The sequence below is a fragment of the Desulfovibrio desulfuricans genome (genome assembly GCF_024460775.1).
In the GTDB taxonomy this organism is placed as follows: Bacteria; Desulfobacterota; Desulfovibrionia; order Desulfovibrionales; family Desulfovibrionaceae; genus Desulfovibrio; species Desulfovibrio desulfuricans_E.
Genome location: NZ_JANFYZ010000020.1, coordinates 1 through 40705 on the forward strand (window position 1 = coordinate 1; position 40705 = coordinate 40705).

The 40705-nt window shown below is 54.1% G+C and carries 36 protein-coding genes, 1 tRNA gene and 1 pseudogene; 9 read left to right on the plus strand and 29 right to left on the minus strand.

The annotated features are described in order from the left end of the window. From NE637_RS14395 to brxF, 12 genes and pseudogenes are all read right to left on the minus strand, one after another. Positions 1-595, minus strand: a pseudogene (locus NE637_RS14395) (hypothetical protein); the annotation flags it as partial. 68 nt (positions 596-663) lie between these two features. Further along, positions 664-1365 carry an ERF family protein gene (locus NE637_RS14400; protein WP_215646944.1) on the minus strand — a complete coding sequence of 234 codons (702 nt, stop codon included), beginning with the start codon at positions 1363-1365 and terminating at the stop codon, positions 664-666. A 161-nt stretch (positions 1366-1526) separates the two neighbouring features. After that, positions 1527-1811, minus strand: coding sequence for a hypothetical protein (locus NE637_RS14405; protein WP_252209384.1), 285 nt, complete (start codon positions 1809-1811; stop codon positions 1527-1529). A gap of 18 nt (positions 1812-1829) precedes the next feature. After that, the gene (locus tag NE637_RS14410; protein ID WP_215646943.1) at positions 1830-2585 is read right to left on the minus strand and encodes a hypothetical protein; all 756 of its coding nucleotides are present in this window, start codon (positions 2583-2585) and stop codon (positions 1830-1832) included. Continuing rightward, positions 2585-4579 carry a BREX-3 system phosphatase PglZ gene (gene pglZ / locus NE637_RS14415; protein WP_215646942.1) on the minus strand — a complete coding sequence of 665 codons (1995 nt, stop codon included), beginning with the start codon at positions 4577-4579 and terminating at the stop codon, positions 2585-2587. Before pglZ ends, NE637_RS14410 begins: the two co-directional genes overlap by 1 nt. Continuing rightward, positions 4576-7500 (minus strand): DEAD/DEAH box helicase, encoded by a 2925-nt coding sequence (locus NE637_RS14420; RefSeq protein ID WP_215646941.1) that lies wholly within the window; start codon positions 7498-7500, stop codon positions 4576-4578. The genes pglZ and NE637_RS14420 overlap by 4 nt, the downstream gene beginning before the upstream one ends. After that, entirely contained in the window at positions 7497-8186 is a 690-nt protein-coding gene (locus NE637_RS14425; RefSeq protein WP_215646940.1) for an RNA ligase family protein, read from the minus strand. Before NE637_RS14425 ends, NE637_RS14420 begins: the two co-directional genes overlap by 4 nt. Beyond that, positions 8183-8713, minus strand: coding sequence for a hypothetical protein (locus NE637_RS14430; RefSeq protein ID WP_215646939.1), 531 nt, complete (start codon positions 8711-8713; stop codon positions 8183-8185). The genes NE637_RS14425 and NE637_RS14430 overlap by 4 nt, the downstream gene beginning before the upstream one ends. Next, complete coding sequence (locus NE637_RS14435; protein ID WP_215646938.1) at positions 8710-10113, minus strand: AAA family ATPase; 1404 nt, start codon at positions 10111-10113, stop codon at positions 8710-8712. The genes NE637_RS14430 and NE637_RS14435 overlap by 4 nt, the downstream gene beginning before the upstream one ends. 1 nt (position 10114) lies before the next feature. Beyond that, positions 10115-12898, minus strand: a complete 2784-nt coding sequence (locus NE637_RS14440) for a DNA methyltransferase (protein ID WP_215646937.1) — start codon at positions 12896-12898, stop codon at positions 10115-10117. A gap of 91 nt (positions 12899-12989) precedes the next feature. Then, positions 12990-16721: a DUF6079 family protein gene (locus NE637_RS14445; RefSeq protein ID WP_256267769.1), complete on the minus strand. Its 3732-nt coding sequence runs from the start codon at positions 16719-16721 to the stop codon at positions 12990-12992. Beyond that, positions 16718-17233: a BREX-3 system P-loop-containing protein BrxF gene (gene brxF / locus NE637_RS14450; RefSeq protein ID WP_256267770.1), complete on the minus strand. Its 516-nt coding sequence runs from the start codon at positions 17231-17233 to the stop codon at positions 16718-16720. The genes NE637_RS14445 and brxF overlap by 4 nt, the downstream gene beginning before the upstream one ends. 141 nt (positions 17234-17374) lie before the next feature. Between brxF and NE637_RS14455 the strand changes: the two genes are divergently transcribed. Next, complete coding sequence (locus NE637_RS14455; protein ID WP_256267771.1) at positions 17375-17506, plus strand: hypothetical protein; 132 nt, start codon at positions 17375-17377, stop codon at positions 17504-17506. 280 nt (positions 17507-17786) lie between these two features. Here NE637_RS14455 and NE637_RS14460 read toward each other — a convergent pair whose 3' ends face one another. The 7 genes from NE637_RS14460 to NE637_RS14490 all read right to left on the minus strand — a co-directional run bounded on the left by NE637_RS14460 (position 17787) and on the right by NE637_RS14490 (position 23489). Further along, the gene (locus NE637_RS14460) at positions 17787-17972 is read right to left on the minus strand and encodes a hypothetical protein (RefSeq protein ID WP_215646934.1); all 186 of its coding nucleotides are present in this window, start codon (positions 17970-17972) and stop codon (positions 17787-17789) included. 16 nt (positions 17973-17988) lie between these two features. Then, positions 17989-18270, minus strand: coding sequence for a hypothetical protein (locus NE637_RS14465; protein WP_256267772.1), 282 nt, complete (start codon positions 18268-18270; stop codon positions 17989-17991). 82 nt (positions 18271-18352) lie between these two features. Next, positions 18353-19006, minus strand: coding sequence for a YagK/YfjJ domain-containing protein (locus NE637_RS14470; RefSeq protein WP_256267773.1), 654 nt, complete (start codon positions 19004-19006; stop codon positions 18353-18355). A gap of 697 nt (positions 19007-19703) precedes the next feature. Next, positions 19704-20159, minus strand: coding sequence for an IS200/IS605 family transposase (gene tnpA, locus NE637_RS14475; RefSeq protein WP_256267774.1), 456 nt, complete (start codon positions 20157-20159; stop codon positions 19704-19706). Positions 20160-20405: 246 nt separating this feature from the next. Then, complete coding sequence (locus NE637_RS14480) at positions 20406-22856, minus strand: AAA family ATPase (RefSeq protein ID WP_256267775.1); 2451 nt, start codon at positions 22854-22856, stop codon at positions 20406-20408. A 58-nt stretch (positions 22857-22914) separates the two neighbouring features. Continuing rightward, a complete protein-coding gene (locus tag NE637_RS14485; protein ID WP_256267776.1) occupies positions 22915-23145 on the minus strand; it encodes a hypothetical protein in 231 nt (76 codons plus the stop codon). 122 nt (positions 23146-23267) lie between these two features. Next, positions 23268-23489 carry a helix-turn-helix domain-containing protein gene (locus NE637_RS14490; RefSeq protein WP_256267777.1) on the minus strand — a complete coding sequence of 74 codons (222 nt, stop codon included), beginning with the start codon at positions 23487-23489 and terminating at the stop codon, positions 23268-23270. A gap of 335 nt (positions 23490-23824) precedes the next feature. Here NE637_RS14490 and NE637_RS14495 point away from each other — a divergent pair, with 335 nt between their 5' ends. Continuing rightward, positions 23825-25195: a relaxase/mobilization nuclease domain-containing protein gene (locus NE637_RS14495; RefSeq protein WP_256267778.1), complete on the plus strand. Its 1371-nt coding sequence runs from the start codon at positions 23825-23827 to the stop codon at positions 25193-25195. Positions 25196-25274: 79 nt separating this feature from the next. Here NE637_RS14495 and msrA read toward each other — a convergent pair whose 3' ends face one another. The 6 genes from msrA to NE637_RS14525 all read right to left on the minus strand — a co-directional run bounded on the left by msrA (position 25275) and on the right by NE637_RS14525 (position 30766). Beyond that, positions 25275-26315: a peptide-methionine (S)-S-oxide reductase MsrA gene (msrA, locus tag NE637_RS14500; protein ID WP_009368901.1), complete on the minus strand. Its 1041-nt coding sequence runs from the start codon at positions 26313-26315 to the stop codon at positions 25275-25277. Between the two features lie 4 nt (positions 26316-26319). Continuing rightward, complete coding sequence (locus NE637_RS14505; protein WP_009368902.1) at positions 26320-27456, minus strand: cytochrome c biogenesis protein/redoxin; 1137 nt, start codon at positions 27454-27456, stop codon at positions 26320-26322. A gap of 35 nt (positions 27457-27491) precedes the next feature. Then, a complete protein-coding gene (locus NE637_RS14510; RefSeq protein ID WP_009368903.1) occupies positions 27492-28820 on the minus strand; it encodes a HAMP domain-containing sensor histidine kinase in 1329 nt (442 codons plus the stop codon). Further along, a complete protein-coding gene (locus NE637_RS14515; protein WP_009368904.1) occupies positions 28813-29487 on the minus strand; it encodes a response regulator transcription factor in 675 nt (224 codons plus the stop codon). The genes NE637_RS14510 and NE637_RS14515 overlap by 8 nt, the downstream gene beginning before the upstream one ends. 164 nt (positions 29488-29651) lie before the next feature. Beyond that, on the minus strand, positions 29652-29915 hold the full coding sequence (locus NE637_RS14520) for a hypothetical protein (protein WP_009368905.1): 264 nt from the start codon (positions 29913-29915) through the stop codon (positions 29652-29654). Positions 29916-30112: 197 nt separating this feature from the next. Next, complete coding sequence (locus NE637_RS14525; protein ID WP_081847458.1) at positions 30113-30766, minus strand: IS1595 family transposase; 654 nt, start codon at positions 30764-30766, stop codon at positions 30113-30115. Positions 30767-30916: 150 nt separating this feature from the next. Here NE637_RS14525 and NE637_RS14530 point away from each other — a divergent pair, with 150 nt between their 5' ends. Further along, a complete protein-coding gene (locus tag NE637_RS14530) occupies positions 30917-31834 on the plus strand; it encodes an IS481 family transposase (RefSeq protein WP_009368907.1) in 918 nt (305 codons plus the stop codon). Between the two features lie 569 nt (positions 31835-32403). On the opposite strand, the gene NE637_RS14535 is transcribed toward NE637_RS14530, so the two are convergent. The 3 genes from NE637_RS14535 to NE637_RS14545 form a co-directional block, all read right to left on the minus strand. Further along, positions 32404-32479 (minus strand) — tRNA-Ala (locus tag NE637_RS14535). A 99-nt stretch (positions 32480-32578) separates the two neighbouring features. Next, positions 32579-34231, minus strand: coding sequence for a glycosyltransferase family protein (locus NE637_RS14540; protein ID WP_227118915.1), 1653 nt, complete (start codon positions 34229-34231; stop codon positions 32579-32581). 256 nt (positions 34232-34487) lie between these two features. Beyond that, positions 34488-35024, minus strand: a complete 537-nt coding sequence (locus NE637_RS14545) for a superoxide dismutase family protein (RefSeq protein WP_192113694.1) — start codon at positions 35022-35024, stop codon at positions 34488-34490. Positions 35025-35205: 181 nt separating this feature from the next. Between NE637_RS14545 and NE637_RS14550 the strand changes: the two genes are divergently transcribed. The 6 genes from NE637_RS14550 (at position 35206) to NE637_RS14575 (ending at position 39924) form a co-directional block, all read left to right on the plus strand. Continuing rightward, positions 35206-35886, plus strand: coding sequence for an RlmE family RNA methyltransferase (locus NE637_RS14550; protein WP_227118917.1), 681 nt, complete (start codon positions 35206-35208; stop codon positions 35884-35886). Positions 35887-35916: 30 nt separating this feature from the next. Next, the gene (locus tag NE637_RS14555; protein ID WP_192113692.1) at positions 35917-36654 is read left to right on the plus strand and encodes a YebC/PmpR family DNA-binding transcriptional regulator; all 738 of its coding nucleotides are present in this window, start codon (positions 35917-35919) and stop codon (positions 36652-36654) included. A gap of 373 nt (positions 36655-37027) precedes the next feature. Further along, positions 37028-37843, plus strand: coding sequence for an ABC transporter ATP-binding protein (locus tag NE637_RS14560; protein WP_192113691.1), 816 nt, complete (start codon positions 37028-37030; stop codon positions 37841-37843). Between the two features lie 146 nt (positions 37844-37989). Continuing rightward, a complete protein-coding gene (gene mlaD / locus NE637_RS14565; RefSeq protein WP_192113690.1) occupies positions 37990-38442 on the plus strand; it encodes an outer membrane lipid asymmetry maintenance protein MlaD in 453 nt (150 codons plus the stop codon). Between the two features lie 2 nt (positions 38443-38444). Further along, on the plus strand, positions 38445-39089 hold the full coding sequence (locus NE637_RS14570; protein ID WP_192113689.1) for a Tgt2/MlaC family protein: 645 nt from the start codon (positions 38445-38447) through the stop codon (positions 39087-39089). After that, positions 39079-39924 (plus strand): MlaA family lipoprotein, encoded by an 846-nt coding sequence (locus NE637_RS14575; RefSeq protein WP_192113688.1) that lies wholly within the window; start codon positions 39079-39081, stop codon positions 39922-39924. The genes NE637_RS14570 and NE637_RS14575 overlap by 11 nt, the downstream gene beginning before the upstream one ends. 596 nt (positions 39925-40520) lie before the next feature. On the opposite strand, the gene NE637_RS14580 is transcribed toward NE637_RS14575, so the two are convergent. Beyond that, on the minus strand, positions 40521-40705 hold a 185-nt coding region (locus tag NE637_RS14580), incomplete at its 5' end, for a hypothetical protein (RefSeq protein ID WP_256267779.1).

Below are 40705 nucleotides of genomic sequence, written 5' to 3' on the forward strand. Positions count from 1 at the left end.
TACTCAGTTTCTCAGCTTGCTTGGGCAACTGAAGGCCAAGTTGGGCACGGCAAAGCTGAGGGAAGGTCATCTTTTCATGCAAAAGCGTGCCATCCTCAGCACGCAGGCTGAAAACGGGTTTGTCCCAGGCTTGGGCCAGCAGACCGATTTGCCCGTGTAGTTGCAGCAGGTGAGAATCGTGAGGCGAAGCTGGCAGCTTGTCCGTACTCTTCACTTCCAGAATCCGTATGGCATTGACGGGCGCACCCCAGACCAGCACAAAATCAAGATGGGCTTTGATGGGCACGCCCTGATGCTGCCAGTTGATCTCAAGCTGAGGCAGTACATACAGGCCCAGAGACGCAAGCGCCTTGCCAACGCCGGATTCAAACCAATGTCCGCGCTGCAGGGTCAGCAGACGCTCCAGGCTATTCGGTGTTGGCATCACCTTACGGGCGAGAACGGCACGAGGACATTCCCAGTGCTGGCCAATGTCGCTCATGCCAACATAGGTGGACCTATCGCCTAGTTGTGCGGTGGTACTTTTCTGGGAGACGGCTTGCAGCCCCTGACGAATTAATGCCCGCAAGCCTTCCGTGCGGTCTGTCATTTCCATGATCCTGTCTCCATAAAAGCGAAAGGGCCGCCATCAGGCAGCCCTTTCACTCGGTATTTTGATTTTTGCTATGCGACATCAACATACTTCCACCACAATTTTCTCTGCGGGTTCCACCGGAAGCCCGAACCGGTCAGCAGTTCCTTTTTGGCCTGCGTGTTGCCGGTGGCAATGATGTAGGGACGTCCGTCTTGGGCTGTAACTTGCTGGTAGGTGACGCCTTCTAGCGGCGGAAGATTTTCAAGGCTTGCTGGCGGACGATTTGAGGGGGCCGAAATGTTGTTTGCGGTGGATGAGTTGCGTTGTTCCCCTTTTTGCGATTCAGGGGCAACTACGGGCAATTTAGGGCGTAATGTCGACTTGCGTCCAATTTTTGCCCTCTCACCGTCGTCATCTTCCGTGACCATGCCCAGCATGGCGGTCAAAGCGTACCTCCTTGCGTAGGTCATGGCCGAACCCATGCCTTGAGGGTCGGCTTTGGGCAAAGGCACCACTGCCAGCGAGCTTTGCCATTGCCCAGATTCCGCATGCGTCAGCTTGGTAACCAGTCCCAAAGAGTTGGGCTGCTCCACCGGCACCGGATACTGGCACAGCCAGATGCCGTTTTCAATAAGCGCATCGCGGCAGGCGTCCATGACGCTGTTAAGGCTGGCGTACCAGCTTTTGGTGAAAGGATTTTCAGCATCTTTTGTAACTGGTTGCACGGTTCGCTGCACGTTGAGCAGAACTTTGGCCAAATCGGTGATGTTTTCTGATTGGTATTGGTTCATATAAAAATCCTCCTATGATACCAGAATGACAAAGCCCCGCCCAGCTTAGTGCTGGACAGGGCTATTAGGGTGATTTGAAGCATTACTCTGGCGTTCTTGTAAGAGTAATATATTCTTAAGATTTGACGAATAACATTGTCCCATATTCCATCCTTATGCTCCTATGCCACACTAAATTTTTCAATGGAATACTTTTCGGGGGGAGGGTCAGAACAGCAAGGGAATTTAAGTGTATTAAGATAGTCTTTACGCGCTTGCTTGCCCCGTAGAAAATCGATTTCAGCGTCCAGGCAGTAATGATTCCGGAAGTGTTTCGCCCCGGCCGAAAGCACTGCTACGTCGTTCTCATGACGGAACTCCCAGACCTCGACATCCTTGCCGTCGACGGTCTTCAGCTGTTGGTCGGTGTCGACCAGCCATTTAGTGTGTTCCGAAGTCCAAGGCATTCACGTCCCATCCCTGATTTAGTTGCCCTTCAATTTCAACAGCTCATCGTCCAGTCCATAGCGAACCACGTCGATCCGGTCGCTACGCTGGGATACAAAATCACCGGTCATCACGGGGAGCTGGAATGGGAAGAATGCCGGGTTGTTCAGGAGCAGCCCCAATGCGCCCTTGGCCTCCGGGATGGCCAGGAGTGAAGATTCGAACATCAGGATGGCTAGGTTTGGTTCAACAATGCTCACCGGAGCGACTTTCTCATAGCAGCCCTTGGCCTCGGAATCCTTCAGGGCTCCCCAGGCGACAAAGGAGCGGATGACAAATCTCGCATAGCGGCTCACGGTTTGCCGGTCGCCGTACTGTTCCTTCAGGCGGTTGATAATCTGCGTCTGGGTCACCTGATCCTGCAAGGCCAACAGGCGGCCGGTCTGGCGGGCCACGTTGAACCAGAAGGGATAGACCGCCGAGATCATCCCCCAGTGGACCGCCAGGGCCATGGACGGGTTTTCCCGCAGAAAAGCCAGCGAGGCATCCCGGAACGGGATCAACTCGGGGTCAGGGGAGACCCAGATCTTCATCAGATTGTTGACGACAAAGGTCCGGGTCTGGTCGCTTCGTTCGCCCTCTGAGCCATTGCCTTTTCTGTCCACGAGGAACTCATGCAGCTCCTGGCGGATGGTTTTGGCGTCGAGTCCTGCCAGCAGCAGATTGGCTGCTTTCTGCATCCACTCGAAACGATTCGCCTGCTTGATGCCAATGGCTTCGTGTCTTTTGCCCATCACCGTGTCCTCCTTTCAAACTTCACAAGGGGCACGATGACTTCTTCGATGGCTACACCGCCGTGACCTACGATGACATCTCCCGGGTTCACGAATGCGTCGCGGCCACCGGCCACCAGGGGGAAATAATCTGCGGGCAACCCGACCGGCTGCCACTCGTGGGCAAACGGGAAGACCCCAGCCACCTGAGAGCGGAGTTCCGGCGTGGGATAGACACGAACCCGCTCGCCGCGAGTTTCGGCAATCACACCTTCAGACGGGCGGCCTTTACCTTCGCATTGGATGTTGCCGTGATCGGCCGTCAGCCAGACCTCATAGCCGTATTCCAGCAGTTGGCCGACCAGTGCAGCCAGAAAACCACCCTGGCACCACTGCTTGATCTGGTTGTGCATCCCGGCCGAGCCGAGTTGCATGCCGTGCATGATCTTGTCGACCTTGTCCACGACCAGCCCCACCACCTTGGTCTTCCCGGGGTGGATTGCGGAGTCGAGGACGCCCGCAGCATCGCCGTCGCCAAGGCCGCGCTGGTAAGCGACATCCAGCCGGGACAGACCATGGCCTTCCCAGAACTGCTTCCAGAGTTTCTCTTCGCTGTTGGTCGAGTTGATGGATGACGGGAAATAGAGCGGCGGCTTGCCCGAGAAGATCGATTGCCGCGATACCGAGGTCAGCGTCGGAATCCAGGCGAAGGTCGCGGATTCGCGCATGACCAGATTGGCGTCCTGCTTTTGCAGAAGCTGGCGAATGGTTACCCACTGATCCAAGGCCAGGCCGTCAACCACAATCAACGCCGCACGGCTACTACCCGAATCCTCGATATCCCGAGCCAGGCGGCGCGGCACGTGGTGCAGCATGGCCGGATTGGTCGGCGGCAAGTTGATCAGACTGGAGTAGTGGTCGGCCAGCCAAGCGGCAAAGGTCGTGTTCAGTGCATCGCCGATTTCCCTGAGCCGGGTCTGATACTCGGTGCTGTTGCCACAATGAACCAGCGAAGAAAGTTCGGCCCATTTCAATGCAAAGGCGGTCCAGTCCGAGTAACGCGCTTCAGCAGTGGGCAGTTCCTTCTCGACAAGGCCAAACAAGCGAGAGATCCGTAGCTCGTCATCGTCCACGCCGGACGTGGCGATGCCGCTTCGAACCCAGGACCCGGCATCCACTTCAATGCCTTTGGCCTCGACAGGGGTGAGTTTCCCCTCCAGGAACAGGTTGTCGATGTAGACCTTGATGTCCTGATGGTCGAACGGCAGGCGATCAGGGCCGGGATACTTGAGGCCGTATTCCGGCGAATCCTCCCGTACCTGATGAGCGCTGCCGAGCCTGGAAAGAAATAGCGGCCAGCGTTCCTGCAAAAAGGCGAAGAACGCCTCATCGTCCGGAACGATTTCAGAGAGCGGCCAAGCCTTGAATCCATCATGCCCTTTGAGAACCTGGATAAGCCGCTCAGCCAGCATCAGCGGGATCTGTAGCTTCCCATAGTGCAGGCGCAGCAATGCGCGAAGCAGCTCCACCTCGCCCCCAATTAGTTCCGCCGCAATGCCGAACACATGACGGAGAATGAAATCCTTGGTGGCGTTGTCGCCCATGCGATCCGGCGGTGACTTGCGCTGGGCCTCAAAAAGCGAATCCAGCAAGCTCCTGTCGAGCTTTTCAATGACCGGATAGCTCAGGTTGGGAAAGAGATCCCCCAAGTTGAATGAAAGCTTGCGGCCCGCCTGGAGTAGGTCGTAAGGCAAGGATTCCAGCTCCGCATTCTGTAAGCGAAGGACCACCACCAGGTCTGTGTGCTCACCCCGGTCCCAGATCGAGCGGTACTTGGACTCATAGGCGTATCTGAATTCGACCGGGTCACTGAACTCGATCAGGTCGAAGCCCCGCCCGCGTAATTCGAGCGCCAGCTTCTCCTCGGTCAACAAGCAATCCGGATCGGCGACTAGGGTCAGCTTGCTGACGTTCGGTACAAAGTCGTTCAGGATGGCGTCTCGCCAACTACTCATTGAGCGCCTCCCTTGATGATCCGCAGCATCAGCAGCGGCCGGATTTCCGGCACGATCTGCCTTGCTGATTGAAGTTCATGCCGCCACTCGGATTCGTCCGCATCGCAACGGGAGAGCCTGAATTGCCGCACCTCCGGCAATCCAACCCGCTCAATGGCCTTGCGGCGCGAGGCAAAGGAGACGATGCCGCGTTCCTCCTCGCGAGCCACAGAGGCGAGATGCGCCTGCTGCAGGGCGTCGAACAGCTCCTGTCCGGCTTGCTCTGCCGCTTCCTGCAACCGCTCATGGGCGATGATGGATTCGTCCTGGCCGAGGGTGGCCTGCACCTGGGTTTCCGCTGTCTGCAGCGCATCCCAGATATGCCGGGCCGTGGGCAGAAACAGTTTGCCTTCCTCGCTCAGGAACACACTGACATATCCCCGCCGCACCATGGGGATGCGCAGGAGTTGTGTCTTCTGGTGCATCCCGGCCTGAAGGCGGATTTCAAAGAGCCCCCAGAGCCCGGAGATGCTGGCTGGCAATCCGCTCACGCTTACGCAGGGCAATGGCTGGCCAGCCGCGATCTGCGGCAGGTTCAGGGCCAGCCCACGAACACGGCTGTTTTCAAGATTGAGCAGGGTTGCGTCGGTCAGACGATCCGCTTCCCGGGCATTGAACACGGCCTTGCGGTGTTCCTGGCCGTCCGGCCAATTCAGATCCCACCAGGAGCGCTTGCGGGTGGCCGCGCCGCCGTGAGAATTGAGATAGCCCACCGTCATCCGCTCCACCCAATGGGGCAGCGGATGGGAACGCAGACGCTCAGCAGCCTGCACATCCGGTTCTTCTGAAATGCCATAGATTGCGGAGGCCTCGCGCACCTGATGAATCTCATCGCGAAGCCGGGCCACCGTGTGATCGACGGAGGTTTCGATGCCGTCAGGATTAAGAATGGCCGAGGCGAACACATCCTCGAACATCTCACCGGCCTGGGCGGAGTCGAGCACGTCGCCGGTCTTGTCGATGCCGAACTCGTCGAAGATTACCGAGAGCTTCTGCTCCAACACTTCGCGGACGCGGAACTCGACCGAGTCCTCAAACACAAAGTTGATTGCCCGCACCGTCTTGGGCTGCCCGATACGGTCCACACGGCCGATCCGCTGTTCCAGCCGCATCGGGTTCCAGGGGATGTCGTAGTTGATAATGACGTGGGCGAACTGCAGGTTCAGGCCCTCACCACCCGCGTCGGTGGAAACCAGCACGCGGTGGGATTTGCGGAAGGCGTCCTGGGACTGCTTGCGTTCCTCCATGGCCATGGAGCCGTTCAGGGTGACCACCGAGATTCCCCGGGCTTCCAGAAACTCCTTCAGCATCTGCTGGGTCGGCACGAACTCGGTGAAGATCAGCACCTTCAGATCCGGTTCGTTTTCCTCGGCTTGCAGCTTGTAAATCCATTCAATCAGCGCCTCGGCCTTGGCATCCGGACCCGCCTGTTCACAGCGGACCGCCGCTTCGAGCAGGGTCTCAACATGGCTGCCTTCGCTCTGCAGAGCCGACACGTGGGATTTCAGCAGCTCATCGAGCAGCTCCTGGCCGTCCATGTCATAGAGCTCGGCTATTTCATCGTCTGGGCTTTCCGATCCCTCCGCGCCGTTTTCCAGTTCCGCCAGACGCAGGCTGGCTTGTTGCTCACCATCCTTGAGTGCCGCAAGCCGACGCTCCAGCGTGGTGCGGACCGCCCGGGTGCTGGAAACCACCAGGCGCTGCATCAGGATCATCAGAAAGCCGATATGGCGCTTCTTCTCGCGCATAGCCTGGTTGTAGCCCTCGCGCACATAGTCGGTCACCGCCTCGTAAAGAAGCTGCTGCAGTTGGTGACGGCTCTCCCAGGCCACCGGGGCCATCTGCGTCCGCCGGGGTTTGAAGAGCGGCTTGCCGTCGGCATCGATGGCCTTGCGCTTCTCTGTACGGATGACATACGGAGCCACCCGGTCGCGGGAGACGCTGTCCATATCCGGAAAGGCATCGTCATCCAGCAGGTTCATCAGCCGATGGAAGGCATCGGTCTTGCCTTGGTGGGGAGTCGCCGAAAGGAGCAACACATAGGGCGCGGCTTCCGCCAGCCCCTTGCCGAGCTTGTAGCGGGCGACTTGATCAGTACTGCCACCCAACCGGTGCCCTTCGTCCACGATCACCAGATCCCAACCTGCGGTAATCAGATCCTCGAACCGGCTGCGGTTGTATTCGGCGACGCGCTCGGCGGTCCAGCCGCGCCGCTTGTCCATGGGTTTGACCGAATCCAGGGAGACGATGACCTGATCGAACATCACCCAGGCTGAACTCCGGTGGTCCGCGCTTTTATCAAAATTGGGAGCCAGACGCTGCAATGTGCCGATGTCGTCGCCCAGCACGAGCTGGAACTGCTCGTTGAAGTGGGTCTGCATTTCCGCCACCCACTGGGTAGCGATTCCCTTCGGCGAGACGACCAATGTCCGACGCACCAGTCCGCGCAGTTTGAGCTCGCGCATGACCAGCCCGGCCTCGATGGTCTTGCCGAGACCCACCTCGTCGGCCAGCAGGTAGCGCACGCGGTCACCGGAGATGGCCCGGGACAAGGCGTGGATCTGGTGCGGCAGAGGAATGACATTGGACTCCATAGGAGCCAGCAGCACATGGCCCTCGGTGGCGCTGGTGGAACCTTCGAGCACCTCGGCTACCTTGGCTGCGGCGGCCACATAGGCAATGCGTCCAGCCTCGATCTCCGGCTGCAAGTCGGCACTCAGCGGCCGCAATGCGGAGCGGGGCACGCGCACCACCGCGTCCTGGTTCGGCAACCAGACACGGCACACCGTCTGCCCCCACAAGGTCTGTTCTTCGATGACCTTGCAGGCGCTGTTATGAACGGTGCTGTATTGCCACTCCTGACCAACACTGGAAGATTTCATCCTTGAACCTCCAGTCTCAACCGGTTTGGTCTGATGGCGGAGCGTGACCAGTGCTGCTCCACAGCCTGGATAAATGCCGGACGAACCAGTTTGGCCCGTTGCGCCAGCCAGTCGTCTTGGTCAAATCGGAGATAGATGCCTTCCGCAGGCTGATCGCTGAGTTTTGATGTCGATAGGAATTTTTGCACTTCCGGGTATGCGAAGTGTCCGCGTGCGAGGACAGGAACTTGAGCAACGCCCATTTTCGTAAAGAGATCATCCCGGCGTTTTGAAGATAGAAATCGGCCAAATCGTTTGTCATAAACATCGAAACCAAGGAACCAATCCGGCAAACGGTCATAAAAAACCGAGTGCTGGGCATAACACCATTCCCCGAAGAGTATGAAATGGTCGGAAAGATGCTCAAACAGCGTATCGGTCCGTGGCGTCAACCAGTCGCCAAGTTTTTTCCATTGACCAGATCCAGGTAAATGCAGGTATGCGCCCCTGTTCTGTGCTCGAATATTTCCTTCCGAATCAAAAGAGATTCCCAGATTCGCGCCATCTACCTTTTCCTCAACCATAAGGTCGTGCTGCAGGAATTCATCACGCTCCGATTCCGACAGCACCTTGTCACCCCGGATATCAACGCCAGCCAGCGTTGCCAGATGTGGCGTGGAGGGGAATTTGAAAAAATCGTCTTTCACGCCCCGATTTTCTCCGCATACTTGGTCTCGACATATTCCGGGCAGAGGAAATGAACAGTAATACCAACGTCATTCAAAGCATCTTTCCAGCCCCACCATTTGCTGTCTGTAGATTGCAGGATCGGTGGTTTTGCAGGGTGAGCGTTTGCGGCGGCAACAAACTTTCGATCCGATTTGTCAAAATTTACCAATCCGTCATGGACTGGAAATTCGTCATAGGAGTCGCCGTTTTTGGAGATGGCTACCCGGTCGGAATCAGGCAGGCTCCAACGATTATCGTGAACCCACTTCATGAAGGCATTGCCAATCCCCTTTTGCCCGCTTAGGCAAAGGTTGTTTAAATACTCGCTGTAGATTTCATCACCGGAATCAATTACGAATTCACCCTTTTTCATCACATGGTCAATGGCATCGACGCAACTTTGGACGCAAGCAACCAGATTGTCAGGGATTGTTGCCGGGTCGATTGCAAGATTCGCGTTAATCGGCACATTCGTGTCCACGAGGCACTTCTTCGGCAAACTCATTTGGATGCCTCCGGCTTTTCCGTGCTCTGTTGCATCCGTTTTTTCATGGCCGCTTTGGCTTGTTCGGTGATGTCACCCATTTCATCACCGAAGAAATTTTCCGGCCAGTTCTGGATGTTGCCGAATATGTCAATTTGAAGAGGTTCAAGCGTAGCGGGGGTCTTGGAGATATTGGCGAAATAGGCCGACACTTTTTCCTGTGGAACAGAATCTTCGGCGATTCGCCGCTGCAAACGGCGCAGGAAATGTTCAGAATGGGTTTCAATGACTATTTGAATGTTTCTATCAGCCCCATTTTCTCTGGAATTGATCACGTCAATCATCACATCGGCCAACGCTGACTGCGCGTTCGGATGCAGGTGAATTTCCGGTTGCTCCATAAGAATGATCGACCCGGCAGGCGCATAGAAGCACTGCACCAGAACCGGCAGGACCTGCGAAATACCGAATCCGACATCCGGGAGATCCACCCAGTCCTTTGACCCCTTGGTGCGAACCTTCACCTCGTATTCCTGCCGCTGTTCGGATATAGGATTGACCCTGAAATCTTCGATCAGGCTCATTTCCTTGAGCTTGAGAGCAATAATTTCCTCAAGCGGTTTTTCGTGTTTCCTGTAGCCTAAACTAATTTTCCGGTCTCTTGCTGCCAGAATAGCTGCTACGGTGTTTTCGCCTGCAAAGCCAACGCTTTCAGGAGTGATGCCACCCCATGTATAAAGCCTTTCCGCCTTCGTTCTAAGTGGTCCCAGGTAGAAGATTGAGTTGAACAGTTTTTCATGCGCAAGATTGAGATCCTGAACGAAATCGGCATTTTGATAATAGGCGACCACCTCGTCAGGAAAACCATAAAATCGAACAACATCTTTGAGTGCCCAAGCACGCATTTTCTTTCTGACAAGAGAGTATTGCTCTGCCGATGCAGCATATTCACGTTTGTCGGATTTTCGTGAAAGATCAATGGAAAGAGACTGCGTATCTTTGTTGAGAAGACGGTATTTGAATTCCGCGACCTGGAGCAAATTCTTCATTGAGTCGCTTAATTCGACCTCGGCACTAAAATCCAATTCATCGCCAGAAAAAATCTGGCCTGACAGGGGGTCTTTAAACTTCAAGTCCTCCGTCAATGACCATCTGTAGTCGAAAGCAATTTTGTTTGCCGGATCACGATGGAAAACCATTTCCTGATAGGAACCAAGCTGAACGGCGGAGTTTTTTCCGCCCGGGTAAAACACGGCTTTCCGATCCGGTGATTCAACGGTCTGTTTCAGCATCATCAGAAACTGCCCGATGCTGGACTTACCGGAACTGTTGGCACCGAAGAACAGTGAAATGGGAGCCAGACGAATGGTGCCGGTATCCTTCCAGCCTTTGAAGTTCTGTATTCGTAATTGCTTTAGCATCTCATTCCCCTCCCATTCGTGTTACTGCCTGGTCGTACCACATGAGCAGCTTGGGATCTTCTTCAAGGACGTTGTTGGGGATCTTATCGGCCACGGCGACGATGACGGCGTAGTCGCGTTCCTGCCAGGCTTTCTTGAATCCGGCGCGGACAGCTTCCAGGCGGAAGACCTTGAGCTTTTTCTTGACCTCTTTGTATTCCTCGAACTCCTTGAGCAGCGCTTTCTCGCGCAGCTTCTCCAGGTCGCCCGCCTTGTTGGGATCGGGCACATACCAACGGTCACGGGCTTTGGTCACCAGCGCCGGGTCATCCTTGGGCAGGTTGCGCAGCTCTTTCCAGTTGGTAGAAAGGTAGGCGTGGATCTGCTCGGGCACCGGGCCTTTGCCGTCGTAGCAGAGGAAGTTCTGGTTTAGCAGTTCGCGCAGGTCGAGCTGGGCCTCGTTCTTGCTCCAGCCGCCAAGCTGCTGCATGAACTGCGGATTGATGTCGGAGAAGGTCTGCGGCTTTTCCTTGATGAGCTGGCGGAGCCACTGGATGGCGGAGGCCTCGTCGGAGACGAACATGGCCATCTGCTTGAGTTCGCCCGAGGTCATCTTCTTGCGGTCGTATTCGGCCACCTGATCCGACAGGAAAAACATGCCATCGCGCTCGATGAAACGCTGCGAAAGCCCGATCTGGAATTCCTGGCTTGAAATTGGGACAGGGTAGCCTTTGCGGACGTAGTAGGCCACCATTTGGTCGAACAGGATGCGCGGATCACGTTCCGGGACGAATTGCAGCAAGGCTCCTTGTTGCTTCGTGACTGGCAGATACTTCAAGTGCGTGCGGACAAAATCCCAAACACCTTCTTCGGTTTGCGCCTCTTTCTGAAAGCGCTCTTCAAAACCGCCGTTGGGTTTGTAGGCTGAGATAACAAGGTCTTGTTTGACAGAAGTTGGGTTTGTCTCGGCATTGAAACTGCCTTTTTTCTTATCTAATGCCGATACGTTCGCTATAACAAATCCAGCTTCGGCAATGGATGTCTGAATATTGTTCCACACAGATGCCTTAGTATTTGAGAACTCAACAGTCATCCATCTGCCAGGCGCAAGCGCGTTATAAGCCTCTTTAAAGCAATTGGTCATTAGCGCTCTATATTCATCAGAACCTTTTTTTTGCGTTTTATTCTCAATTGCTTCTTCTTTGTTATTGGTTTGAGTTTTAAGCCAGGATTCCCATAAAATATTTAACTCTGAGTAATTAAGGTTTGAACCGAATGGTGGGTCTATAAAAATGTAATCTATTGAGTTGTCGGGTATTTGGAGTGTGGTTGAGGACTGAGTTGACAAACAATAAAAAGAATCCTCATGGCAAAACACTACTTTTTCAATCGCATCACGCAGCATCCTAATGATATTAAGCTCTTTAATAAGAGATGGGATGTAGAGGGTTCCGCTTTGTGGCCCACCTCCAGCCCCCCAAGTTCCAGATTGATACGTTAATCTGTATTGTTTGGTAATTTTTGACGCAACAATAGAAAGAGGAATTAAGAACTTGCTTTCGCTTGCTAAGGCTCTGAACTCCAAAAGTGTATTGTAATTTCTTACAGTGTAAAGATGGTGAACATGAGTGAAACCCATTCTAAGCGGTTCCCCTGTCTTATCACCTTCTGGGATCTCGCTGTAACCTATATGGCTTCCTGCTCCTTTTTGTTCGATTTTTGCCAAAAGGTCAAAATCGTCTGAATCTGGTTTCTTTTCAAACTTCTTACTATCGTATATGTAACTAATCCTAACAGGAACTTGCTTAGCCTGAGTGACGGAATCGTTTAGCAACGGATCAAAAAAGGTTGTCCAGCAACGTTCAAGATTTCTTTTAGTGAGCTTTGATGCGCAATTTGGACAGGCAAAGGTGTCGAGAACCTGGCCGTTTTCAACATCGACAGCCGCATCCCAAAACACAACTTCTTTCGCACATTCTGGACAAACAAATACGTCCGACCAGATAACAGAATTAATTTTCCCCTTCATTCCATTGGAATGAGTGGTTTCAAACATCCATTCACACTTTTTCTCGACAACATCAACTAACCGATTGAGTTCTTTTTTTAAATTAAACTCATCGGAAGGGCTGTTATATGCGTAGGAGATAAATGTCGCAGCAGGAGACAAATCATTTAGGACTGACTTTCTGCGCCCTATCTTAGAAAATGGTTTCCAAACCTTCTTCCCATCCTCATCCATCTCTTCTCGTAAAATGGTTCCATCAGGCTTTACCTGATAGCCGAGGTTTAGTATTTCTCCTCGGTCACCACACAATCTTGCGGCTATTCCCGTCATTCCCGTTCCACAGAAACCATCAAAAACGATATCACCCGGCTGTGTGTAATGGAGGATGTAACGCATGATGGCCTTATGAGGCACTTTGGTGTGATATGGGTGCATCCTGTAAATAGGGTCGTACTTGCCCTCGCTTACATCAGAGGCAAAGGGTTCACGGTGGTAGTGATTGCCCTCGGGCTGCTCTGGCTTCTGCGCCTCCCATTCGGCGATGAAGTCGGCGATCCACGGGTTCGGACAGGCGGTGTAATACGGCGGATCACTCAGGTTCAGGATGTCTTCGTCGCTGCCGATGGGAAAGCCTTCGATCTTGCGAAACTCCGGGTCCTGCAGTTTTTTGCGCAGCTCCTCGGTAAAGTGGGCGCGGCGGGCCTCATCGTTCTCGAAGGTCATGCCGAGGCAAGTCACCGGGCCGGAGGGCTTCTGCGGCTCTTCAAGCAGCGAGTCGAACAAACTGGTTTCTTTCATCTTCATAATCCTTGGCTTTCGTCTTGTGTCTCAGCTTGGTCACTTTGCGGGTGACCAAACTCGGCGAAGTTGGTCACCCGCTTAGTCACTCTTATTCCATGACGATCCGCACCTTGGCCGGGTCCTTGCCCTTGGTGAGCTGATCGATGTACTCCTCAAAGCGTTTCTTCATCTCTGCCGGGGTGGCCGGGCCGTCGGTGACCTGCAGGGCCTGTTGCAGCTCCTGCGCCTTGACGGTGACCTTGACCAAGCCGGAGAGCACTTCCTTCAGGGCGTGAACAAAGTTGCTGTCCAGCGGAACCGGCAGTTCCTTCGACTTGATGAAGGCTTCCAGGGGCTCACGGTCATCGATCTTCAGCAGATCCATATTGGCCTGGGTGATCGGGTCCTCCAGGTTGCTAAGGATGGTGGAGGTCCAGGCCGCCACCATGGCGTCGAGCTGGGCGTCCATCTGGTCGATCATCTGCGAGCCTGCAGTCGTACTGGTTTCCATCGAAGGCCGGAACCCGCAATGCGGGCAAATGGGCGAGGCGTCGAGGTTTTGCTCGGTCAGGGCGAAGCAGCTTTTCAGTCCGGCCAGGCGGTTCTGGTAATCGGTGAGCTGCTGCCGGGGCATCAGGTCTATACCAGCCAGCTTGAGCAGGGTTTGCAGGCGTTGATCGTTGAGCAGTCCTGCCTTGCGCTGGTCGTCGTTCACGCCCAGCCGCGCCTTGGTATGCAGGCCGATGTAGGCGACGGTGTAATCCTTCTTCAGCTTTTGCAGCTTGGCCCCGATGGGCTGGGACTGGCTGGCCAGCTCGGTCAGGTCGGCCTGCTTGAGGGCATCCAGCACGTCCTGCCGGGTGGTCTTCATGCGATCCACCCAGTCGTGCTCGGCGGGCAGCACCGCCTCGGCGGTAGAGAGCCAGGACGCCGTCGGGCTGTGGTCCATGATGAACTCACGCAGGGCGTCCAGCTCATCCAGGGCCTTCACGGCCTTTTCGTGGGCCAGCACTTCGGGAGCGCTGTAGCGGAAGTTTTTCAGCTTACCCGGCGAGGAATAGGCCTGGAGCGATTCAAAGAAGCCCTTGGCCTCGTCCAGCCCGCTGGCCTGGCTGGCCAGGTCGGTTCCCGCGAGCAGGTCCAGGCCCCAGAAGGAGAGCCCTTCGCGCAGGGTCTGCTGGGTCATGACGATGCGCTTGACGATCTTGCCCACTGCTTGTTGCAGGTTCTGCACCGGCTCGTCCTTGCCCTGGGTGACAAGCTGGGCCATGCCCGGCGTCATGCCGAGCAGTTCGAACAGCGCTTTGAGCGCGGGCAGGTTCCATTCCTTGGGCTGCTCCAGGTGCTTGAAGCGGACCAGCTCGTCCATGCCGGTCGCGGCAAGCTGCTGCAGGCCGGTGGCGTCAAACTTTTTGCCCGGAATGGCGAGCACGATGTCGCCGGAGTAGACCAGCGAAGCCAGGATGACCGCCACCCATTCCGGCTCAAGTCGACCACCGCCGGGGTTCATGTATTCCAGCCCGTGATCGTCCTGAATGATCTCGCTGCGGTTGACCACCTGACCGTGGCCCTTGGCCTTGACGGCATCGAGGATGAATTTGGTGTACTTCGATTTGTAGGAATCGATCTTCTCGCCGTCGAGCAGCTCCAGGGCGTCCAGCACAGCGGTGGCCTGCTTGGTTCGGTTCTGACCGGCGATGGCCCGCAGGGCGTCCTGCGCGGCCTGGGCGCGATTGTTGCCGGTGATCAGGACCGAGAAGAACGGATAGTCCGGAGCCTGATTCTCGAAGTTCGGTGCCAGGCAGACACCGGCGATGGTGTTCACCAAGTCGCGGAAGTTGATAGTCTCGTGAGGCGACAGGCCCGACAGGTCGCGGATGGATTTGCCCTTGGCCCATTCGGTCATGGACTTGGCGCGGCCCTGATAGGTGACCTCGAAGGCATCGCTCATGTGCTTCTGCAGCCACTGGACCAGCTTCTTCAGGAAACCGTTGGCCTTCGATTCATAGGTGGCCTTGGCATGGCCCGATGAGGTGGCTGCAAGATCCAGTGCGGCCGCATAGCTCTTCAGCGCAGTCTGGAATTCCTCGTCGGTGCCTTTCAGGCGGAAGAAGACCTCGTCGTTGACCTTGTCGTCCTTGAAGCGCGGCGGATCGTTGGGCTGGATGAAGTAGAGGTAAAAGTCCCGCTGCGGCACGGCGGTGGAACGCTCGTTCGGTGCCCCGAAAAAGAGGTAGCCGGAGCGGGCTGCCTTGTGCTCCTGCCAGACCAGTTCGTGCTGCCAGATTTTGTAGCCGGTCACATAGGTGGCGTCCTGGCATTCCATGACCCGCTTGAGCGCCTCGTAATAGAAACGGTCGAGCTGGGCCTGGCCCAGGCTTTCGGCCCGCTTGTCGATCAGGGCGTCGAAGTCGTCGGTCTTCTTCAGGTCGAGATAGAACTGGCGGTTGTCGGCATTGAAGGAGATGAACTGGCCGCTGACCGTTTTGTGGATCTCGCGCAGGACCGTTTCCACATGGGTCTGCAAGTCCTTATCCGGTTCGTCGCTGCCCAGCTCGGCGATCAGCGGATCGAAAAGACAGAGGCGGTCGCGCAGCTCCTCGGCGGATGCGCCCATGGGAGCATAGATGTCGCCGGTGGTGAGGCGGTGGACGGACAGCGCATGGATGAGGCGCAGCGCCATCGGCTTGTATTGCTTACGGGTGATGGCGTTCTCGATGCGGGATTCCAGCACCTGGCTGCAATCGATGACCGCCCGGATCTCGGGAATGGCGCGGAACGAGGCGTTCTGCTTGAGCGTGTTCCAGTAGCTGTCGAAGGCGATCAGGCCAGGCTCGTCCTGCGGCACGTCCTTACCGAGAATGCCCTTCATACCTATGGACAGGGTTTTGAGCACCTCGCGTTTTTCCACCACGGTAACCCGCTCGAAGGTGTCGATGTAATCGGGATGCACGGGAAAGAGCCGGACGAACTCGTCCATGCGCTCGTTGAGGCCGCCATAGTATTTGGCAAAGGGCATCAGGTAGTCGCGGATCTTGGCCTGTTGCTCTGTGGTCTTCTTAAGCAGACGCTCGGCCACAACGAATTTGACGTCGCTACGGGCAATGAGGATCTGCTCGAAGCGGTCCTTCACCCGGCGGATGCTGTCGGCGACAAAGGCGAAGCGCGGGCTATCGAAAATGGCTTCCTGGACACCGGCCATGAAGCGGAAGCGCAGGTCCTTGCAGACCTCGCCGACCTCGCGGAGGAAGTTGAGGTCGAGGATCAGCTCCTGGTCCTTGCGGGTGCGCAGGTAGTCGAGCAGCTCATCGACCACCAGCAGCAGGCCGTGTTCGGGGAAGACCTCGCCGAACTTGGCCATCATGTCTTCGAAGGCCCGCTTGTGGCTGGTGATGGTGCCCGCCTCGGGGAACACATACTCCACACCGAGTTTTTCGAGATGCTCTTCCAGTTCGGCCACCAGGATGTCGCGCAGGGACATGGTGGTGGCTCCGATTTCGGTACGGATAACCTTGAAACGTCCGGCGATCTGAGAGGCTGCGTCGCGGACACCATCGTTCTTCAGCCCTTCCAGCAGGGAGGCGTCTGCGGCAAGGCTGGAGACCACCGACATCAAGTGCGACTTACCGGTGCCGTAGTTACCGACGACCAGCAGGCCCTTGTTGTCGACCGGCTGGTCGAACTGCATCTGAGGAATGATAAGCTGGATGAGCCGTTCGGCCATTTCCTCGGAAATGACATAGGTGTTCACGAGGGTGTGTGCGGCATTCGCTTTATCCGCGTCACGCAACTGAACCACCGACTCAATCGGATCGAATTGGATAAGATCTCCGTATTTCACGCCAGCCCTGCCTCTCTATTGTTTTTTGCCGAATCGACCGTGGCCGAGCCATCCATGCCCACAATCAGCGCATCGACCGAGTCATAGCTGCGGTACTCGGGATGGCCGGTTTCGGCGTACAAAAGCCTCCCGGAATTCATGATTCCGTTCCACGAAGCCACCACGGCCCGGTTTCTTGAAATGCCCTGCAGCAGGCGCAAGGGGTCCTGCTGGAGATCCTTGTCGAAAAGGATCTCGAGATTATCCAGCACCACGGGTGCTTGAGCCTGGTCCGCGATCTGATCGAGGATGCCCGGTAGCCGAAGCGACCGCTGCTTTGCCGTCAGCTCAAGCAGTTCGCCTGAAAGTGCCAGATTGACGTTGACGACGGATGAGCCGACAGTCTCGGCCAATTTTCGAAGAACTCTTGTCTTGCCTGAACCGGTTTTGCCTACCAGTAGAATCAGGCGGTAATAGAGACCTTCAACAGCCTGGATGGACTGTATTAGTGTATTATGAATATTTTCAGTCATATATTTCTTTCTCAGTAGAGTCTATTGATTTTTTTTGTCAGTACCATTATCAAGCCCCGAGTTTCGAACGCAATCGATTTTTTTTGCAGACTAGAGCCTGCTCTAATCATTAGCAAGAATCTTTGGAGCAAACGAGGCATAATGGTCGGGTTTTCTGACGGTGGCGGGGCTGCGGCACTACTTGCTGCCATGAGGCAGGATGTGACCTTTCTGGGAACAGTTGCAGGCAATCTTGATATTGATGCTTGGGCAAACCTGCAGGGCGTGAGCTAGCTTGCAGAAACTTTGAACCCTAAGGCGGTGGCTCCATCGCTGCAGCACTTGCCCCAGCGGCATTTAAGCAGCCGCACGGATGCGACCATACCCCCGGAAATCAGCGAGGGGTTCTGTCGAGCAGTGAACCAGCCAGAAAGTTGCGTTGTTGTTTCAGGCGTGCCGCATGGCGGGGCGTGGCAACGTTACTGGGACTACAATTATTCGGTTCGGGGGCGATGAAGCCAAGGCCAGACTAGGGATGTTGCATCAAACATTGGTATGCGCCCCTCAACTCCTTTCACACCCTTAGCAGATCAATAAGCTGGCTGGCCTCATTTGCTGTCATCTCAGCAAATTCTTTACTGAAGTGTATTGAGCAAAGCGCTTCAGCGTCTAGGCCCTGCCGCTCCGCGAGGTCATAGGCATAGCAAAGTTGCTTGTCAGAAGCAGGCTGATTGGCACTGCGCGGGGTAAAACCGTACATAATCACCTCAAATTTTTCATAACAGTTTAAATTTTTTCCGAATGTACGCCATGGCTGAGGCGCGGGTGTAGCCAATTTTTGACCCTGCCCGTACACGCTCTGCGGGACCTTTGCGCAAAGCGTCTTCGTTCGAGAGTGTTTTGGCTGAAACGAGCCCGCCAGTTGCCTTTGACAGCTCTGCCCTTGAGACCACAGGCGGCAATTCTTGTTCTATGGATCTAAAGAATGCCTCGGAGCCTATGCCCTGGCGGATCAAGTTGTCTGAGCGATCAAAATTGCGTTGCCAGTATTGTTGCATGTGTTCTCCTGCCTGTTGGGCTGATAAGGGTTGGTGTGGGAATGCATAGTATTAGAGCATTCGAAAGGGTAACCAGCACGGCTTATGCGTAGTAGCTGTCTGCCTGATCCTGTTCTCGTCTCGTCCGACGAACCCTAAGGCGTGAAACATTTGCCATACGTGTCATGCCAAAGTCTCTGAATCCATCGTTGCAGATGCCTTTGGTGTGGTCTTTAGCCAAGTACATGGCTTGCCGTACAACGGCTTCAATCTTGCCCTCGTAGCTTGGGTCATCACTGCGCAAGATGATGCCATTAGCTTGCCTGTTGCCGTCAGGGTCTCTGTCACAATAGTGGATCAGCCCTTTAGGGTCCACATCGAGTATCCTGCCCCATATCTCTTCTGCTGACTTGATGTAGGGATAGTACCTGCAAGTCTTGTTGCCATCGAGCAATAACATGCAGTGATAGTGTTGATTGTCACTTTTGAGAGATTGCTCTCTTACCCAAAAATACGCTGGTGACACTCCATTGCGTGAACACTGTTGAATAAGCAGTTTCATTAGATTTGACATATCGCTGTTATCTTCGACAGCCATGAAGCCTTTGGGGTAGGTCACATCAAACCGAATAACCATTGTTTTACTGTGTATAGTTGTGTACTCCGTAAGGAGTGTTGATAGTTTGTCATGTATATTTGGTCTATACAGGCTATCATCATTGTCACACATCATTTCTCTAAAGTTTATGTTGTTCATTTGAATCTCCTATCTGTGTTTCATCTTGTTTACTGTTTTGTGTTTGCATATCTATAACGTTATTATGTTTGTATTTATATCTATGTCACTTGTTGTTGAATAGATGAAATACTTGTAGTTCTAATATTGCAATACTCTTACACTTCTATATTCTTATATAAGTACTACAATCATACCTTCGTTGTTATTACATAAAATCAAGCCGTTTAAGCTAAATGCCTCAAGCCAACCAAGCTAAATCTGATATGTTAGGTTGAGGGAATTAGCTTCTGCATATCATTGGGTGCGGAGTAATGAGATTGGATGGATCTATGCAGATCAATGGTGGTAGATGACGTTTCATCGTTGTAGCTGTTATCTGGGGTGTGAAGGCTCGTTGTGCTCTACGCATTTTTCGCCAGTCATGGTTTTTCTGACAAAGCGAGTTAGTTTATCATGCTGATATTATTTGATATATTGAAAAAACACTGTTTGTGGTCACGTATCTTCCACAAAACCGGTGCGCAAATGGCATGGACTGGCAAGGCTAATGGCACGGATATTAACAGCATTGGAAACGCAACAGGGCCTGAAACGGCAGAATCAAAACCACCCGCATAGCGGGTGGTTTGCTCTGGCCCTATAAGGGCCTGTTACCGGCTGCGCCTAAAGACGCTGGCTTTCACTGTGTTCAAGCCCAGTGCCCTTGTCGCCTTGGCTACCCCTTAAAGGGGTCTTGATACTCCCGCGTACTCAACTTGTCTTGCATGATGTCGTGTTTTTCTTGCTGCTGGATATATTTTTTGATCGTTGCCCCGTTCAGCCCAACGGTGCTGACATAATAACCTTCGGCCCAAAACTTCCTATTGCCGAATTTATATTTAAGGTTTGCGTGCTTATCGAAGATCATCAATGAACTCTTCCCTTTTAGATACCCCATAAAACTCGACACACTGATCTTGGGTGGGATACTCACCAGCATGTGTATATGGTCTGGCATCAAGTGACCTTCCAGAATCTCTACTCCTTTGTACTTGCAAAGACTCTGCAAAATTTCCTTTATACTATCGCGCAACTGAGCAAATATTATTTTTCGACGATACTTGGGCGTAAACACGATATGATACTTGCACAGCCATTTTGTGTGAGCTAAACTTTGGGCCTTGGTTCCCATGATAAAAACACCCTTCTTTAAATGTTACGATGGGCTTGAACAACTTCATCGTACAAGAAGGGTGTTTTTTGTGTATAACACTTTATTTCCACCCGCATAGCGGGTGGTTCTCTGTTTCGCGCATAAGTGCGCTCAACCGGCTAAAGCCGTAACAGAACGAAAGTGCCTTCCATATGGAAGGCACTTTCGTTGTATATACGGCTATGACAACAGCGACATCTCAGAACTGCTGACGTCATAACATGGTCATGATTTGAAGTAATAGGTGCTTTTGCCTTCTCCCTTTTGAGAAACAATGTTGATTTCCAACAGAGATTTCAGCATGTTGAGAGTTTTCTTTGTCGTGAACCCAGTGATCTTTTCAAGATCGCTCCGGCTGTAGGATTGACCTTTATTCATGGTATCAAGCAACTTCTGGGCATCAGGTGGCAACGGTGTCGAATCAACGGGGAAATTTTTTGGTGTACCTTCAACGATAGGAGAATCTGAACTATTTCTAGTAGGTGTGGACATCTCTCCTTCAACAAATTCCCAGATTCCGCCAACAGGCAGTTTGTACACCATCTTCCGGCGTTCAAGCTCTGGGGCAATTTTGCATTTTTCAATGGTCATACGTACCACAGGACCATCACCTTCAAGAGCCTCGGCCAGATCCTGACTTAACGGTTGATCATCGCCTTCATCGTCTTTACTTATTTCCTTTGCAAGCTGATCACGGCCTTCAAGGTGAATGACATTCTGGCACAGGCTGGCAAGATCTACAGGCCCCTTGAAGTCTTTGCCTGTTTTACCGGCATGGTGCAGCACGATGACGCCAATACCAAGCTTTTCTATCCTGTGGATAAAATCAAGGAGCGGGGTGGAATTACTTTTTGAAGCTGTCGGGGCGAGGGAAAGCAGATTGTCGATGACTATGCATTTGATCCCAGATTTTTGCAGCTTGCTTATGAGGATTTTCTGCGTTTCTCCGTCAAGAATATTAAGCCCACCCTTGGCAGAAATCACAAAGAGGTTTTTGTTCAGAAGAGAAAGAAATTCTTCACGCCCCTGCAGAAGCTGATTTACCCTAGGCTTAAAGTCAGAGCCGACCTCGCCATCCAGATAGCACAGCGTACAAGGAGCAGAGGCTGCAAAATAGAGGTAGGGTGTTCCCGTGGTCAAAGATGTTGCCAGTTCAATACCCAGCCAGCTTTTTCCCGCATTTGAAGCCCCCCAAATCAAGGTGGTATACTGCGGAGTAAACATTTGCCTCACGGCCACAGGGACGTCATCCTCTCTAGGAACGACATCGGGCAGCATCTCGAACGTGACAATTTCAAAATCCGTCTGGCAGGATTGTTTTCCTTCCGTGCATGCAGGGGTTGTTTCAAAGAGCAACGCGTTCTTTTTCCATGATGCCATATCTTCAGTTGGAATGGCCTCGCGCCTGATGCGGGTAACCAATTGTGAAGGCAACTCCAGCGTGTTAAGGTCAGTCGTCTTGGCAAGCAGGTCATTCTGCATTTCCGGCTTATATGGGGAGATATCCAGCACGTCCCCTTGCACTATGGGCCAGGGATAAACATTCACGTCAGCAGCCCCGTTCTCAAGGCAGCGTTTGGCCAGCAGGTCAACCCCATCCCAGCCTTCTTGCCCAGGAGCGGATACGATGGTTACGGAATGCCCAGCCACATCACTGAGCAGAAGGCCTTTTGGGGTCTCTTCTCCACCGGCAAAGCCCGACACGATCACACCCGTGCGCTCAAAAACATGTCCCTCACGCGCTGCATCCCGAAAAGAAATAGCCACTTTGATGTCCACGCAGATGAGCACGGGGGCTTTGGGGTGGCGAACAATCATATCGCGTGACAGCAGATGCGCAACGGCGGATTTCATGCCGATCTTTAGTGAATCTTTGCCCTGCTCGCCAGTAACGCGGACGGCGAAAGCAAATATGTCATTTTTACCATCAGAGTAATGGCACACCGCCTGCATTATGCAGTCGTCGAGATCCCGCTGAATGTCCATATGTAGACGTTTGAAGTTGATGGCACCCACAACGATGCTCTTCGGGGTTGCATCCTCAACTTGAGCTTCCTTCGAATACTGAGCCCTCTGCTGGGTGGTTTCAGGAAATGCGCTAAAACAAAATTCCGGCTTCAGACACATCAGTCTTCCCAGAACCAAGGCTGAAATTACAGGGCCACGATTCAGCTTTTTCACGACCCACGGCAAGAAATATTCCAAGCGTAAATGAGACTGCCAAAACCTGACATCAGCATCGTTGCCGCCAACGGCACGAATGATTCTGATTTTCGTCCAGCCGTTCAGGGAAGTAAACTCGTTGCCGACCAGCGATGCATAGAAGTCAGCCTGCTGGCTGTCCATCATGCATGCAGGAATGCCGGAGCGATCCATTTGCTGGACGCTCTCAGCCACCCTTTCCGGGGTTATCTCGAAAGGATGGTCTTTTTTGCTTGCAGAAACAGAGTGCAGGGTATGGGAAGGCGGCAGCTTCCATCGCCTAGCATAGTCAAGCACGTCAAAAGGAGGTTTTTGTGAATGGTCGTTTGAAGGCACAACCTTTGCCGTTGTATCAATCGTTTTTCCGGCAACCGAGGCAGGAATATTGTCATGACAAACGAGCTGGCGAACTCTGGTGACTGGTTGGCCTGTTTCCATCGCTTCTTTAAACATCTTTTTATAATCAAAAGTCATTGTTACCTCCAATGCCAGGAGAAACAGGCGTCACCCTGCTTCTCCTGGCATTCATCATCTAGGATTTTTTGGGGTAAAGGCGGGAGATCAACACAGGCTTCCAGTCCAGCCGACATTCGATATAGTCGATTTTAGCCATATCTTCAGGGGGAAGCTGCAACATGCTGTGTACTTCTTCTTTAAACTCGGAAAGAGCATCACGCATCTCGGAGTTCATCATTTTTGCATCATTGCCTTCGCAGGTGGCACTGTCGTTGCCCGTCGGTACGATAATCATTTTGTTTGACATATCAGTTTCCAAAGATGTCTCTCGTTTCAGAGAGGGTTAGGAGTTATTATTTACATTTCTGATTTGTGAACTATATCGCCGGTAACGGTGGATCCCTTGCATGCAGCATAAGCTTCTCACAGTTACGCTTTTTCAATGGTTACCCGACGAGATTCCATGAAAGCCGCCACATCCGCCAAGCTGTACCGCACAGATCTTCCCACCTTTGAGTACGGCATACCCTTGCGGTAAAACCTATGCGCCCTAAGTGTTGACAAACTTATTTTTGTTAGTAAGCTAACGTCTACTTCAGTCAGCCATTGATTTTGATCCTTTTCATTGACCACCGCGCTTCGTTCGTTCATGTCCTCATTCCTCCACAAAAAGTTCTCGCGAGTACTCTGAGTTTACGTCATGTGCAATGACGCCGATTTTTAAAAAACGGCGAGGGCGCACGGCTCTAGGATATTCTTGAGTTTTGGCTCTCGAGCCATACCAAGAAAAAACAAAAAATGGCCCACTAGAGCAACACAACTCCAGAAGGCCAGCGTTTAGAGGCACCAATGATTCACGCGAAAAGTGAGTAGAGCGAAATGGTGGAAGGGGTTATGAGGAGAAGAGGACTATCGCAGAAAAATATCATCCGTTTTGATATAAAACATATTGATAATACAAGATAAATTTGAAAATTTGGATATACATGGATTTTCTTGAACGCATGGGTTTACAGGAACATCAGGCGTTTTACACCCTGCACGGGAACACCGGCAATTATCATGTGCATATCGCCGTCAACCGGACAAACCCCTACACCATGAAAACGGTTCAGCCGCACCGGGGTTTTGACATTGAGGAAGGCCACAGGATAGCGGCCCTCATAACCCACAAGCAGGGCTGGGCAAGTCAGGAAAAAGCCCGTTATCGCGTCAACGAAAAAGGCGAGATAGTGCGCAATATAAAGCAGATACCGTTTCTTGAAATGCCGCAAACCGTCAAGCCCACGGCCAAGGCCGAAGACTTTGAAAACGCTACCGGCGAAAAATCGGCCATGCGTATCGCCCAGGAGCGCGGCCACAAAATCATCAAGACTGCCGGAAGCTGGAAAGAACTGCATGAAAAACTGGCGGCGGTCGGCTTGCGCTTTGAAAAGAAAGGGTCAGGCGCAATCGTGTTTGTGGGTGAAACAGCCGTCAAAGCCTCGTCCATAGACCGCAATTTCGGCTTGTCCAGGCTCTGCAAACGGCTTGGCGAGTATAAAGCCGGAGTGTACCCGCCGGAAGCGGAGGACATGCCGAAAATTGAGCCGGAGCCGGTCAGCGAAGTTTTCATCGAGCAATGGCGGGAGTACCGGCAGGCTCGCGCCGATGAAGCGGAGCGCCGGAGAAGCGGCAGGAAGCGCGTTGCCGCCGACAGGCGGCGAATACGGGAGCGACAGCGGGAACAGCGGCGAAAGAGCCTTGCCGCCCTCGCGCCGCACGGCCTCCCCATGCTGAACATTGCCCGGCATTTTCTCAAGGAGCAACAGCGGGAAGAAAGGGAACGGCTACGGGAAGAAACGCCCAAGCCCACGCCGCTGGGCAGCTTCAAATATTGGCTTGGGCGGAAAAGCAACCGCCTTGCCAATCTCTGGCGCTTCAGGAAGCGCATAAGGCCGGATATGGAAGTCAGAAAATTCGAGTTTCCCAAAATCGGCAGTCTGGCCGCGCCGTACCGCGCCTGTCTGGAAATTCTGCAAAAGGAAAATCCCGGAGCTATCGACGCTTCCCGCATGGACAGCCTGCTTGCCCTGCACATGCGCCTTGCCGGATACACCCCGCAGGAAACCGCCAATGAAATGTACAGGCAGGCCCGTCCGCTCCGGCGGGAGAAAGAAAACCGCGACTGGATAGACTATGCCCGGCGCATGGTCTGGTACGCCTTTGGCGCACCCGGAGATATTGACCTTGCGGCGGCCAAGCCCACAAAAGAACTCATACAGACGTTTCAGAGGGAAGCGGAGCGGATTGAAGCCGAGCGGCAGAAACCCAAGCCGCCGGAAGAACAGCCGCAATACCGTATGAGAATGCGCTGAAACACGGAGAGCGCCCTCAAACAAGGCGCTCTCCGTGTTTTATCTAAAGCCGGTAGGCTGGCTTCAGACACTAAGACCATCACTTCACGGCGCTTTTCAAATCTCCGTACCCCTCTTTGTCCATGTCGTCATAGTGGATGAACCGTATCGCCAGACTGTTGATGCAATAGCGCAAACCGCCACGGTCTTTCGGGCCGTCGTCGAAGACATGGCCGAGATGCGAGTCGCCGACCCGGCTGCGTACTTCGGTGCGCAGCATACCGAAACTTCTGTCTTTGTGCTCGGTGACCACCACCGGCGAGATGGGCTTGGTGAAGCTGGGCCAGCCGCAGCGGGAGTAAAACTTGTCGGCGGAAGAAAATAGGGGCTCGCCGGTTACCACGTCAACATATATGCCCGGCTCTTCATTATCCAAATACCGGCCTGAAAAGGCCCGTTCAGTGCCGTTTTTCTGGGTTACATTGTATTGTTCCGGGCTGAGCAGCTTTTTCAGCTCTTCGGCCGGCGGCTTAGAGTAGTTGCTTGCGTCCAGCGAGTCTCTGTCGCTTGCAGGAATATCTTTGAGACTGTCAAAGCTGATATGGCAATAGCCGCCTGGGTTCTTTTTCAGGTAATCCTGATGGTATTCCTCGGCCGGATAGTAATTTTTCAGGGGTAGAAGCTCCACAGCCAGAGGCTGCGAATATTTGCCCTGTATCTCTTTCCAGACCTTTTCCAGAACCGGCTTGTCGGCTTCATCGGCGTAATACAGGCCGGTTCGGTACTGGCTGCCCAGGTCGTTGCCCTGCTTGTTCACACTGATGGGGTTGATGATCTTGAAAAACTGCTTGGTCAATGTTTCCAGGCTTACTTTGGCCGGGTCGTAGCTGACGTGCACGGCCTCGGCATAGCCGGTTTTTCCCGAGCAGACTTCCCTGTAAGTTGGTTTTTCAGTATTCCCGTTGGCGTAGCCGGAGGTGACGTCAAGCACACCCGGAATACGCGAAAAATATTCTTCCACACCCCAGAAACAGCCACCTGCGAAATAGGCATCTTTTAGGGGTTCAGTTGCTTGGGCGCTTACGCCAAAAAAGCCTGAGCCGAGTATGACCGCAGCCAGCATGAGTATATTTTTTTTCATAATATCACCTCTCTTGCGCGCCGAGGTTTGAAAGTTCCTTAATGACGCGCTCGTTGGATTCGTCTCCGACGCTTTGTTTGAACAGCCTGCCGTCCTTTCCCAGATAGACGAAAGTAGGGTAGGCTCTGATTCCGAATTCCTTGGTTAAAGCGCCGTTCTCATCGAAATAAATCGGGAAAGACAGGCCCTGCGCCTTGGCCCAGGCAGTGAAATCATCCTTGCCTACCTCGCCGTTCAGGCCGGGAGCGACCACGGAGATAACGGCTATATCTTCTGAGCCGGCATACTCGGCGGATAATGCCGCAAAATCCTCGAGACCGGCCAAGCAGAGCGGGCACCAGGTAGCCCAGAACTTTATACACACAGCCTTGCCCCGGAAATCGTCCAGGCTGGCCGGGGCGGCGTTAAGGGCCTGCATGCGGGCGGGATGCCTTTCAGAGTTTGAGACTGGCTCATTCTGCCCGGCCCTCAGCAACGTGATTTGCCCCCAAATCATCCAGCAACCCATAAGGATGATCAGGATACCCCCGGCAATTTTTATTTTGGGAAAATGCGGATATATGCCTTTGATGCGCCCAAACAGACTCCTTGAGCCAAGGGCCAGCACGGCAAAGGGCAGGCTCAGGCCGAAAGCATAGACCAAAAGCAGCCCGCCACCGGTAAGGGCGCTGCCTTGCTGTGAGGAAATGCCGAGCACTGCCCCCAGCACCGGCCCTACGCAGGGCGTCCAGCCGAAAGAGAAAAGAAAGCCGAGGGCAAACGCGCCGATCAAACCTTTGCGTGGATTGAAAGCCACATCCAGCTTTTTTTCCCGTTCAAGCAGGGGGATGCTGATCAATCCGGTCTGATGCAGTCCGAAGGCGATGATTATTGCACCGCAAGCCATAAAGAACCATCTGTTGCTTATGAGCCCGCCCAAAGCTCCGGCTCCGAAACCAAGAATGAAAAAGGAAGCGGCCAGGCCCGCAACAAAGGCAAACGCTTTAAAAAGGCTGGTGTTGTCTTGCTCCTGTGCGGAGTTAACGCCTCCGGAAAGATAGCCGAAATACACCGGCAAGATCGGAAGCACGCATGGCGAGAAGAAAGATAGAAGGCCAGCGGCAAACACCGTGGCTACAAATCCCATTGTGAGCATTTCCATAATATTACTCTATTGCATGACCACGCGCGGCCTCGTTACATGATTATTCTGACCGTGGTTCCTCGGCCTTTATGGCTCTCAATGTCGAGCGCCCAGCCGTGTTTGTCCACGATGAGCTTGGCGATATAAAGGCCAACGCCCTTGCTGTTTACCGCCTTGAAAGCCTGACTGGAACGGTTGATGATATTCTTTGCCGTTTCTTCATCCATGCCCTCGCCACTGTCAGTTATTTCGATTACGACGTTCCGGCCCTCGCGTTTGAGGCTTAGGCTGGCCCCGCCAGCCTGTGTGTACTTGATGGAGTTGGAAAGCAGGTTAATCAGCACCTGGGCCAGACGTACCGAGTCTGCCTCGATAATCACGTCCGGCTCAATATTGTAGATAAAATCCAGTTTTTTTTGCGCGAAGCCGCCCTCGTGGCCGATGGCGACCCTGTGGGCCAGATCGGAAACGTTTACCTGGGTAATGTTCAGATCAAAGGCGTCGTTTTCGTAAATCAGGCGGTCTTCAAGCTCGTTAAGCAACTCGCCGGTGCGGGCAACTTCGGCGCGCATTGCCTCAAGCCGTTCCCTGTCCGCCTCGTAGATGCCGTCGAGCATGGCTTCAAGCTGGCTAAGCAAAATTTGCAGTGGCGTGCGCAGTTCGTGCGAAAGGCTGACGATTAGCTCCTGCCGGAATTTTTCCTGGTTAAGCAGCGATTCGCCAAGGGCGTTGATGGAATCCGCGATCTCGTGCATTTCGGCCACATTGCCCTTGATGGCTATACGGGTTTGCAAGTGCCCGGTCGAAATATCCTTGGCCGCCACGGCAATTTGCCGGATTGGCTTGGAGAGCCGGTAAAAGAACAGCATGGAGATGGCCGCGCCCACCACGCTGATGCAGATTATTGAAAGCACCACCAGCCAAATGCCGCCGCCCCGGAATGCATCGGCTTCGGGTGAACTGATGTGGTTGCTGAAATAGCCGGCCGTAAGTTCGCCAACTGTTTTGCCGTCAACCGTTATGGGCAGCCTGACCCGCGTGTACTTGTGGTTGGGGTTGGCGCAACAGCGCTCCACGCCTTTTTCACTGGTGTAAACAGTGTTTCCGGCCAGGTCGGTTATGGTAAAATAATCGCCGGAGAGTTTGGCTGCGGCCCCGGTCTCGCTGCCGTCATAGCCGTTCCAACTACCATACATCTTGTAGTGCATGGCCACCTGCATGACCAGCATGTGCTGGGTCTCTTCATGCACCTTGTCCACGTAATAGGAAAAGAAGCGGTCGATGATATGTAGGCCGAAAAAGATGAATACAACCACGGTGATGCCCGTTATCACCACAAAATAGGCCGTGAAGAGTCTGCGGAATGGCTTGTTTTTACGCATGGCGCTCCACCCCCAGGCTGTAGCCCTGGCCGTGAACGGTTTTGATAATCTCCGGCTTTTTTGGGTCGTCTTCAAGCTTCTGGCGTAGGTGCGCAATATGCACATCCACAATACGATCCATGGCATCCGGCGAATCGATGTATTCCACCAGTTTGTCGCGGCTGACCACGGCTTTGCTGTTGCTGGCAAGGCAGAGCAACACCTTGTATTCATTGGGGGTCAGCTTGATTTCCGTCTCGTTTTTGCTGACCGTATGTTTATCCATGTAGATTGCAATGTTTTTGCCCAAGTGGATGACGTTCTCCATCGGGCGACAGCGTTTGAGCACGGCCTTTACCCGGGCCACCAGCTCACGCGGGCTGAAAGGCTTGGCCAGGTAGTCGTCGGCCCCAGAGGCGAAACCGTTGATTCTGGATTGCTCGCTACGTTTCGAGGTGAGCATGATTACAGGCGTGTTGTAGAGGCCGACCACGTGTGCGCAAAGGTCTTCACCCTGGCCGTCGGGCAGCATCAGGTCGAGTACGATGAGGTCGATATCGGAACTGACGAGTTTCAAGGCCTCGGCGATGGTCGCGGCGTGGAGCACCGCGTAGCCCTCGCGGCGAAGGTAGTCCATCACGGTTTGGGCGATTTTCAGTTCGTCTTCCACTACCAAAATATTGTACATAAACACCTGCTGTTCAGCGTAGTAGGGAGTTCTCCACAGCTTTCGCCAAACTTAGCTTCTAGGCGTCGGAGGCACAATGGAGAATTTGGCCTCCGGCTCCCCTGTTTTAACGGTGGAAAGCGGGGCCAAGGCAAAGGCCCCGCTCACCACCGGCAGCTTGGGAGCTACATTTTTTTCTTCATGCTGTCGCCTTTCATCACACCCTTGTCGTCTTTCATGCCCTTATCTTTCATCATCCCGTCCTTTTTCATGCCGTCGTCCATCATCTTATGGTCTTTCCCCATGGCGCCGTCTTTTTTCATGCCATTGTCCATCATGGTCTTGTCGCTTTTCATGTCGCCGGACTTGGCTTCCATGGCGATGGCCTGGCTTAAGGACAGTGAGCAGATAATGGCCGTAATGCTGAGAATGGAAAGAAGCTTTTTCATAATACCCTCCAGGTATGTAAAAATGAACACTCAAGCGTGTTGCCTGCTGGGACCGGCTACATTCAGCGGGTTGCCAGCCGTCTTGAGCTCAGATTTACAGGAGAGTTGTTAAGAAATTATTTAGGAATAAATATTTTTTGATTATGCCTGTCCAGCTTGAAAATTTTTTTCAATTTTAGGGGCTGTCCTAGTTAAGACTAATGTTTTGCTTGTTTTACCCAATAAGTTAGCTGAGTTAGGAGCTGTTTATGATTGCCTCCATTGAAACGCCATTCGCATTCCTTGAGGAACCAGTAAAAGTGTTCAGGCTTGATACCGTTAAAGCGACGCAAGTGCCTTTTGGCCTGATTCCAAAAATTTTCTATTCCATTGATATGATTATGCTGTTCCGCAAACTTCTGGGAATGATTGATGCGATGATGATGGAATCCGTTGATATCCAGGGCATTGTAAGCTGAAAATGTATCCGTATAGACTATACTGTCGGGTTCCACCTGTTCTTTGATGATGGGGAGAAGTGTTTCAGTGCGGGCATCAGGAATGATTGCCGTGTAAACTCTGCCGTTTCTCTTCAGTAAACCAAAAACAGCTATTTTTCCGGCAGCTCCCCGTCCTCTTTTACCTTTTCTTACACCTCCAAAGTAACTTTCATCGGCTTCTATTTCACCGGACAGTCGATAACTGGGGAGATGCGAAGCAATGAGACGTCGCAAACGCATGAAATAGGATGTGGCTGTGTTACGGTTTACTCCTGCCATTTCTCCGGCAGCCCTTGCCGTGGCACCAGCCACAAAAAATTTTATGAGTTCGGCCTGTTGCCGATAATTTAGTCTGCTGCGTCTTTCATACATGGTCTTATCCTAGCTCTTTTTTCTTAGCTAGGACAGCCCCCAATTTTATTATGTTCAAACCTAGATGTAATGTTCCAATAGGTTGTTCACCCTGCCTCAAGCCGGTAAAGCTGGAGTTGACAGACAACAGTAAACCGAGCCGAGGACAGGGTGAACAGCCATAAGAATGCCAAATTGACTGCACGCGGTCGAGAGGAAATGATCCGGCGGATGAGCGAAAAGCCCGCAGCCGCAGTTGCGGCGGGTTTTGGTGTAAGCCTGCGTACCGCCAGAAAGTGGATGAGCCGCTACAGGCAGGGAGGCTTTGAGAATCTTGCGGACAGAAGTTCTCGCCCGAAGCGATGCCGGGGCACACTGACGGAACAAGATTTTGGTTCCATTTTGGCTTTGCGCAAAGAGCGCCTGACTGGTGATGAAATTGCGTTACGTCTTGGCCTTTGCCGCAGCAGCGTGTTCCGGGCCTTGCGTAAACTCGGCTGCTCCCGGATTTCATCTTTGGAGGAAAAAGCGCCCATCCAGCGTTACCAGTGGGAAAAGCCCGGGCAAATGCTGCATCTGGATATCAAGCGACTGGGCAAGATTGACGGCGTTGGCCACAAGAAAGCAGGAACACGGCAAGTCCGTCGCCGCCACCCAGGCTGGGAATACTTACACGTCTGCGTGGATGATGCGTCCAGGGCAGCGTATACAGCGGTGCTCCCGGATGAGACCGCGGAATCAGCGATAGAGTTTTTATGGTTTGCGGTAGCTTGGTATAGCGCCCACGGCATAAAAGTGGAACGAGTACTGACGGATAATGGAGCGTGTTATAAATCCCAAAAATTCCGGGATGCGTGCCGGGAGTTTGGCATAAAGCATAAACGGACCCGACCTTACCGGCCTCAAACCAATGGCAAGGCGGAACGCTTTATCAGGACGGCCTTGAAAGAGTGGGCATACGCACACACGTATACCCACTCAGAGAAAAGAACAGCGAACTTGCCGGTCTGGACGCATCGCTACAACTTTGTGCGTCCGCATACGGCTCTTGGCAGAAAACCTCCAGCCTCAAGGCTGAACGGAGGGTGAACAACGTGTTGACACTCTACACCTAGAGCTTGTCCGGGCAAACCCTAAAATGTCCACTCAAAGCTAAAATTTTTAGGGGTATAAAATTTATTTTTCTAAATATGCCGTATAAATTAAGAGAGTTAAATAGGTAATTTAAATCCCGTCTCCGCATTTTGAAATTATGAGCATTAGCTGTGCTTCTCCGATGTGCTTATCAAAAAATGCCTTAAAATGGAATACGTTTACCCCGCTTTTTCGTCCCACTCCAGTTGCCCAATTTTTCCGAGTCCCGCTCCCTTCTGTCTAATCCCGTCCGCAAACGTCCTCAGCTATCCCGAATTTTTTGGGGTAACTGGCAGGGTAAATTTTTTTCAAAAAAATTTTTATTAAATTATATCAAGTAGATATTTGCCAAAAAAGACTGAGCTACGAAGAACCATCCGCGAGCTGTTCAGTTTCTCCAAAAAGAAGAGCATCTCGCCTGAGAGACTTGTACTGGTTGTTTCTGTTTTTTAGTGCGCGTGTTGGGAATGGTGTTGGGAAAACAAAGAAGGGGTTACCTGATTACAGGTAACCCCTTGATATTGTGGTGGAGAAGAAGGGATTTGAACCCTCGACCCCCGCCTTGCGAAGGCGATGCTCTCCCAGCTGAGCTACTTCCCCACAATGGAAAGCTTAACGCAGGAAATGAGCAATAGGCAAAACCGCACGACTTGTCAAGCCTTTCTCCTGTTCACCTGAGCATCCAGCCTCCGCCGCCTGTCAGGCAAAAGTTTCGATAATCTGCTGAATACGTTGCTCATAGCCGTGCTGCGCGCGCAGATGCTCGCGCCATGCCCGCCGCAGATCATATGCAGCTTTCGGATGCGCCCGAAACCATGCGCGCTTGACCATAAAGTCGCTCGGCCCGCGCAATGTCATGGGTTCGGTCAATTCCACAGGGAAGATTTTCAATCCAGATGTGGCATCACTGAGCAGCAACCCGCCGCTGGCCCAGACGTCAAAATGGCGCTGGCTCAGGCTCTGCGGCAACAGCAGGCTGGTTACGTTCAGCACGGCTTCGGCCCGCGCGTACACTTCGGGCAGTGCCGTATAGTAATCCACTGGCGGCAATATTTCCGTGCCGGGCAGCAGGGGCTTCCAGCCGTCGTCGCCGATGACGCGCAGCCGGCCGACCGAGTCCGCCCCTGCGGCCAAGAGCCAGCGCCGCCTGTTGGCCTGCGCGCAGCGCTCGGCCCCAAGGCCCGGACGGCGCACATCGTAGCCAGGCCAAAGCCTGCCCCCCAGTTTGTCCTGCCACCAAAAAAAATGCGGCGCATTCTGCGGGCCGGTGCTGGCCTCAAGCAGCGTTGCGGCCTCTGTCTCCAAAGCCTGCGGCACACTGGCCGCAGCAAAAAAGCGCTCCTTTTCAGGAAAGGCGGAACGCCCCACAAACAGGGGCGGCTCCATATTAAAGGAGGGTGGAGCAATATCCGGCAGATCGCGCCACATGTGCGGCGCAACAGCCAGAGGCAGATGAAAAATCCGGCCTGCGCCACATGCTCTGAGGCTGTCCACAAAGCTGGCATCCGTCACAAAAATATGGGCATCCCGCCACCAGGGCAGTCGCACGCCAGACAAAACATGCCAGGGATTGTCCACAAACCACAGGGCAACGGGAATTCCAAGGGCCCGGCAAAGCTCAAAAACGCGCCCGTCAGCATCCAGCCCGCGCATGTTTACCGAGAGCAGAAATGCTGGCTTACCCCCATGCAAAAGTGTGCGCCAGCGGGCCAAAAATTCATCCTCACGGCCTGCCTGCGCTCCGTCCATGCCAGACGAGGGCTGAGGCAGGGCATCCACCACAGGCCCGAAACCGCACCCGGCGAGAGCCGTGCGCAATTCCTGGTGCAGCAACTGCCCATCGTTGCCGGGCAGCAGAACTGGCCCGGCTTTACGGACGCTTCCCTTATCCTCGGCTGTCATGGGCCCACTCGCCCGCGCAGCGGATGAAGGAAATGCGAGGGCCGCATCCACCCGGCCCAGCAACGGTCCCCAAAATTCAGGATCAAGCCGTAAGCCGGGCGAGTAAATGCAGTAACGACACTGCCCGGCCAAAGCCACAGCCTGCTCTGCGGTGACCGCGCGCCAATGGGCGGGCAGCGGTTCGCGTGGCAAAAGCCCGACCTCCTGCCTCCATGCCTCCAGGACGCGGGCCACAAGTGGGGATTCCAGCCAGTAGACGGCGGGAGCCTTAACAAGCATGGGCAAAACATGCGGCAGGTTTGTTCCTGATTCTGGCCCCAGACCGAGCAAGAGCACGGCATCGCCCTCACCCCGGCAGCTCCATGCTTCCGGGCCATCGGGCAGGCTCACGGCCCGGCCTGCAAAATCCGGCAGGCGAACCCGCTGCGGGCGCGTATTTTGTTCGGCCATATTTTCCCCCGCCACTGCTGGCTCCTTGCGGAACTGTCCCATCAATAAAAAAGCCCCGCTGCGGCAAGCAAGCGGGGCAGAATAATCCAAAACTCCGTGCCAGTTAAGGCAGCCGGAGGTTCTCCCCTGTGGCTGGCAATACTTTGCGTCGATAATGACGCGCCCTTGCCAGAACTGCAAGACCCGCACAAGGGAATGCATGAACTATCCACGCGAGCAGGTGAATTTTCTGCCGCGTGAACGGAGAAACATAATCCTACTTGATCACGCCGCAGGCGATGCGTGCCCCGCCGCCGCCAAGGGGAGCCGGCTGGTCGGAATAGTTGTCGCCGCCAGCATGGATCATGAGCGAGCGCCCCTTGATGTCGGCTGTGGTCAGATCAGTCACATGCAACTTGGCCTTCACATTTTGCTGGGCATCGGCGGTTATAAGCGGCAGATCGCCCTTGTGCCCATGCTTGCCGGGGCCTTCATGTTTGCCAGCGTGTGTGGGATCATAATGCCCCCCTGCGGAAAGACCGGCCACATTGACGCCATCCTTGGCCGCGGGCGCGCACGAAGGATTTTCATGCACGTGCATGCCGTGGTCGCCCTGAGGGATACCGACGACATCAACCATAATATCCATGCCGCCCTTGCCGTCGTCCTCAAAAACAACAAAGCCGATGGCCTCTCCAACGCCTTCACTGCTGATCTTGTTCACAGGAACTTTAACGCTTTCCGCCAATACCGTTTGCGCTCCCAAGCCGAGCGCGCAACCCGCAAGACAAGCGGCCAACAGAATCCGTTTCATAGCCTCTCCTTACTGGTGATAGTGTGCGAGATCAAAGGTTCTGGAAACTTATTGAAAAAGTATCCTGATAAATGCCAGAGGTCAACCAGTTCGGCAGTTTTGCGCGGCTCGTCACGAAGGGCGTTACTGTGCACTTGGCGAGCGCGATAAAAAAGGGTATGGTTACCTGTTGGAATTTACCATGAAAGAATACCGTGATCATTATTTTCTGAAGGCCAAGCGCGAGAATTATCCCGCACGCTCGGTCTACAAGCTCAAGGAGCTGGACTCCAAGTTCCGCCTGCTGCGCCCCGGCCAGCGGGTTCTCGACCTTGGCGCCGCCCCTGGATCGTGGTCCATGGGCGCTGCGGAAAAGGTCGGGATGCGTGGACTCGTGCTCGCCTGCGACATTCAGAGCACCGAAACGGTGTTTCCGCCGCAGGTCACATTCATGCAGGAAGACGTGTTCAACCGCTCGGCCGAGTTTGAAGCAAAACTCAAGGAGCTGGGGCCGTTTGACGTTGTCATCAGCGACATGGCCCCGCGCACAACGGGTACGCGCTTTACGGATCAGGCCCGTTCGCTTGAGCTTACGGTTGAGGCATTGGCTGTAGCCTGCCTGCACCTTAAAAAGGGCGGCAGTTTTGTGGTCAAAATTTTTATGGGGCCAGATATTCAGGAGCTGCTCGCGCCCATGCGCAAGGCTTTTGATGCGGTCAAATCGTTCAAGCCCAAAAGCTCGCGGGCCGAAAGCAAGGAAACATTTTTTGTCGGCCTTGGTTTTCGTGGTCAGGCGGGCACTGCCCCAACGGCGCATGTGCCGGGCGAAGCCGCCGGAGAAACTTCACACGAAGTTGCCGACGACGCGCCGCCGGGTATATAAACATACTCTACACAAGGTTTCGGAGGTTTTATGTCAGGTCACAGTAAATGGGCCAATATCCAGCACCGTAAGGGTCGCCAGGACGCCAAGCGCGGCAAGATTTTCACCAAGGCCGCCAAAGAAATCATCATCGCAGCCAAGGGCGGCGGTGACCCTGTGGGCAACTCCCGCCTGCGCGCAGCCATTGCCGCCGCCAAGGCCGTCAATCTGCCCAAGGACAAGATTGAGGCAGCCATCCGCAAGGGTACGGGTGAAGACGCAGGCGGCGACCTGACAGAAACCTTCTACGAAGGCTACGGGCCCAACGGCATCGCCATCATGGTGGAAGTTGCCACTGACAACAAAAACCGCACCGTGGCCGAAGTTCGCCACCTTTTCACCAAGCATGGCGGGGCCATGGGTGAAAACGGCAGCGTGGGCTGGATGTTTGACCGCAAGGGCGTTATCGCCGTGGACAAGGCAGCCTACCCCGAAGACAAAATTATGGAAGCCGCTCTTGAAGCCGGCGCAGACGATGTCATCGACGATGATGACGTGTGGACAATCCACACCGCCATGGCCGATTTCACCTCGGTGCGCGATGCGCTGGAAGCTGCCGGCATTGCCATGCAGGAAGCCGAACTGGCCATGATTCCGCAGAATCTTGTGGCTGTGAGCGCCGAAGTGGGCATGAAGGTGCTGCGCCTCATGGACGCGCTGGACGACAATGACGACGTTCAGAATGTCTATGCCAACGCGGACTTCCCCGACGATATGCCCACTGACTAACGCATTTTCACGTTGAGATGTCTGGCGGGGGAGCAGCCCGTTTGTAAATTGGGTCACTCCCCCGCGCAGCCAGCCAAACTTCGCAAAATCACGCCAACCGCGCCCGAAGCGTGGCGCATCAACCGCACTTGTTCCTCCTGCCTCCCTGCGTTATGCTGCCAAAGCGTCACAAGGCCTGCAGGCCACCCACCTGCTGGCAGCGCTCCTACATCAAGGCATTTTCACGTTGAAATACGTGCTTACGAGCGAAACAGATTCGCCTTGCAAAATATTTTTGCGGGAATTTTTACAAAAAACGTGCAAAGCAGATACGCATTTTCAATACTAATCTGCTCCAACCGATAATCCATATCAGAGGCGACAGGCGGTATTCATGCAGGCATGGGACATTGAATTTCGGGCTCTCAGCGTGGGCTACGGCGAGCATGTGGTTCTGCGCGATGTCAATGCGGTGCTTCCGGGCGGCAAGGTTTCTGTAATTCTTGGCGGTTCCGGCTGCGGCAAGTCCACCCTGCTGCGCCATATTATCGGCCTTTCGCGCCCGCAGGCTGGCCATGTACTCATAGGCGACAATGACCTCTTTGCCCTGCCGCAAAAAGAATTTCGGCGCATGCGCCGCAACATGGGCGTGCTGTTTCAGGATGGCGCGCTGCTCGGAGCGCTGTCGCTGGTGCAAAACGTCACCCTGCCCCTCACAGAGCATCTGAATCTTCCCAAAAAGCTTGTTCGCGAGGCGGGCCTGCGCGTGCTACGCATGGTGGGCCTTGAAGATTTTGCCGATTTTTATCCCAACCAGCTTTCCGGCGGTATGCGCAAACGCGCAGGCCTTGCGCGGGCCATTGTGGCCGAACCACGCATCCTGCTGTGCGATGAGCCGACCTCCGGCCTTGACCCCATCACCGCCGCCCGCATGGATGAACTGCTGCTCGCCATGCGCAGGCAATATACCGACATGTCGGTTGTTGTGGTCAGCCACGATCTGGCCAGCCTGCGGGCCATTGCCGACCACGTTCTGGTACTGGGCGAAGGCCGCGCGCTTTTTTCCGGCTCGCTGGCCGAGCTTGAAGCAAACGATGACCCGTATCTGCGACAATTTTTGTTGCGTGAACCCGGCGACACGCAGGCAGCCATGGGCGAAGCGCCCGATCCTGCAGTGCGGCAGGCCCTTGACCGCTGGCTGGCGTCATAAAAATTGCGCCGCTGCATAATAAACATTGCGATATCCGAGCGATTCGCGATTACCTACTCAACAGTAGGGCTTGAAACTTTGTCATGGCACACTTATACTGAGATTTGATCTTATTGCCGAATTATCTGTGGAGCTACCTGAACCTTATGAGTACTGTTCGTGAAACCGCTGTGGGCCTTTTTGTCCTGTTCGGCCTTGTATGCGTTGCCTACCTGACCATCAAGCTGGGCAAGATGGAAGTTTTCAGCCAGCAGGGCTTTGAACTTTCTGCCAACTTTGATTCTGTTTCCGGCCTGCGGGTCGGAGCGGATATTGAAATGGCCGGGGTGCCGGTGGGCCGCGTGGTAAGCATTAGCCTTGACCCGGACCCGGTGCGCAATCAGGCTGTAGTGCGCCTGCGGCTCGACAAAGACCTGAAACTTTCGGATGACAGCATCGCCTCCATCCTCACTAGCGGGCTTATCGGCGACAAATACGTCAGCCTTTCGCGCGGTGGGTCGGGGCATATCCTTGCGGCTGGCGACACAATTACTGAAACGGAATCCGCCGTTGACCTCGGTTCCCTCATCGGCAAGTACGCCTTCGGAGGAGTCAAATAACAATGACCATTCATGCGATCACACGCCATATAGCCGCAGGCTTTCTGCTTGCGCTGCTGACAGTTGCGCTGTTGCCCGGCGCGGCCAGTGCGAGTTCTCCTGCGCAGCTGGCGCTGGAAACTTCCATCAACCGCATCCTCGGCTCCATCAAGAACCCCGACTATGTGAATCCTGCTACGCGCGGTCCGCTGCGCCAGCAGATTGAAGATGAAGTCCTGCACATTTTTGATTTTAAAGAATTTTCTTCGCGCACGGTGGGGCCGCGCTGGGGCACGTTCAGCCCGGCGCAGCAACAGCAGTTCAGCGATGCCTTTGCCGAACTGCTCATGAATACCTACCTGAGCAAGATTGACGGCTACAATGGCGAGCAGGTCGTGTACACAGGCGAGGTTTCATCCCCCAAGGGCGACCGAACCGAAGTGCGCACAATCATCACCATGAAGGACTCGAAAAAAGTCCCCGTGGCCTATCGCATGCTCCCCAAAAACGGTTCGTGGCTCGTTTATGACGTGCTGATTGAAAATATCAGCCTGGTCAAAAACTATCGCACCCAGTTTCAGGACATTCTGAACACCGGCAGCCCTGACCAGCTTATTGCCAGGGTCAAGGCCAAGGCGCAGGAGGTCCGGCAGGGCAATGGCCAGTAACTATTCGTCAACACTGCCGGGGCATCTCTGTGTGCCCGGTTTTCTGCTGGCAGCACTGCTTTGCCTGTGGCATGCGCCAGCCAGCGCCGCCCCCAGCCAGGCGCCTGCGCCCTCCACTGTGTACGGCAAGGCGCCCCAGCTTCAGCCCGGGGCCATTACAGTAGCTCCTTACGGAACCATGAATGCAGACAATACTCTGGACGACTATGACAACGAGCCGATCCAGAGTATTTCTGACCCCATTGAACCGTGGAACAGGTTCTGGTTCCATTTCAACGACATTTTCTTTCTCTATGTTGCCAAGCCCGCCTACACGGCATGGGAAACAGTGACGCCGCACCAGTTGCGTTCCGGTTTGAAAAATTTTTTTTCCAACCTGCTGTTCCCTGTGCGTTTTGTGAACAACATCCTGCAGTTCCGCTTTTTTGAAGCGGGGGTGGAATTTGGGCGTTTTGTCATTAACACCACTTCCAGCGCGGGCTTTGCCGATGTGGCAAAAGGGCACAAAACCATTGTGCCCATTGATCCCACAGGCGAAGACTTTGGTCAGACTCTCGGACGCTGGGGCCTTGGGCATGGTTTCTACATTGTCTGGCCCATCATTGGGCCAAGCTCTGCGCGCGACACTGTAGGCCGCGCTGGCGATCTGTTTGCCGACCCGCTATTCTACCTGCAACCCACGGAATTGAGCCTTGGGATTGGCGGCGGGCTGCGGTTCAACGCCCTTGGCGATGTGCTGCCCCTGTATGAAGACCTGAACACCGTGGCGGTTGACCCCTACATAGCCATGCGTGAGGCCTATGTGAACTTCCGCAAGGCGCAGGTATTGCACTAGACTTTGAGCTATAAGCCAGAATGGAGCCCCCGGCGGAAAACGTATAGTTTCTGCGCCGGGGGCTTTTTTGCTATTTAAGATTGTTTGGGCCGTCTGTGAGGCGCGGTTTCGCTTCCCTAGCTTGGGGCTTAAGCAGCTTGCTGCCCCTCGGGCACGGGATTCCGCCCCTTCGGCGGAGTTTGGGACGCCTTCCCGGCGTGGGGCAAGGCGGGGCCGGTTATGGGGCTGCGCCCCCTTCTCGGCCCCCCTTGCATCCCCCCCGAAGCACCCCCTGAGGTTTTCAACTACCTTTGCGTGGCGAGGGCGACGCGTCTTTGCTGCGGGAGCTTCCCTCACTCGCTGCGCTCGCTCAGGCGATCTCCCTCCGCGCCGCGTTGATGCCAGAGTACGCTTTTGCTTCGGGCAAACGTCGTTTCAGACAACTGATATTATTGCTGGCTCAAAGGATGACTTTGTACCCTTTCAGCTTCTTCAGGACATTTGGCATCACGGACTTGAAGAAAACCAAATTGCAACACAAATATGACCAACAGATTCACTTCACAAATGGTGTTGCCAATTGCCATTCAGCCATGACCAGACGGGCATAATACGCGTCAGAAAAATTCAGCCTGCCACCAAGAGTTGGTTGTGGAGTCGCCTTCCCTAAACTCGCCAGAGCGAATGCGGAGGCAATGGCTGGTGTTGGGCGAATTTGCAAAATGCGCTTTTTGCGGCCTGAAAAGGAAGCGCCGGGATTTTGAGCGCAGCGTACTCAAGTACGTGAGCATCAAAATCCCGG

Bases quoted from the DNA above. Each gene is read 5' to 3' on its own strand.
- NE637_RS14555 (WP_192113692.1), top strand. From the start codon at position 35,917: ATGTCAGGTCACAGTAAATGGGCCAATATCCAGCACCGTAAGGGTCGC.
- NE637_RS14470 (WP_256267773.1), bottom strand. From the start codon at position 19,006: ATGAACAACATAAACTTTAGAGAAATGATGTGTGACAATGATGATAGC.
- msrA (WP_009368901.1), bottom strand. From the start codon at position 26,315: ATGAAAAAAAATATACTCATGCTGGCTGCGGTCATACTCGGCTCAGGC.
- NE637_RS14525 (WP_081847458.1), bottom strand. From the start codon at position 30,766: ATGTATGAAAGACGCAGCAGACTAAATTATCGGCAACAGGCCGAACTC.
- NE637_RS14515 (WP_009368904.1), bottom strand. From the start codon at position 29,487: ATGTACAATATTTTGGTAGTGGAAGACGAACTGAAAATCGCCCAAACC.
- NE637_RS14490 (WP_256267777.1), bottom strand. From the start codon at position 23,489: ATGAACGAACGAAGCGCGGTGGTCAATGAAAAGGATCAAAATCAATGG.
- NE637_RS14550 (WP_227118917.1), top strand. From the start codon at position 35,206: ATGAAAGAATACCGTGATCATTATTTTCTGAAGGCCAAGCGCGAGAAT.
- NE637_RS14560 (WP_192113691.1), top strand. From the start codon at position 37,028: ATGCAGGCATGGGACATTGAATTTCGGGCTCTCAGCGTGGGCTACGGC.
- pglZ (WP_215646942.1), bottom strand. From the start codon at position 4,579: ATGAGTAGTTGGCGAGACGCCATCCTGAACGACTTTGTACCGAACGTC.
- NE637_RS14435 (WP_215646938.1), bottom strand. From the start codon at position 10,113: ATGCTAAAGCAATTACGAATACAGAACTTCAAAGGCTGGAAGGATACC.
- NE637_RS14410 (WP_215646943.1), bottom strand. From the start codon at position 2,585: ATGGGCAAAAGACACGAAGCCATTGGCATCAAGCAGGCGAATCGTTTC.
- NE637_RS14440 (WP_215646937.1), bottom strand. From the start codon at position 12,898: ATGAAAGAAACCAGTTTGTTCGACTCGCTGCTTGAAGAGCCGCAGAAG.
- brxF (WP_256267770.1), bottom strand. From the start codon at position 17,233: ATGACTGAAAATATTCATAATACACTAATACAGTCCATCCAGGCTGTT.
- NE637_RS14575 (WP_192113688.1), top strand. From the start codon at position 39,079: ATGGCCAGTAACTATTCGTCAACACTGCCGGGGCATCTCTGTGTGCCC.
- NE637_RS14505 (WP_009368902.1), bottom strand. From the start codon at position 27,456: ATGGAAATGCTCACAATGGGATTTGTAGCCACGGTGTTTGCCGCTGGC.
- NE637_RS14420 (WP_215646941.1), bottom strand. From the start codon at position 7,500: ATGAAATCTTCCAGTGTTGGTCAGGAGTGGCAATACAGCACCGTTCAT.
- NE637_RS14400 (WP_215646944.1), bottom strand. From the start codon at position 1,365: ATGAACCAATACCAATCAGAAAACATCACCGATTTGGCCAAAGTTCTG.
- NE637_RS14495 (WP_256267778.1), top strand. From the start codon at position 23,825: ATGGATTTTCTTGAACGCATGGGTTTACAGGAACATCAGGCGTTTTAC.
- NE637_RS14540 (WP_227118915.1), bottom strand. From the start codon at position 34,231: ATGGCCGAACAAAATACGCGCCCGCAGCGGGTTCGCCTGCCGGATTTT.
- tnpA (WP_256267774.1), bottom strand. From the start codon at position 20,159: ATGGGAACCAAGGCCCAAAGTTTAGCTCACACAAAATGGCTGTGCAAG.
- mlaD (WP_192113690.1), top strand. From the start codon at position 37,990: ATGAGTACTGTTCGTGAAACCGCTGTGGGCCTTTTTGTCCTGTTCGGC.
- NE637_RS14430 (WP_215646939.1), bottom strand. From the start codon at position 8,713: ATGAGTTTGCCGAAGAAGTGCCTCGTGGACACGAATGTGCCGATTAAC.
- NE637_RS14545 (WP_192113694.1), bottom strand. From the start codon at position 35,024: ATGAAACGGATTCTGTTGGCCGCTTGTCTTGCGGGTTGCGCGCTCGGC.
- NE637_RS14460 (WP_215646934.1), bottom strand. From the start codon at position 17,972: ATGTACGGTTTTACCCCGCGCAGTGCCAATCAGCCTGCTTCTGACAAG.
- NE637_RS14465 (WP_256267772.1), bottom strand. From the start codon at position 18,270: ATGCAACAATACTGGCAACGCAATTTTGATCGCTCAGACAACTTGATC.
- NE637_RS14455 (WP_256267771.1), top strand. From the start codon at position 17,375: ATGGTCGGGTTTTCTGACGGTGGCGGGGCTGCGGCACTACTTGCTGCC.
- NE637_RS14520 (WP_009368905.1), bottom strand. From the start codon at position 29,915: ATGAAAAAGCTTCTTTCCATTCTCAGCATTACGGCCATTATCTGCTCA.
- NE637_RS14485 (WP_256267776.1), bottom strand. From the start codon at position 23,145: ATGTCAAACAAAATGATTATCGTACCGACGGGCAACGACAGTGCCACC.
- NE637_RS14570 (WP_192113689.1), top strand. From the start codon at position 38,445: ATGACCATTCATGCGATCACACGCCATATAGCCGCAGGCTTTCTGCTT.
- NE637_RS14480 (WP_256267775.1), bottom strand. From the start codon at position 22,856: ATGACTTTTGATTATAAAAAGATGTTTAAAGAAGCGATGGAAACAGGC.
- NE637_RS14510 (WP_009368903.1), bottom strand. From the start codon at position 28,820: ATGCGTAAAAACAAGCCATTCCGCAGACTCTTCACGGCCTATTTTGTG.
- NE637_RS14405 (WP_252209384.1), bottom strand. From the start codon at position 1,811: ATGCCTTGGACTTCGGAACACACTAAATGGCTGGTCGACACCGACCAA.